This window comes from Raoultibacter timonensis (assembly GCF_900240215.1).
GTDB classification, from domain to species: domain Bacteria; phylum Actinomycetota; class Coriobacteriia; order Coriobacteriales; family Eggerthellaceae; genus Raoultibacter; species Raoultibacter timonensis.
This window is the reverse complement of the sequence record NZ_LT964679.1, coordinates 1990123-2047793: the sequence shown is the minus strand read 5'-3', so window position 1 is coordinate 2047793 and position 57671 is coordinate 1990123. Positions and strand designations below refer to the sequence as shown.

Here is a 57671-nt window from a genome sequence, read left to right as displayed (position 1 = left end):
CGCGAAGACGGCTATCTGTTCTCCGAGCCGTACATGCTCAACGAGCAGGTGGTGGTTGTGAAGGCCGACAGCGATATCAAGTCGCTCGACGACCTTGCGGACAAGACGCTCATCACGCAGGTCGATTCCGCAGCGCTCGATGTGCTGAGTGACGAGGAAAACGAGGATATGGTAGCCCTCAAGGGCTCGCTCAAAGAGCTGCAGACCATCGGCGATTACAATAACGCTTTCATGCAGCTTGAGTCGGGTATGGTCGATGCGGTAGCGTGCGACCTGTCGATCGCTGCGTACCAGATGGCTGCCAAGCCCGACGCGTATGTGCAACTTGACCCCCTGTCGACCGAGCATTACGCCGTCGGCTTCAAGAAGGGCGAAACCGAGCTTGCCGACAAGGTCACCGAAACGCTCAAGGCCATGTACGAAGATGGCACCATCAAGGAATTGTGCGACAAGTACGCCGAGTACGGTGTATCATACGACAACTGGGTTCTCAAATAGGATTTGGCAACCTGCGCCGCTTCGGTTGCGCTTGCGAGCTGCCCGCCATCGGCCGAGCAGCACACCTACGATACGGAAACGGGCGAGGGTGCTTACCTTCGCCCGTAGCTGCGTTTAGAAAGGCTGCACCGTGGATTTTGGTACGATGATGGGGATCTTGCTGTCGGGCTTGCTGTTTACGGCTCAGATATTCTTCACCACGCTCATCGGGGCGCTGCCCCTCGGCGTGGTAGTGGCGCTCGGGCGCATGAGCAAGATCAAACCGATCGCCTGGATCGTGCGCATCTACATCTCAATCATGCGCGGAACGCCGCTCATGCTGCAGCTCATGGCGCTCATGTTCGGCCCGTATTACCTGCTCGGGCTCCAGATGGGTCCCGATTGGAAGTACATCGCCTGCTCGATCGGGTTCATCATCAACTATGCGGCGTATTTCGCCGAAATCTACCGCAGCGGCATCCAGTCGATCCCGCGTGGTCAGTACGAGGCCGCATCGGTTCTCGGCTACTCGCGCGCCCAGACGTTTATGAAGATCGTGCTGCCCCAGGTGGTCAAGCGCATTCTCCCGGCCATGGGAAACGAGATCATCACGCTCGTCAAGGACACCTCGCTTGCGTTCGTGCTCGGTATCGCCGAGATGTTCTCGCAGGCAAAGGCGCTTGCCGCTTCGCAGGTGAGCATGATCCCGTATCTGGTTGCCGGTGTGATCTACTGGGTGTTCAACTTCATCCTGGAGATGATACTCACCCGTGTAGAAAAGAAACTCAACTACTACCACGATTAACCCGAAGGACGCGAGGAGAACCACCATGGCGCAAGCTGCATCCGTTGTTTCGATCGAGGGCGCACGTAAGAGTTTCGGCGACACGCCGGTGTTGAAGGACATTTCGCTCACCGTTGCCAAAGGCGAGGTCGTTGCCGTGATCGGCCCCTCGGGCGGCGGCAAATCGACCCTTCTGCGCTGCATGACGCTTCTCGAAACGCTCGATGGCGGAAACCTTTCGTACGGGGGTCTCGTCGTGGCCGAAAACGACGCGGCGGGCAGGGCCGTGTACGCGGATAAGGCTGTGCAGAAGGAAGCGAAGACGCGCTTCGGCCTGGTATTTCAGAACTTCAACCTGTTCCCGCACTACACGGTGCTGAAGAACATCGTCGATGCGCCGATCCATGTGCAGAAGCGCCCCAAGGAAGAGGTCGAGGCGCACGCGCGCACGCTGCTCTCCAAAATGGGCCTTACGGGCAAGGAAACCATGGTGCCCTGCGAGCTGTCGGGCGGCCAGCAGCAGCGCGTTGCCATCGCGCGGGCGCTTGCGCTCAACCCCGACGTGCTGTTCTTCGACGAGCCGACGAGTGCGCTCGATCCCGAGCTCACGCAGGAGGTTTTGAAGGTCATCCGCGACTTGGCTGCCGAGCATATGACGATGGTCATCGTGACGCACGAGATGAACTTCGCCCGCGACGTGGCCGACCGCATCATCTTCATGGAGGGTGGCGTGATCGTTGAAGAGGGCGATGCGAGAAGCCTCGTGAACGATCCGAAGCATGTGCGTACCAAGGCGTTTTTGTCGAGGTGCACCGAGGAGTAGCGCGCGGCTCGATCGGTGCGGTACCATGGTGGCAAACGACCCGCGCCGATGCCCGGGTCTCGTCTGACGCCGAGGAGACCGCATGGATAACCAGACCTCCCAAAACAACCCCCAAAACAACTCGCAAAACTCCCAAGGTTCGCAGCCGTCGGGTGCGCAAAGTTTCTTCGACGATGCAGCCCGTCTGTTCGACAAGGGGATTTCGAAAGCCCGCACCGTCGTTTCGGAGACTTCGATTGAACAGCGCTCGTTCGTCAAGGCATTCGTGCGCACCTGCCACGACGGATGGCTCCAGGGTTGGCATGAGAGCAACGGCGGCAATCTGAGCTACCGCATGAAGGCCGAAGACGTTTCGGCCTGCCGTTCGTTTTTCAACGAAACGCCTGGCGCTTGGGTACCTATGGGCATCCAAGCCGACAGCCTGCGCGGCGAATTCTTCTTGGTAACCGGTGCGGGCAGGCATTTTCGCAATATCCCGCTCGATCCCTCCGAGAACATCGGCATCGTTGAGATCAATCCTGCGGGCGATGCCTGGCGTCTGGTGTGGGGCCTGCCGAACGGTGCGCCCACCAGTGAGTTTCCAAGCCACTTCATGATCCATGCCGTACGCAAGGCGGTGACGGCGGGAGAAAACCGTGTAGTATACCACGCCCATACCCCGAACCTTATCTCGCTCACGTTGCTTGAAGAGCTCGATAGCCGTGATTTGACGGTTACCCTGTGGAAGAGCATGACCGAGTGCATGTTCATGATTCCAGGGGGAGTAGGCATGGTCGAGTGGATGGTGCCGGGAAGTCAGGATATCGCCCTTGCCACGAGCAAGGCCATGGAGGAGCATACGGCTGTGGTGTGGGCGCAGCATGGCGTGTTTGCGACGGGTTCAAGCCTCGATGTCGCGTTCGGCCTCATGCACACGCTCGAAAAGGCAGCGGGCATCTATCTGACCGCGCGTGCAGCGAACGGGGGCGCTCAGATCGACTTCGCGGTGACCGACGACGATCTGCGCGCGATGGCCGAACGGCTGGGCATTCCCATCAGGGTTGAGTATTTGGGCTGGTTCCGTAGCAACGCGGATTAACCCCGACAAGCTCGAACAGCTCTTCGCGCGAGTGAAGGCCCATTTTCTGGTAGATGTGCTTGATGTGGGTCTTCACCGTGCTTTTCGCCACATAGAGCTCTTCTTCGATCGCTGCGGGCTTCTTGCCCAGGCAAAGGAGGAGCAAAATCTCCTCTTCCCTCGTGGTGAGGTCGTATTGTTTGGCGAGCTCGCGACATTTCATGCCGATGCGGTTCTTTTCGAGGTAGGCTTCGCGGTTCTTGTCGAGCGGCTGCTCGAGCAGCACGCCCCATGGCGAAGAGAGCTGCTTCTCCGAGAAGAAGAACCTCGTTACGATCACGATGATGACGGCGATGATCACGGTGGTGGGCACGAAGGCTGCGCTTTGCGGCGCGTCGGCGGCCCAGATGAACTGGCTGGCACCGATGCCCGCTTGCACGGCGATCAGTCTTACGGCGCGCTCTATGCCGAATATCCACAGCGCGCAGACCCCGTAGCGATACGATAGGTTGCTGAGGATTACCACGATGAGGATGGTGTAGAGCGTGTAGCTTGCAACGGCGCTCACATCGGTGAGCCATGATCCTCCCGGTAGGAGCAGACCGAACGGCACGAGGGAGAGCAGCATGAGCGGCATTGCCAGCTTCCAGATGAGGGAGAAGTTAAACGTCTCTCGGCGAAGCATGATCCCGAGGTACACGAACAAAGCCGCAAACAGATCCCCTTCCCCCGAGCTGTAGCTCAAATAGCCGTGGAAGATGCTCTCGTGAAGTCCGAACGCGAATGAATACAGGCATACGACGAGAATCGGTTTCCAGGGAAACGAGAATTTCCCCCAGCTTGCGTGCGGGTATTCATCCTCTGGCAGCGTTTTGTACGAGCGCCATAGGCACCCGAGCGAGACGACGGGGACGATGCAGGTGCCGGCCCACAGCCAGTAGAAGGCAAGGCCTTTGAATATCCAGAGAAGAAAGACGCTCACGATGATTCCCGCCGAGTAGTAGAGTGCGACGCGCAGCGGGTTGATGCAACCGTAGAATTCCGACCAGAGCATCAGGATGAGACCGACGCCCAATGCGCCGAGAAACAACGCAGGCGTTGTCAGCGTAGCTGCAAGCTCGGGGTGCAGCACGGTGTAGAATCGCATGCAGGCGCAGGCGATCATGAAAAAACCCGTCAGCGGAAAGATGAACGGCTTCCTGCACAGCGGAACGATCCAGCGCGAGAGGGCGGCAAGGCACAGCAGGAACGCTGCGGTCACGATGTCGAAGTAGCCGTAGGCGCTGAAATCAACGAGGGGGAACGCTGCGCTGTCGTTGACGGTACCCGTCCATACGCGAAATATCCCCATACCCAGAAAGCAGAACGGGGTCGGGGGAATCTTATCCCATATCCTGTCGAGCAACTTTTTGTTGCTGCCATCTCGGATCACGCGAACCTCCCTGTATCGCGTAAATCAACTCAAGTGATTATAGGACAGATGCGGTGCGCTGCGCGGCGGGCGAGGCGAAATCCCCCCGTTTTTACCCCGAGGGGGGAGATGGCGATTCTGAAATCCCCCCGTGTTGGGTGCTGCGGGATGATGCGCGAACACTCCGTGGCTCCTACGATGGGTCTGCCGGCTCAGGATGTGAACGTGCGGTCGGCAGATCCATACCCAGTAAGGAGGGAATCATGAAGGAAACGATTTCGAGGAGGAACTTCCTCAAAGGCGCGCTTGCAACCGGTACGGTAATGGCAGGCGCCGGATTGGTCGGTTGCGCGGGCGGCGGTTCGCCGGCAAAGGCTGACGCGCCGACGGCGGATGTTGCGGGTGGCGAGAAGGGCCGCTGGAGCTGGTCGGTCAAGCCCGATCCCATCACCGATGTTGCGGAAACGATCGATTGCGATGTGCTGATCATCGGAGCAGGAGCCGCTGGTGTGCCAGCTGCGATGTATGCGGGGCTTGAGGGCATCGACACGGTTGTCATGCAGAAGGAGGCGACCGTCCAAACAAATGGGCAGGGCTTCGGCACCTGGAACAACGAATGGGGAACCGAACAGGGCATCGAATGGGATATCCCTACGACGATGCAGGCGTTCGCCGATCTTGCGAACGGAAAGGCCAATCTCAAACTCGTGAAGAACGTTCTCGAGCGCACGGGCGAGTGCTCCAAGCTCATCATCGAGAACATTCCCGAGCCGAAGGCGTCGCCCGCCATCGTCGATGGTTACGTTGCTTACCGTTGGCTGTACGACGACGATCTCTCGACGCGGTACAAAGCATTCGCTGATCTGTATGCCGCCATGGGCGAAAAGGCGGCAGAACATGGCGTCAACTTCCTTTACAGCACGCCTGCGGTACAGCTGATCGTTGACGAATCGGGCGCGGTCACCGGTGCGATCGGCGAGCGAAAGGGTGGAGAGTACGTACAGGTCAATGCCAGGAAAGGCGTTGTGCTTGCGACGGGCGACATCTCGGACGACGACGAGATGCTCGAGGCGTACTGCCCCGTTATGCTCGGTATGCCCACGCTGCACGCCGTAGCTACCAACACTGGAGACGGTCATAAAATGGGTATGTGGGCCGGAGCCAAGATGGACACCCCGTCGGTCGGGCTTATGATGCATTTCGACCCGACACCGCTCCCTCAAGGGGCTGCACCCTTCTCTGCGGTGCCGTGGCTCCATGTTAATGTCAACGCGGAGCGCTTCACGAACGAGAACGTCGGCTACCAAGCGCTTGCGACCGCCGTTGCGATGCAGCCCGAACACCGTGCGTTTCAGATTATCGATTCGCATTTACTCGAGCATGCGTTCGATTACACTAACGGAGGCCGTCCGGCTGACGAAAAAGCCTTGAATGGTGCGGTCGAGGCAGGGCAGATACTGAAAGCTGATACGATCGAAGAGCTTGCCGGCATGGCGGGTCTCGATGCGGCCGCATTGCAGAAGACGATCGATCGCTACAATGAGCTCGTCGATAAGGGCAACGACGAGGACTTTGGCATGGCCAGCGAATTCTTTGTATGGAATGGCATCAAGGATGCGCCGTTTTACGCGATCGAGCGTATGCCTGGCAAGTTGGCCGTGTGCGGCGGTTTGGCGAGCGATGAGCGCTGTCGGGCCCTGAAAGAGGATGGCACGCCGGTGCCCAACCTGTACGTTTCCGGCAACGTGCAGGGCTCGTTCTTCGGCTACGACTATCCGGTGGTCGGGTTCGGCGGTTTCTCTCTGTCGCGCGCGGCGACGGGCGGCATTCTTGCAGTCAAGCAGATCATGGGTACGTTCGACGAGCCGATTGCGTAGGGCGGTTCCTATTCGATCGCTTTCTGTCCAGTTGCGTTTTACCAGCGGGGATGCGGCTTTTGCAAAGCCAGGCGCTTCAGGCGGCGGGGCCTTCGGGTCCCGCCGCCTGCGTTTGAGTACCGGACGGGCGGAATCGGGTACGCGAGCCGACTCCCGTGCGGTTCCCTATGCGTTCGCGACGGGCTCCCTTTGCCTGCACCGAACGATCCGTGCGGCGCCTAAGGGTTTTATTGCCTTTGGGGTAGGGGTGTGGGAGAATACGATCCGTTGTGAGAAGTGGGGGAATATGATAGCTCCGGTTCAAGGAAAAGTTGGCCAAACGGTCACGCTAGAGGGGTATGCCGACGATTTCGGCAGCCATATCGTTGCCGTTGAGTTTACGCTCGACGGAGGCAATTCGTGGGTGAGCCATTCCACCGAAAAGAGCAGTCCCGACCTCATGGTGCACTGGACCTTTTCCTGGAAGCCCGAAGAAGCGGGCGCCTATCAACTCAAGGTTCGCTCTGTTACGGAGGACGGCCGCAAAAGCCCGGAAGCCGCCGTTACCGAGCTTTACATATCAGAATGATGTACGCCAAAAGAGTTTCATCGATGCCGGTCGGTCCGGGAGTTTTCGCCACCCTTGGAATAACGGCGGCTATCCTGTGGTGCAAACTCATGGGTCATTCGCCGGGGTTCCTCCTGGCTTCGGCGGGGTTGGGCGATTGGGCGAACGCGCGGGTGTTCTGGCTGGTCGGAATCTTAGTTTGCGCCGTTGTGTGCATGGTTATCCCGAAGCGCGCACGTCGCTTCGACGCCGTACTGCGCTACGTGCTTCCTTTGGTGGCTGCTGCCGGGGCGGTGACGTTTGCCCTTTCGTTTCGCCAGGATTTCTTCGATCAGCGCACGATTGCCGTCGTGGGCATAGTGGCATCGGGCTTCGGCTACTTCTGGTTCGTATCGCGTTTTGTCTTGCTGCTCTCTATGACGCAGGGGCTTTCCTGCATGGTGTGGTCTTTCGCTGCGGCGTTTCCCCTGCGCCAGATAGCGCTTGCAACACTCGACGCCACCATGGCGCTTGAGGCTCAGGTGCTGGTCGCCATGGCGTTGCCGCTTGTTTCCGCTCTCATGTTCGAGCTGTCGTGCGCTGCTGCGCGACGTAACGCGGCGACCGAAACCGTCGGCGATCGGAGCGTGTTCGGCGTGCCCACCCTTCCTCGCACGGCGAATACGGGATCGGGGGAGCGCCGGTATCTGATGGTTATGGTGGTGGCTATCGCGCTGCTGCTTTCCGTCGTGCGCGCATGCAGCATATCGGGTATGTGGGGCACCGACCATACGATCGGGCTCGAGTTCTGGTCGGTGGCGTTTACGGTGGCGTTTCAGATCGTCTCGCTGGGCCTGTTCGGTTACTTTGCCATTATTCGTGCCGGCAAACATCCCGTTGCCATGCGGTTTCAGCTCGGCATACTGTTGGTGATGGCGAGTTTGGTCGTGGCGGCGCTGCGCTCGTCGCTGTCAGCTGTGCCGTCGTTTTTGCTGGATAGCATCGTCAACGTGAACGATCCGTTCGCTTTGCTGCTGTTCTGGTCGACGGTCGCCGTTGCCATCGACGCTCTGAACGTTCCCGCAAACAGGATGATCGGATTGGCGGGCGCCGTGTACGCGGCGGCATCCATTCTCTGGGTGGTGCTTATTACGGGGGAGAACGCTGTGGGCAGCGCCTTCATCCTCGTGGTCATCTACGCACTGTTCATGGTGTTCATGGTGTGCTCGTGCATCGGCCGACGTTCTCCCGATCGCCTTGATGCGAGGGCTTTCAAGGGCGGTTCCGAATCGGTCGAAACGCGCATTCCGGGCGATCCGGACAATGATTCTGTCTGCGAGGGTGTTGCGTCCGATGGGGCGGGCGTGGAGATCGGGGAGCCGGCGAGCGAGCTTCTCGCACGCGCTATCGACGAACGCTGCGACGAGGTTGCCAGCCAGTACGGCCTTTCCCCGCGCGAGAGGGATGTATTGCTGTTGCTTGTTCAGGGGCGTACGGGCGGGGCGATCCAAGACGAGCTTACGCTTGCCGCCAGTACGGTTAAGACGCATATGCAGCATATCTACGTCAAAGTCGGCGTAAGCGACCGACAGCAGCTTATGGACAAGGTTCTTAATTTGGGCGATTGACGCAGAAAGGTGTCGACGAGGCATCTTACGTGGGATTATCCGAAAAGCATCCTCCCTATGGGAGGATGCTTTGCGCTGTGGGCCTTGGGCCATGAATCGGGTGTTTGGACGATGGTTGCGGCGTTTCCTTCTCTCTACAATGGGCAATCGTGCGCTCGCCGGATGCAACGGCAACCCCTTGGGGCTTCCGGAAGCCGGACGGATCGCGATGAAACGAGGAGAAGAAAGGAAAGGATATGATACGGAAAAAGAAGGCCGTTCTTTTGGCCGCCGCATGTGCCGTTTGTGCGCTTGCGGCGCTGGCGGCCTGCTCTCCGCAGCAAGCGACGAGCGAGGCGGCAGAGCCTGGTGGCGCTGCGGAGAATCTGAATTTCGTCGACGGAAAAATCGGCAGCAAGATCGGGTACAGCGACGAGGGGCGCCTGATTGACAATATCGATCAGCTGTCCGATATTTACTCCCACGAGGAGGAGGAAGCGGCGAATGCCGAGAACAACCAGCCGTCGGTATACACCGATCGCAACGGTTTCGAAATACAGCCCGTTCCCGCAGACAGCAAGGGGTACAACGTTGCATGGCTCGATGCTGAGGATCGAGGATGCTTGTCGTGCCACGAGACGCTCGAAGACGCCCAGATGAACCAGCCTACCTATCATCGCCTTATAATGATGGGATATCCGGTGGAGCAGGGAGTCCAAAACTGCGTTATGTGCCACGATACGTGGCAGCCGTCGGCGAACAAGCTCAAGGACAACATCCACCAGACGCATTTCAACAATGAGATGTTCGGGGATATGGGCGGCAATTGCATGTCGTGCCACCATATCGACGATGACGGCGAGTTCGTGCTCTGGGATGTTGCCAAGTACGATCTGTTCAAGGGCTACAAGACGGTTGCCGCCAAGGATTCCGGGGCAACGGTATCCTACGACCAAGATACCATCACACCGCTTGAGAACCAATTCTACAAGACGATCAAATCAGAGCCTGCCGAGTGGACCAACGACGATACGCAAATCGATCCGACCGTGTACGAGAACTGGACGATCGAGATCAAAGGCGACGTGTCGAATCCCGTCACCATGACGCTCCCTGAACTCAAGGAGCGGTTCGGTACCGTAACGGCCGTTTTGAAGAACCACTGCAACGTGAACGGTACGGGGCAGGGTACGATCTATCAAGCTGAGGTGACGGGTATTCCCCTGAAGGACGTTATCGAGTTCGCGCAACCGCTTGAGGGGGCCAACGGCTATACCCCGAAGGGATACGATGGGTTCGGCAACCTCATGCCGATCGAGTATTTGGATGAAGACGCTATGCTCGTGCTCGAAGTGAACGGCGAGACGCTGCGCCCGTCGCAAGGCTATCCGGTGGCTGTATGGGTCGGAGGCGGCGCTGCTGGGGCCGAATTCCCGAAATACGTGACGTCCATAAGCATCACAACCGAGGACGATCCCGATAAGCTGTGGACGCACCCGCGCCACGGAACCAACGTCGCCCCGAGCGTTACGCCCGATCCCGAGGTGGTGTTCTATCCCAATGCGGGCGTCCTGAACTATCCCACGGGCGTGGTGTTCGAGGACCAGGTTGGAAAGGAGATCACGTTCGAGGGCTACGCCGATGCCTATACCGAGCCCATCACGCGTGTGGAGTACTCGCTTGACGGAGGCAAGACGTGGATCACCATGGAAACACCGAACTCCGATATCGACCGCTGGGTTTATTGGCGCATGAACTACACGCCGCAAGAGGCGGGGTCGTATCACCTGAAGATTCGCGCATTCTCGCTGGGTTCCGACGGAGCGGAACATGCGCCGACGTACACCACTGATTACATGTTCACGGTAAGGTAGGAAGCACTATGAAGGACTACAAGCGTATTACGTTAAGCGGAGTGGCCGCCGCCTCGCTGCTTATGGGCGGCGCTGCGCCGATGTTCACTGCCGATACCGCGCAGGCTGAGGAAACGGTCTCGAGTACATCTTCTCTTGCGGGTTCGAAGGACGCGGCAGACGCTTCGGGCGCTCAAGCGAGCGAAGGCGAGTTTTCCTGGGATCAGACGACCGTGACGCCGAACTGGCGCATTGCGAGTCTGTTCCGCAACGCCGTGGCCAACCTGTGCGGTTCGGTGGCCGATTTCTCCGCGGACAACCCGCTCGGATGGAAACTGAAGGTGACGGGCGACGTGCGGAACGAGTTTACGGCCACCGTCGACGACATGGCCTCCGAGGAGAGCGTGGAAGACCTGATGTCGTGCACATGCGGATCGAACCCCGCAGACGGCGCAGCCATCGTAACCGCTGATGTGAAGGGTATCCCCGTGACCTACCTGTTGGAGCGCGCGGATGCCAACGATGGTGCGAATACCATTACGTTCGTCTCATCCGATGGGTTCGAGCAGGCGATGCCGCTCGGGTATGCCATCGGCCGCCACGGGGTTATCTCCTACGAGATCAACGGCGAGGACCTGTCTGCGTCGGTCGGCGGCAACAACCAGTTGTGGATGACGCGTACGCCGGCGAGCTACTTTGTTCGCGATATCGTCGAGGTGCGCATCACGAAAGAGGTCGAGCCGCCGGCGAACCCCGGTGAGGGTTTCGAATATCCGAACAGCCCGAACGTGGGTATAACGAGCGCATCCGTGGAATAAGCCCCGTATCGGGGTGGGCGGCGAGTTCGCCTGGACAGGGGCTGCATCGGGAAGATGCAGCCCCTGTGGTCATCGTCTACGAGCGAAGGGCGTGTTTTACCGCCAAGCGGGCAAAGGTGAGGTTTTTCCCGGCGTGCAAACCGCCGTAGTACCAGGGATAACTCATGCCATAGAATCCCCCTTGATCGTTGCCGACCGCATAAAGGCCTCGAATTGCATTCCCCTGGGCGTCAACGACTTCGAGGTTTGTATTCACACGAAGACCGTCGAGGGCCGCAAGTCCCGTCTCTCCTGTAATCATGTGCATGGCATAGTACGGCGGTTCGGTTACGCCGACCATGCGGAATCCGATCTTGCCGAAATCGTCGTCAACGCCTTTATCGCATAGCTCGTTATAGCGTTCGAGGGTTTTGGCCAGCGATTCGACAGTGATATCGGGGCTTTTCTCCTGCATTTTCGTCGCGAGCTCATCAAGCGTGTCGGCCTGAACCATGTTTCCCGATTCGAGTTGCGGTGCAATGTGCATTTCGAAGAAGCTGTCGGCGTCTGTGGGTACGAGCGTAGTGCAGACGGCACCGGGAGCGGGCACCATGCGCGAGCAGATCGTGGTATGATACTTTGTCATTGCATCCCAATACTTGGAATCGAAGATGTTCCACCAATCGTTTCCCGGGTTCATGGCTCCCGCGTTTGCGCCGAAGTCATAGGGTGCATCTTCATTGCAGAACCGTTCTCCGAATTTGTTGACGCGCAGCCAAGGTTGGCTGCCGGGGGTCCATCCGCCTCCTTCGGTGCTTCGGTCTGAACTCATTACCCAAGCGCATCGCCCGTAGTCTCCTCCTGCCCATACGCCCATTTTGAATCCGTCGCCACCGTTGTCTTGAGGGTTGTTCGTTAGATTCTGGGATTGATCGGGGTTGAGTTTCTCCATGAGATAGCGGTTGCCGGAGTAGCCTCCTGAAGCAAGTACGACTCCCTTGCTTGCAAGGAAGCGCACGTATTCGCCCGCTTCGTTTTTCGCGATAACGCCTGCGACCCGATCGTCTTCCTTGACGAGCTGAACCGCTGGGGTTTTGTAGCGAAGATCAAGCCCTAAGGCTACCGCCTTATCGAGCAATACCGGATGGGTTAGTCTTGTACCCATCTTGTTCGGCTGCATTTCCTTGTAGGGTTTTTCTACGGGTACATGCGCGACAGGGGGACTTGCGTGTTTTCCGCCCGTGTTTTTGCTGTCCGTTTCGACGGCGAATTCGAGCGATCCGCTTTCTTCCAATTCGTCGCCGTACCAATCGATTGCTTCTCCGCTGTTGTCGTACCAGAGGTTGATGAGCCTTTGGTCAGCGCGGTGGCTGGCATACCACATGAGATCGTTTACTATCTCGCTCCGATCGAATGTGAGGCCAAGTTCGTTTTGGTATCGGCTGCCTATTCCCGCAAACCAGTTTGGCGCGGCGAAGTAGGTGTCGCCTTTTTCGAGAAGAACCGTTTTTGCGCCCCCCTCGACTGCCGTCAGTGCGGCGGGGATGCCGCTGGTTCCCGCTCCGATGATGACGATATCCGCCTCCACCGTCTCGGCTATCTCGCCGTTTTCGACAGGCGAAGGTGGCGAGGTCCAATCCTTGCTCGTTGGGGCGGAAGGGTTTGAGGCGGAATCCTGCGCATTCCGCGGCTCCCCACCGCATCCGACAAGCGCTCCCGTGCTCAATGCTACGCCTGTAGCGAGCATTCCGGTAATGAAGCTACGACGGTTGATTGTTGATGGCTGTGTCCCCATGGTTTCTCGTGTCTCCTTTCACGTACGAGTTTATGGCGCAAAGATCGTTGCACGGCAGGAGTCGATTCGGCATCTTCCCAAAGGTGGCATTTGGCGAAAGAGGCAAAATATACCAAAAGGGTATAGGCGCATAGTATAAGATGTCCATAAACTGAATGGTTGTTTTGGTCTGGATGACGGGGAGATGATTGAAATAACGCAGCACGGTAATCCACTGGCGAGGCTATCGGTCAAGCCTTGGCGGTTGTTCGGCTTTGGGTACTATCAAGCTTGGATTTATCTTGCTGTGCTGAGCACGGTTCTTTTTGCCGACCCCGATTTTTTTTCGACCCATCTACAGTTTACGCGCCAGTTTTTCTCGCTTAGTGTAGCGGTTTGCCTATTCTGCCTGATATTCGTGAGCCAAAAACTCGATATACTCAGTAAGCGGCATTACCTTTTGGTGATGGCCTCTTCGTTGACGGCAATGGGCACGATGCTGATCTCTCTTCCCCTGCAGGATTCTGGCGTTCAATTTGCCGTTGCTGTTGTCGGCATGGCGATGACGGGCATAGGCAATTCTTTCCTTATCGTAACATGGGGTGCGTTGTGGAGCAGGATGGACACCGACCGCATGGGGTTGCATCTGGTGGTTTCCAATGCGTTTGCTGGTTGTTTGTATCTCGTTGTTACGGTTCTTCCGGATTTTCTTGCGGTGATCGTTACCGCCGCTCTGCCGCTTTGCTCTGCTTTTACCTTGTTGGCAAGCGAAGACGAGCCTCTCAGGCAGCAGGAAGATACTTCGGCGAAACCGAAGAGGCTCTTATGGAAGGCCATCGTTGCAATGGCTGTAATCCCCTTTGTCTTCGGTATCGCTCGGGCTTTTTCTTCTCCTGTTGAAGCTTCTGACTTCGACGAGCTGCAGCATTCGATTGTGCTCGGTATGACGGTTTTTGCCCTCGCTGTTGCCGTTTTTGTAGTTTTGGCTCCGAGGCAACGTACCGTCGTGCGTCTGTATCGATTCGTGGTTCCATTGATGGCGGCAGGCTTTATCGCCCTGCCGTTTGCCCCGAACGAATACCGGTGGATGGCTTTTTCGGCAATCATGTGTGGGTTCTACTCGTTCGAAGGTCTTGTCTGGTTGCTTCAGCCTGAGTACGTGTTCCGAACAAAGACCTCGACGATTAAGGTATTTGGCTGGGGAAGGTGCCTGTTCCATCTTTTCGGTTTCGCGGGAGCTACGTTCGGATTTTTCGCCATAAACCAGGGTATGGCGTCAGCTTCAATACCGATATCCATATGTCTGGTGATCGTCCTTGTTCTGATTCTTCTATCGACATATGTATTTACCGAACACGATCTGCGGTTATTTATTGCAAAACCAAAAATGGCAAGCGAACCCGATGACGCCCAGGTTTATCGCGCCATTGGCGCTAAGTATGGATTGTCGGGTAGGGAAGAGGAGGTCCTTGCGATGCTGGGCAAGGGGAGAAGTGCTCCGTTCATTGCCGATTCTCTGTTTATATCAAAGGGAACGGTCAAAACCCATACACGTCATATCTATGACAAGATGGGGGTTCACAGCAAACAAGAATTGTTGGATATCATCGAAAACGAAGGCCGGGAACTGCGTTAGTCGCTCGGTCGGTCATCCCGAGCACGACGATGCGCCGCTCGGGCAACGCGTGGCCAAAGGCGGTAAGCTGTGTTGCCCATCTCGATATTTCGAGGTTGTCGTGCCCGCGCAGGCTACGCACGTCAGCTTTTTCATAGATGCGCTTTCGGTTGCCGATCTCGGATATCCGTTCGATCGAGCCGGGTCGACGCAAAGCGAAGCGAATTGGACCTTGAGGCGGGTCGAGGCATGTAAGGGGGCATCGATGCGGCCAAAGCATGCGAAACCCCCAGCGCGTCTGCCTCGCTGCCGCCATGTTTTATCGATAATGCGTTTTGCGCGGAAGCGGCTCTCTGGTGGCGGCGAACCGTCGTTTTGCGAAGGATTTTGGGCTTCGAAGGCGGTTTCGGGCAATTTGGCAAGAGGCGGTTCGGGAAAGGCGCAGGTCAGAAAATGAGCGGTGGTTAACTTCGGCTTCGATTTTTCGCAAAACGACGATTGGCCGCCATCTGAAGGTCGGTTTTCCGAAAAACCGAGGTTGGGGTTTTCAATCGTTCGGGCTTCGGTGGCTGGCGCTGTTCGGGGTTCGGCGGCTGGCGCTTCGTCTGTTCGGGCTATGCGGCTGGCGCTTCGGCGGCCCCCGTGGTGCACGCCTCGGGGTTTGGGGTTCACCCAGGGGTTGGCAGGCAAAATCGAGCCGCATCGTGGGATGCGGCTCGATGGGGCGCGACTCAGTTGAGCGTGGTCCGACGGGTGCGACCCGAACGGCGGCGACTGTGAAAGCTCGATAAGCAGCCTCGTGCGCTCGCCTTATCGCGATGCGCTGGGCCGATTATCGCCTAGCCTGCCAGATACGTTTTCGCATTCTGCGCGGCTTCGCGGCCCGAATTGACCTGATTGCCGAATGCGGTGCCGGGCATGTTGATGGTGTAGACGTGGCGGTAGTTCATGTTTCCGTCGTTGCCGATCGCATAGAGGCCTGGAATCGGTTCGTGGTTGTTGTCGAGTACGCGCCGCTCGATGTCGGTGGTCACGCCTCCGCATTCGAAGAAGTAGCTGTACCCGAGCTTGGCGATGTAGAACGGACCGCTCTCGATGGCGACCATCTTGTCGGCGGACTTGCCGAGGTCTTCGTCGACGCCGAGCTTGCACAGCTCGTTGTAGCGGTCGACCGTGGCCATGAACGCCTCTTTGTCCAGATCGAATGCGGCAGGAAGATCCTCGAGGGAGTCGGCCTTCACGAGCGTATCGCCCTTGTCGCTCTCGACCGCGTCGTCGAACATCTTTTTGGCATCGTCGGTCGTGCCGAAATAGGTGTCGAAGATGTTCTGGTCGAACACCACGTAGTTGGCGATGTTCTGCTTTCCGGGGATGCACTGGAGCACGAGGTTGTCGTCGGTGAGGTTCTCGCGGGAATAGCGCTGGCATTGTTCGTTGACCCAGAGCACCGGACCGCCTGCGGCGATGCCGAAGTAGCCGTTGACGGGGTTTTGCGAATCGTTGTGGAAGTCGATCGGGGGAAGCGCGGGAATGTTGTAGAGGATCGACTGGCAGGAGTCGGGCATGAAATCCTTCGCTCCCACAGCTATGGCCATGGTGTAAGCGTCGCCTGCCGCATTGGGGGATCCCACGACGAAGAGGTGCTCGATGTCCCATCCCTGCTTTTCTATGAGATCGGGGTTGCCGCCGAAGCCGCCCGTTGCGAACACGATGGCGCGTGCGTTGTACTGCGTGGTGCCGTCGGGGCCGTCCGCGTAGGCGCCGGCGACCTTGCCGTCCTGCATGATGAGCTGCGTCGCCGCCGTGCTCAGGTGCACCTCTACGTCGAGGTCCTCAACGCGCTTGATCATGGGTTCGACGTAGCCGATCGCCGCCTTGTTGTCCTTGAACCAATGGAAGGTGGGATGGAGTCCTCCGTAGTAGTCGTCGATCGTGCCGCTGTATTCGACGCCCTGCTCAAGGCACCAGTCGATGTTCTCGGCCGACTTGTTGCACAGGTCGAGCCAGAATGCGGCGTTCTGACGGTGCTGGCCGCGTACGAGCTCGTCTTCGACGATCTCGGCGGCGGTTACGTGGATGCCCTGTTCGTCGGCCATCTTCGAATTGATGGCGAACATGCCTTCGACGAAGCTTGCGTTGCCGCCGAGTTGACTGTTCTTCTCGATGAGGATGAAGTTCGTACCGTCGAGCGCCGCTTGCACCGCGCACGCGAGGCCGCTTCCGCCTCCGCCGATGATGAGCAGGTCGGTATCGTAGGTTTTGTCGACCTGCGCAGGTGCTGCGGGCGCCTCGGGCTCGGTCGTTGACGTCGATCCCGAGTTCGATTCCGACCCCGAGCCGGTTGGCGCCTGGTCCTGCGGGCTGCATCCGGCAAGTGCGCCGACCGCAGCAACCGCTCCGACGCTGGCAACGCCCGTCAGGAATGCGCGGCGCGAGATGCCGCTGCGCTTCTCGGCGCAGGTTACTGGTTCCTCATCGTGCATGTTCGTGTTGGTTTTCATGGTTTTCCTCCCTCAACACTAATCCATTGCTTCCAAAAACTCAGTTGAGTACGCAGTATCCATTCTTCCATCTGCCGATCGAGAATCGATAACCGCGCGGTTTCAAGTCAGTGCTGCCGCGATGACCGAACGGTTGCGCGGCGGTAACTCGTCCCCTTGCTGCCAGTGTGCTCGCTTGGGGTATCATGGTCTTCCCCAGCTGCGGGGGAACGGCCCCATTTCGTCCATTTCCCTCGACTCGGGGGAGGACAGATGTTCTGATGATCGGCTATGTTCGAGCTGCAGGGAAGCGCATGGGAGATACGGCCGATCGGTTTTCGGCTTGGGGGAGGTCGGTTTTTGGCATGAAGTCCAACTCGCTTATCAACGAGCAGCCCGAGCGCGCTCGCGTCGTGCATCGGCTTTACCGAAGCATCGCCGCGCGTCCTGCACTGCTGTTCGCTCTCGCGCTGTATTGGACGTGGGTGAATATGGCGTTTCAGAGTCCGCTGTTCTTCCCTTCGGTCTCCCTCGCCCAGGGATGGCTTTTTCCGTCGTGGGTGGGGCCGGTTGCGGTCAGCGCGGTAACGTACCTTATGCTCGGTATGTGCTTCAAGCGCATCAACGCGGTATTCGCCAAACGATGGTACATAGGGGGAGTTGCCGCGTGCATGGCATTGGGCGCACTGCTCTGCTTCGTATGGATCAATTCGTACGGCGCCTCGTTCGCTACCCCCGCAGCGTTTTTCCTGTACTGCGTCGGATCGTTCGGCGTCGGCTTCGGGACGGCTTGCCTGTTGGCCGAGTGGGGAAGGGTGTTCGGGTTCCTCGGCCCCCAAGAGGTGCTGTTTCACGGCATCGTGGCCATGCTCGGATCGGCTTTGTTCGTCTGCGCGCTGTCGTTTCTGCCCGGCATCGTCGGGCAGCTGCTGTTCGTCGTCATCCCCCTGCCGCTTGCGATGGGGTTCTACCGCGCGGTCCGCGGCTTGCCCAGGAAGACGATGCTCGAGCACGGGCTCGATGCCGAGCTCAACGTTCCGTACAAGTTCCTTGTGACGGCGCTGTTGCATGGGCTCGCACTGGGCGTTTTGCTCGGAAGCGCGATCTCGCAGGGCAACGACCAGGGCGTCGTACTGCTCAACGCGCTTTCCTTCGTGGTGGCGGCGATCCTTCTGTTCCTGACGGCGGTGTTCGTGAGGATGGACTTCAACCATCTCATCTATCAGGTGGGGTTCAGCATCATGGCAACGGGCGCCCTGCTCATCGCCGTCGTGCAGCCCCTTCCCGTGATTGGCGAATCGTTCCAGTTAGTCGGTTTCTGCTACGTGCATCTGATCATGTGGGGCCTGTGCTCGTATCTCACGAAGAACTTCAGCCTGCCGGCCATATGGGTGGTTTCGTGGCCGACTTGCTGCCTTATGCTCGGCCAGCTGGTGGGAGGCGCATCGGCGAGTTCTCTCGTGCAGCAGCCCGATTCGGCGTATTGGATCCAGATTACCGCGACCGTCGTGTGCTTTGTCATGCTCATGGCGGCGCTGCTCATGTTGAGCAATCGGAACCTGACGACCGGATGGGGGATCGCGCGTCCGGCGAATGCGGTGAGTCCCGACAGCGCCATCGAAAGCGTCGTTTCTCTGCTTACCGTCGAGAACGGCCTCACGCCCCGCGAATCGGAAACCCTCGCGTTGCTCGCGCGGGGCAGGAACCGCAAGTTCATCAGCGAGGAGCTCGTGGTTTCCGAGGAGACCATCAAAAGTCACGTGTACAGCATCTACCGCAAGCTCGGCATTCATTCGCAGCAGGAGCTGCTCGATCTGGTGGAGGTCAGGATCGGTGCCGTGCGGGAAGACCCCGTCAAGCCGATGTTCGCGTAGATGCGGTCCCGCGCGAGGGGGCATGCGGGGCCGTGCGGAGGGAAGCCGGCGTACGTAAAGCAGGAGCCCCGCACAAAAACAGGAGCCCCGATCGGGGCTCCTGCCATAGGGTTGCGCTGTTGCCGAGATGCCGGTTATTCCTCGACCTGCTTCAACAGACCGTAGCCGCCGTCGTCGCGACGGTACAGGACGTTGACGAGGTTGGAATCACGATCGGTGTAGGCGAAGAAGTCGTGGCCCAGAAGGTCGATCTTCACGAGTGCTTCCTCTTCAGTCAGCGGCTCGAACTCGATCTCCTTGACGCGTACGACCTCGTCGTCGGCAAGCTCCTCCATGAGCTCGTCGAGGCTGGCGCCCGTTGCGGGAATGGCATCGGGAGCCTTTTCAACGCCGGCGCGCACTTTGCGATCGACGACGCGGGTCTTGTACTTGCGCAGTTGGCGGAGAACCTTCGCAGCGGCAACGTCGATGGCCGCGTACATGTCCTCTTCGCTCTCTTCGACGCGAACGATATGGCCTTTGGTGCGCAGGGTGACTTCGCATACGGCAGGACGCGGATTCGCCGGATTCTTCTCGACGAACAGCACTACTTCGGCAACCAGGGGATCGATGTCCATGACCTTCATGGAGTTCCCGATTTTCTCTTCGGCATACTGACGCAGTGCTTCGGTTACGGGCATTTTGCGTCCGGTGACGGTAATGCTCATGGCAATCACCTCTTACGATCGTGGCTAATAAAAAACAGCTTGGTCAGGACGTTTTCGGGCGCGCAGCGATGCGTTTTGATCGACACGAACCCAAACCCGACTCCTTCCGTCAAGCTGATACGAACAGGATAGCGCATAGTCGCTATCTTTTGGACGTGTGCACAGAAACCGGTTGAAAAATTGTAAACAGTTTATCGACTTCCTGATCGGTGCATGATTACGCGATAGTATACTTTCACGAACAGATCAGCCAAAACGCCGATAAGCCGACAGTGGGGTTCATATGACGGGTAGCAATACGGGCAAAGACACCGGTAAAGATTCTCTTTTCATCCAAGAAGTCGCCGGACACCAGGCGCTCTACAAAAGGATAATCCAGCTGTTCCACTCTTCGACCAAGGCGGCGGCGTTCATGCTGCTGGCCGCCATCGTCGCCCTCGTTGTCGCCAACACGGCGTTCTACGATCAGTTCTATGCGTTCTGGCATACCGAAGTGGGCTTTTTCTTTGGCGAGGCAACGGCCGAGATGTCGCTTGCCCACGTTATCAACGACATCTTCATGGCGGTGTTCTTCCTGCTCGTAGGCCTTGAGATAAAGTACGAGATGACGGTGGGCGAGCTCACGAACATCCGGCAGGCGCTGCTGCCCATCGTAGCTGCGTTCGGCGGCGTGTTCTTCCCGATCGTCATCTACCTCATCTTCAATGCGACGAACCCTGACACGGCTCACGGCTGGGGCGTTCCCACTGCCACCGACATCGCGTTCGCGCTCGGCATCATGGCGCTTCTGGGCAACCGCGTGCCCAACGGCATCCGCGTGTTCCTGAGCACGCTCGCCGTGGCCGACGACATCATCGCCATCCTCGTCATCGCCGTTTTCTACGGGCAGAGCCCCTCGGCGTTCTGGCTCATTGCGGCCGCCGTTGTGTTCATCGCGCTCATCGTCATGAACCGCCGGCACGTGTATTCCCTGACGCCCTATATCCTTGTGGGCATCGTGCTGTGGTACTGCGTGTTCATGTCGGGTGTGCACTCGACCATCGCGGGCGTACTGCTGGCCTTTGCGATTCCCTCGGGTTCTCGCGTCAACCTCAAGAGCTTCATTTCCTGGTCGGGCAACCGCATCAAGGAGGCAAAGGAGCTCTACGAGCCGAACGATCCGGTTATCGGGCAGAAGGATTACATCAAAACGGTGTCGAGCCTGAGCCGCGTTGCGCGTCAGGTGGTGCCGCCTGCGACGCGTCTCGAGAACAAGCTCTACCCGTGGGTGTACTTCGCCATCTTGCCGCTGTTCGCGCTCACCAACGCCGACGTGTCGTTCGTTGACGGCAGCCTCGGCAACATCTTTGCCGATCCGGCGCTCTACGGCGTGTTCTTCGGGCTGCTCCTCGGCAAGCCGATCGGCATCATGCTGTTCAGCTTCATCATCGTCAAAACCAAGCTCGCATCGCTCCCTGAGCATGCGAACTGGGGCCATATGTTCGGCGCGGGCATCCTCGGAGGCGTCGGGTTCACCATGGCCATCTTCGTGGCCAACCTCGCATTCGACGACCCCGCTATCGTGACTACGGCAAAGCTCGCGATCCTCTCGGCTTCGCTTATCGCAGGTGTCGTCGGATTTCTCGTGCTGTTCGTTCAGGCGAATGCGGCACGCAAGAAAGGCGTTGCCTACATCGCTACGGCGAGCGACGATGCAGGCCATCCCGCCTCCGACAAGGAGTACGTCGAGGCTGGCAAGCGCATGCTCGAAGAGATCGAAAGCCCCCTGCTCAAGGAGGAGATAGAGGCTGCTCAGCGCGAAGGCGACGGGTACGCGGAGATCGTCGTCGAGCTCGGATCGGACGATAGGCGCAGCGACCGAGCGGCCGATGAGGGATCGGCCGATCCCGACAGGATCGACGATGCGGGCGCGAGCGGTTCGGGCAAAACGAAGTAAACCGACGATGCGATGCTGCCCCGCTTGTACGGGGCAGCGCTTTTTCGGGACGGGATCGCGAAAGGAGCTCCGTGAACGATACAACGTACGAGTTCGATGCGGTTATCCGCAAGGTCGACGGCATCGACGGCGCCTATGTGGAATTCCCCTTCGACGTGCGCGAAGAGTTCGGGCGGGGGCGCGTGAAAGTGCATGCGGCCTTCGACGGGCACCCCTACGACGGCAGCCTCGTTCGGATGGGCACGCCCGGTCATGTCATCGGCATACGCAAAGACGTCCGGGCGGCGATCGGCAAACAGCCGGGCGATTCGATCCATGTGGCGATTCGGGAACGCGAATAGAGCAAAGCGCATGGGTGGCGATCGCATGGAGTCAAGCTTGACTGATCGTCGATCTTTCAGGCGTTGCGGTATACTGATTTCCACCCAAAGCGGCCGGGCGCGGCGCACCGCAAGGAGCTCGTTTCGCCCGGCTACACGTTTACGTTGATGGAGGATCGCCTCGATGGAACCGCGTGCTATCGTTCTTGCCGCAGGAGCCGGCACCCGCATGAAGTCAAAGAAACCGAAGGTTGCCCACGAGCTTTTGGGCAAGCCGCTCGTGCGCTGGGTCGTCGACGCCGCGCGCGTTGCGGGCATCGGCGAGGTGGTGAGCGTGGTCGGACACGAGCGCGAGCAGGTCATCCCGCTCGTCGAGGCCGATACGCAGATCGTCGTGCAGTACGAGCGCAAGGGCACTGCCGACGCGGTTGCCGTGTGCCGCGATGCGCTTGCGGGATTCGACGGCTCGCTCGTCGTGCTTTCGGGCGATTGCCCGCTCATCACGCCCGAAACCATTCATGCGCTCGTGGAAGAACGGGAGCGGAGCAACGCGGCGGTCGTGGTGCTCACCATGAACATGGACGACCCTTTCGGCTACGGTCGCATCGTGCGCGACGAGGCGGGCTCGGTCGAGCGCATCGTCGAGCAGAAGGATTGCTCGCCCGAAGAGGCCGCCATCGCCGAGTGCAACTCGGGCTTCTACTGCTTCGACGCGCAGGCGCTGTTCTCCGCGCTCGAGCAGGTGGGAAGCGATAACGCGCAAAACGAGTTCTACCTTACCGATGTACTCGAAATCTGCCGCAAGGCAGGGCGTCTCGTGTCGGCGCTCGTCACCGAAGACCCCGCTGAGTGCCTTGGCATCAACTCGCGCATCCAGCTTGCCCAGGCCACTAAGTTCATGCAGCGGCGTATCAACGCCCGCCATATGGCCGAGGGCGTGACCATGGTGGATCCCGATCTCGTCTGGATCGGCCCCGACGTCGCGATCGGGCGCGATGTGGTGATCGAGCCGCTCACCTTCCTACTCGGCGCAACCGTTGTCGGCGAGGACTCCGTTGTCGGCCCGAACTCCCGTTTGACCGATACCGTGGTGGGCGAGGGGTGCACGATCGACGAAACCGTTGCCGTCGAAGCCGCGATCGACGACGGCGCGATCTGCGGGCCGCGCGCCTACCTGCGCCCCGGAGCGCATCTGTGCGAGGGTGCGAAGGCGGGAACGCACGTCGAAATCAAGAAGTCGACGATCGGCAAAGGCTCGAAGGTTCCCCATCTCAGCTACATCGGCGATACCGAGATGGGCGAGGGCGTCAACATCGGCGCCGGTTCGATCACCTGCAACTACGATGGCGCGAACAAGCACAAGACGACGATCGGCGATGGGGTGTTCGTGGGCAGCGATACGATGCTCGTCGCTCCCGTGCGCATCGGCGAAGACGCGACCATCGGTGCCGGCTCCGTCATCACGAAAGACGTTTCGCCGGGCTCGCTTGCGCTCGAGCGGTCGAAGCAGGTCGAGATCGCCGATTGGAAATCGCGCCAGACCGCAGCGAAGCGATAGCGCGCCGATGCGCTCCGCACGAAGCGGGCAGCGCGATACGGAGGCGGTTGCCGGACCGATGGTGAAGAAACCACGATAGTTGACCGTTGTTGCGGTATCAGGCGGCGACGAGCGGATACAATACGAATCGACTGAATTCAAGGCGGAGTCAAAAGGAGCGCGTCGATGACCGAAATGCAGAAGAGTATGGCCGTTTTCTCCGGTTCGGTTAACCCCGAACTGGCCGATCAGATTGCCGAGTCGCTCGGCATTACGCTCGGCCATGTGAAGCTTGAGAAGTTTTCCAACGGAGAGATCTACGCGCGCTACCTCGAAAGCGTTCGCGGTGCCGACGTGTTCATCGTCCAGTCGGTTGCCGGCGAGCAGGTGAACGACGCCCTCATGGAGCTGCTCATCATGACCGATGCGGCCAAGCGCGCATCCGCCCGAACGGTGACGGCGGTCATCTCCCATTACGGCTATTCGCGCCAGGACCGTAAGGCCGCTGCCCGCGAGCCGATCACAGCCAAGCTCGTCGCCAACCTCATGACGGTTGCCGGCGTGGATCGCACGATTACCATCGACCTGCACCAGGGTCAGATCCAGGGCTTCTTCGACACCCCGGTCAACCACTTGACTGCGCTTCCGATCCTCGCCGACTACTTCAAGGCGAAGAACCTCGACATGGGCCGCCTGTGCGTCGTGAGCCCCGATGTGGGCCGCGCGAAGGCCGCTAAGAAGCTCTCCGACATCATGGAAGCCGATCTCGCCATCATGCACAAGGGCCGTCCCGGCCACAACCAGGCCGAGATCACGGCGCTCATCGGCGATGTGCGCGACAAGATCTGCATCATCAACGATGACATGATCGATACCGGCGGCACGCTCGTCGCTGCGGTATCGACGCTCAAGGCCCAGGGTGCCGATACGGTGTACGTGTGCGCCACGCATCCGATCTTCAGCGGCCCGGCGTACGAGCGTCTCGAGAACTCGGAGATCGAGGAAGTCGTCGTCTGCAACACCATCCCTGTGCCCCAGGCGCATCAGACCGGCAAGATCAAGGTCGTCTCGGTAGCGCCGCTGCTCGCGCGCGCCATCGCGAACGTGTACAGCAACGGCTCGGTATCCGACCTGTTCGATCCCGACTTCGCCCTGTAGGCCGTCGCCGGATTCGCGGACGAGACCGGATATGGCCGAAACCTACCTGATCGCGGGGCTGGGTAACCCCGGAGACGAGTATGCGCACACCCGGCATAACGCCGGGTTCGATACGGTCGACCTGATCGCCGATAGGCTCGGGGTGCGCTACTGGAAGACCGAGGGCGGTGCGCTCACCGCGAAGGCGGTCTACCGCGATACCGATCTCGTGCTCGCCAAGCCCCAGAGCTTCATGAACACGTCGGGCGGCCCCGTCAAGCAGCTTATGAACGCCTACGGCGTCGACGCCGATCACCTCATCGTGATTCACGACGAGCTCGATATCGATCCGGGCACGGTGCGCGTGAAGTTCGGGGGAGGCCATGCGGGGCACAACGGCCTGCGTTCGATCTGCGATAAGCTCAATACGCGCGATTGGTTTCGGGTGCGCATCGGCATCGGCAGGCCTCCCGGGCGCATGAACGTAGCCGACTACGTGCTCTCGCTCCCGCGCAAAGAGGCCAAGGACGATTTCGAGGTTGCCTGTTCGCGCGGTGCCGAGGCGGTGTACTCGCTCGTCGATCATGGGCTTGCCAAAACCCAGCAGGATTTTAACTGATCCGCATGGCATCCGCGGCTTCCGAAGGAAACGGATCGTCCGGTAAGGCGAAGGCGCGCGACGGCTTTTCGAGCCGCGCGGCGTTCATCATCGCGTGCATCGGCTCGGCGGTGGGCATGGGCAACATCTGGCTGTTTCCGTACCGTGTAGCCGAGTTCGGCGGCGCGGCGTTTCTCATCCCGTATTTCATCTTCGTTGCCTTGCTCGGCTTTTCGGGCGTGCTTGGCGAAATGGCGTTCGGCCGTGCGATGGAGTCGGGCCCGGTCGGCGCGTTTGCGAAGGCGTGCAAGATGCGCAAAACCCGCAATGGCGAGCGCATCGGGCGCGCGATCGGCTTCGTTCCCATGCTCGGGTCGCTGGCGCTCGCCATCGGATATTCGGTCGTCGTGGGCTGGTTCCTCAAGTATTTGGCTTCGGCGGTTACCGGGGAGCTTACCCAGGTGGCCGATACCGGTGCGTACTTCGGAGCTATGGCCGTCGATTTCGGCAGCATCGGATGGCACTTCGTCGGCCTTACGCTCACGTTCGCCGTCATGGTGCTCGGCGTATCGCGCGGCATCGAGCGCCTGAACAAGGTCATGACGCCGCTGTTCTTCGTCCTGTTCGTCGTGCTGCTCGTTCGCGTGGCGACGCTTCCCGGCGCCGGGGCGGGATACGAGTACCTGTTCGTGCCCCGATGGGAGGCGCTCGCCAATCCCACGACGTGGATATTCGCGCTCGGGCAGGCGTTCTTCTCGCTTTCTCTGGCAGGAAGCGGGACGCTGGTGTACGGAAGCTACCTGAAGAAGGACGTCGATGTGGTCTCGTCGGCGCGCACCGTTGCCGTGTTCGACACCCTTGCCGCCCTGCTTGCCGCCATGGTGATCATTCCCGCGGTGTTCTCGTTCGGGTTCGACGCCGCCTCGGGTCCGCCGCTCATGTTCATCACGCTTCCGGCGGTATTCCAGCAGATGCCGTTCGGCTCCGTCATCGCGGTCGTGTTCTTCTTCGCGGTGCTGTGCGCAGCGGTAACTTCGCTGGTCAACCTATTCGAAACGCCGATCGAGGCGCTTCAGCACGAATTGAAGCTTTCTCGCGGGGCCGCCGTCGGCGTCGTTGCCGCCGTTGCGGCGCTCGTCGGCGTGTTCATCGAAAGCGGTTCGTCCGTTGGCACCTGGATGGATGTCATCTCCATATTCGTCATCCCCTTAGGAGCCCTGCTCGCTGCTATCATGTTTTTCTGGGTTTGCCCGAAGGGCTTTGCGCGCAGCCAAGTAGAGCTCGGCCGCGGCAAGCCGCTCGGCAGATGGTTCGAGGTCTTGACCAAGTACGTGTTCGTGGGCATTACGGCGCTTGTCTACGTGCTCGGCATTTTCTTCGGGGGCATAGGGTAAGGCGCCGGTTCGCGGCTGTCCGATGTGCGCATCGGCGGCACGGACGTTTGAGGGACGAGGTTTGGCAGGCGGTATGGCAGCAACATCGATGATAAAAGGCGAGCGCGCGCAGGTGTATGCGCTGTTCGCCATCGTTATGCTCGCGGGCGCGTTCGGGAATCTTTCGCAGACGGCGGTAAACGCCATGATGCACGGCATTCTCGGCGAATTCGGCGTGGACGTGGGGCTCGGGCAATGGCTTACGACCAGCTACATGCTCGTGCTCGGCGTGACCGTTCCCGTTGCCACCTTCTTCTCCCGCCGTTTTTCCATCAGGCAGCACGTGTTCATCGCGCTCGGGTTCTTCTGCGCGGGATCGCTGCTCGACTGCATAGCGGTTGACTTCTGGATGCTGCTCGGCGGCCGCGTGCTCCAGGCGGTTTCGACGGGACTGCTCATGCCCCTCATGCAGACGATCGCCATGACGAAGTTTCCGACGGATCGCCGGTCTACCGCCATGGGCATCGCGGGCATCGCCATGGGCTTTGCTCCGAACATCGGGCCCACGATCGGCGGGGCGATGATCTTCTCGTTCGGGTGGCGCAGTTTCTTCTACCTGCTCCTCGCTGCGGTGATCGTGCTTGCGGCGGCAACGGCACTGTGCATTGCGGCCGAAAAACCAGCCGACGGCGCGGCAAAGCTCGATGCGGTCTCGCTCATGCAGTCGACGCTCGGCTTCGGGGGCTTGCTGCTCGCGTTCTCGAACGCGAGCGGTTTCGCGCTGACGAGCCCGTTCATCTGGGTGCCGCTCGTGTTGGGCATTCTGTTTCTGGTTCTGTTCGTGCGCAGGCAGAACCGGGTTGACGATCCGCTTATCAACATGGGCATCTTCAAGTCACGGCAGTTCACTTCGGGCTTCATGGCGCTGAACTTTCTCCACGCTTCGTTCATGGGCATCACGCTCGTCATTCCCCTGTACATCGAGGGGCTGTGCGGGGGCACGTCGCTCGATGCGGGAATCGTCCTTCTGCCGGGCACCCTTGCGGCGCTGTTCCTCAACCCCGTCGCCGGTGCGCTCGTCGACCGCATCGGCATCCGGCCGGTTGTGATGGTATCGGGCGTGCTTCTGGCGTTCGGGTCGATCATCATGGTGTTCGTCGACGAGAACACGCCGCTTTTCGTGACCATGTTGTTCCAGGCCTTTCGTGCATTCGGCGTTTCGGGGTTGATGGCGCCCCTTATCTCGTGGAGCCTCGCCGATCTGCCGCGCAGCATCGTCACCGACGGCAGCTCGTTCTGCATCGCGGTACGCCAGGCCTGCGCGTCGCTCGGCACCTCGGCCATGGTGTACCTCATCACCGTCGTGTCGCCTACAGCTGCAACGCCGGCGCTCGCCTACCAGCTCGCCTTCGCGTTTTCCGCGGTGTTCGCGGTTCTGACGTTCGCCTATATCGTTGTGCGCGTGAAGTAGCGGGTTGCCCGCCGCGTCCTGCGGTTGCGTTCGGAACCGTCGGTTGGCGCCGTCGCTTTCGTTTATGGTAAGCTTGAGATAAAAGCGAGCGATGGGATATGGTGTGGAGCAGAGGGCAACGGAGAGAATCAAGGCAATCGGCGCGGCGATCGAATCGAGTATCATCGCAGATCGCAGGTACTACCACGCCCATCCCGAACCGAGCGGGAAAGAACATGCGACATCGGAGTCAATCTGCGGGCGGCTCGATGCCCTCGGCGTGCCGTACCGGCGCGTCGCCGAAACGGGTGTAATCGCTTCGGTTCGGGGGACGGCGGAGGCTTCAGGGGAAGCTTGTCGCGCTATCGCCCTACGCTGCGACATCGACGCCCTTCCCGTGACCGAACGGACGGGGTTGCCGTACGCGTCGGAGAAGATCGGCATGATGCACGCCTGCGGGCACGATTGCCATATCGCCATGATGCTCGGCGCAACGCGGATCCTGCGCGATCTCGCCTCGGAGTTTGCGGGTGAAGCGCGCATTCTCTTCCAGCCGGCCGAGGAGATATCCATCGGGTCGACCAAGATGATCGAGGCGGGCGCTCTCGACGGGGTCGATACGATCTACGGTGCGCATATCTGGAGCGAAATCGATGCGGGGCTGTTCTCGTGCGAAGCGGGTCGCCGGATGGCCCATACCGACTGGTTCCGCATCGACATCGAGGGTGTGAGCGCGCACGGCTCGATGCCGCACAAAGGCGTCGACGCGATCGTTGTGGGAGCCGAGATGATCGATGCGCTGCAGATCCTCGTCAGCCGCGACATTTCGCCGTTCGAGCCCGCAGTCGTGACGGTGGGGGAGTTTCATGGGGGAGAGGCGCGCAACATCATGGCGGGCTCGGCCTACCTGACGGGTACCGTGCGAACGTGGAGCGACGAGCTGCGTCGCGAACTGCCCTCGTGCATCGAGCACATTGCCGAGAAGACGGCCCATACGTTCGGCGCCGTGGCTCGCGTTACGTACGAAGAGGGCAACGCCGGGCTTTCCAACGATGTGAAATGCGCAAAGCGCGCCCAGCTCGCGGTGGCGGAAGTTCTGGGGGCCGAGGCGCTTGGCAAGTACCGCGGAACGCTTTCGGGCGAGGACTTCTCGGAATACCTGCGCGTCGTTCCTGGCGTGTTCGTGTTCATCGGGTGCCGCAACCCCGAGGTGGGCGCGAGCCATCCGCAGCACAGCTGCTATTACGATGTCGACGAGAGCGTGCTCGCGAAAGGGTCGATGGTTGCCGCCCAGTACGCGATCGACTTTCTGCAGGGGCGGTAGCAAAGGGCCCGCTTTCGCGAACCCTTTGTTCTCCTGCAGTTGTTAAGCCGAGCCGAATCGCTAGGCGTTTGAGGCCGTCGGCTCGGCCGGCTTGCGCTGCTCCTCTTTGCGCATGGCTGCGCAGCAGGCGACGGCGGCCGCGATGAACCCGATGCCTCCGATGATGCCGATGGGCATGGGCCCGATGAAGGGGTTCCCGCCCGATATCGAGAAGAGGGCGGCGGCGCTTACGAATCCGTTTACAGCGCCGTGGCCGATGACTGCGGGCAGGCAGCTCTTCGCCTTGAGCGAGAGGTAGCTGAACAGCGTGCCGATCACGATGCAGAAGATGCACATGGCGAAGATGCCGAGAAACGGCCAGCCTGGATACCCCACGCCGTAGTTGTGGCCGATCACCGTGAGGGGTGCATGCCATAATCCCCAGATCACACCCGTGATGAGAACGGTCGGGATAAACGAGAGCTTCTCGTGGACCTTCGGCACGAGGTAGCCTCGCCAGCCCCATTCCTCACCGAAGCAGGTCAGGCAATTGAGGATGGGGGAGAGCACGACGCCAACGGCGAGTTGCGCCCAGAGCATCGTCTGCATAACGTCGCCCGGTATGGTTTCTCCGCCCGAGGCTCCGGCGGCCTGCTGGATCATGAGCGCGGCGGCCGACATGGTGGGATCGAAGTCGTTCGGGAAGACGAGGAAGTACAGCGCGGCCCCGACAACGGTGAGTGCGGCGGGTCCGAACCAGGCGATGAGATAGTACTTGAACGTATGCCTGAAGTCGACGGGTTTGATCATCGCGTTTTTGAACCCCTCTTTGGTGATGAGCCGCGTGAGCAGCACGCCGATCGCCGGTATGAACATCATCGATCCGATGATGAACTGCACGGCTACGGGCGGCGCGGCAAGGGCGCTGCCCATACCGGTACCGGTGGCCAGGGGGATGACTACCAGTATCTCGAGTGCGTAGGTGATGGCGAAGGTTATCGCCAGATAGATGCCGATTCGCTTCATGGTATGCTCCGTTCCGTATCGCCCGATTGCCCCTTGCATTGCTGTTCTATCTGTTATAGCATAAATATAACAATAAGGCACAGCCAATGCAAGCGAGAATTTGACGATGCGACATATTGGACCTGCGGCCTCGGGTTTTCGAAACGGCAAAGCAGAAGAGGAGCGCTCATGGACACGCGTACACCGGTACTTTCAATCGAGCATTTCACCAAAACCTTCGGATCGAAGCGTGCGGTTGACGATGCGAGCCTGACGGTTATGCCGGGCGATATATACGGTTTCGTCGGACACAACGGCGCCGGAAAAACGACGCTTATCCGTTCGGTGGTCGGCGTTGCCGGTTTCGACGGCGGTACCATCCGCATCGACGGCACCTCGATCGCCGCCGACCCCCTCGCTGTCAAGCGGATCACGGCCTACGTGCCCGACAACCCCGACGTGTACGATTTTCTGACGGGGATCCAGTACCTCGATTACATCGCCGACATCTTCGAGGTTCCTGCCGCTGTGCGTCGCGAGCGCATCGAGCGCTATGCCGGCAAGCTCTCGCTTACGCCGGCGCTCGGCGACCTCATCTCTTCGTATTCCCACGGCATGAAGCAGAAGGTCGTGCTCATCGGCGCGCTTTTGCACGAACCGAAACTGCTCGTGCTCGACGAGCCCTTCGTCGGCCTCGACCCCGAGGCCTCCTATATCCTGAAGGGGCTTATGCGCGAACTGACCGAGCGGGGATCGGCCATCTTCTTTTCAAGCCATGTGCTCGAAGTGGTCGAGAAGCTCTGCAACAAGGTTGCCATCATCAAGGCCGGTAAGCTCATCGCCGACGGACCGACCGAAGAGGTCGTCGGCGATTCCGGCCTCGAGGCCGTTTTCCTCGGTTTGGGAAAGTAGGCGGTTGCGATGTTGCACGGATTGGGGCTTCTGCTCAAGATACAGCTGCTTGGCACCTTCGGGCTCAACAAAGCCCTCCATACCGATCGCGCAAAAGCGAAGCGGTCCATTGCCTTGTTCCTTCTCGCGGTCATCGCCATCGGTGCGCTCTGCGTCGGCTACAGCTTGGGTGCGGCGTTCGGCCTCGGCTCTTTCGGCCTTGCCGACGACATTCCGTTCGTTGCGGTGCTTGTGGGGTCGCTCGCCGGGGCGGTTGCGGCGTTTCTCAAGGCGAACGGCGTACTGTTCGCTTTCAAGGACTACGACATCGTCATGTCGCTGCCGGTTACCACGATGGCGGTCGTGCTGTCGCGGCTCGCGGCGCTCTATGCGGTTGCTCTTTTGTTCGGAGCGGTCGCCATGCTGCCGGCGTTCGGCGTGTATGCGACGTATGCGGGCGTTTCGTTCTCCTCGGTCGTCATGGTCGTGCTTTCGGTGTTTTTAGCGCCGCTTTTGCCCATGACGGTAGCGGTGCTGCTTGCGGTGGGCATCTCCGCCGTTGCGGCGAGGATGCGCCACGCCAATATCGTGACGGTCGTGCTTTCGATCGCGGCGGTTCTTGCGATTATCGTCGTTCCCAACGCGATAGTGGGCTCGACTGGCGGCGACGACGCCGAAATCATGGCGTTTCTGGCCCAGCAGCTCTCGGCGATGGCGGCGCTTCTTCCGCCCGTTGCATGGGCGAGCACGGGCATCGTGAGCGGCGATATGGTGGCATTCGGGCTGTTCGCGGCGGCATCGATCATTCCCGCTGCCCTCGGGATCGCCCTGATCTCCCATCGGTTCGCATCCATCAATACGCTTCTCATGGCAAGTCGTCCGAAAGGCTCGTTCTCGTTCGACGCGGCCGGCAAAAACGAAGCATCGGCCAAGCCGCGCTCGCCGCTCGTGGCTCTGCTTGCCAAAGAGGCAAGCAGACTCGTATCGACGCCCATCTACCTGATGAACTCGTGCATCGGATACGTGCTCGTACTGGTTGCCAGCATCGCGGCTGCGGCTGCGTCCGCGCTCGGGATGCTGCCGCCCGAAATTATGGGCGGCAAGGTGGGCGCACTCATTGCCGCCTTCCTCCCGTGGATGATGGCGTTCTTCGTCGGCATATCCTCGACGACGGCTGCCTCGGTTTCGCTTGAGGGCAAAAGCCGATGGCTCATGTATACCGCGCCCGTATCGGCGCGGACGGTGCTCGGGGCGAAAGCGCTTTTGAGCCTTGCGATCGCGATCCCCTCGGTGCTGGTGGGCGGTGTTCTGCTCTCGATTGCATTCGGGGTGGGGTTGTTGTCGGGGGTTCTGGCCGTGATCGTGCCGGCGTCGGTGGCGGTGTTCGTTACCGTGTTCGGTCTGTTCGTCGATGCGCGTCGTCCGCGCTTCGATTGGAAGAGCGAATACGAGCCCGTGAAGCGTTCGGTTGCGGTTACGATCACGGTGTTCTCGGGGTTTGCAATCGTGCTCGCCGGCGTTCTCGCGACGGCCGCGGCGGGGGCGATCGGTGCTATCATCTTCTCGGTCGCGCTTGTTGCGGCTGCGTGGCTCTTGTTCGGGAAATTGTCAGCGGCGCCGTTGCAGGAATAGGGGTGGGATCGAATGATCATACGAATCGACCAGAAGTCGAACGAGCCGCTGTATTTGCAGTTGCGGTCGCAGATCATCGCGTCCATCGCCCAGGGCACGCTCGAACCCGGCGATGCGCTTCCCTCGGTTCGTTCGCTTGCGAGCGATCTCGGCATCAACCTGCATACGGTCAACAAGGCCTACGCGGTGTTGCGCGACGAGGGGTACGTGGTCATGCGGGGACGTTCGGGCGCCTATGTGGCCGATCCGGCCGATCACGGACCCGCGCAGACGGAAGCCGGGCTCGCCCGCATGGATGAAGCGCTGTTTGCGCTTGCGCTGGAATACCGTGCCCACGGCGGTCCGCAGGAAGAATTCGTTGCCCGCGCCGCCGCGCAGGCCGAACGGGCATATAAGGAGGAGCGATAGATGAATGCGTCGATGGACACTACCGTGATTATGGGTCTGACGATCGTTCTCGTGCCGATCGTCGGCGTGCTCATGGCGCTAACGCCGTACCTCATGAAGAAAAGCGAGTGCTTTACCGTTACGATTCCCGAATCGGCGGCGAACGATCCGTATCTCAAGGGCCTCAAGCGCCGCTACCTCGCGATCATGCTCGTTTTTTCCGCTGCGCTTACGGCGGTGGGGTTCGCGCTCATCGCCCTCAGCATCCCCTCGGGTGTTCTGGCGATCGTTGTGGTGGGCACGCTCGGTATCTGCGTCGTCGGGTATGCGCTCATGCTGCATTACCGTAAAAAGGTTTCGACCTATAAGGCAAAGCAGGGTTGGCGCGCCGAGGCGCAGGAGGCGGTCGCCGTGGTGGGGGAGCGCGATGTGCCCCGCGCCATCTCGCTCAAATGGAGTTTGCTGTACGTGCCGGTGCTGCTTGTGACGCTCGGCGTCGGCATTGCGGGGTATGCGAGCATGCCCGACGTGATCCCCATGCAGGTCGGGTTCGACGGGGAGGTGAGCAGGTGGGTCGACAAATCACCGTTCATCGTATTCATGCCGGTGCTCATCCAGCTGTTCATGATAGCGTGCCTCGTGTTCTCGCACTGGAACATCCTGCGATCCAAGCGCCTGTCCGATCCGAACGCACCCGCTACCTCGGCTCTCGCCTACGGTATGTTCGCCCGCGCGCAGAGCATCTTCCTGTTGGCGATGGGCCTTGCCATCTGCATTGCGATCATCCTCATGCCGCTTTCGTTCATCGGGCTTGTCTCGCTCATGCAGGGCGCGGTTGTAATCATGGTCGTGTGCCTCTTCATCGTTGTAGGCGGCATTGCCATTTCGGTCGTATACGGCCAGGGCGGCGCGCGCCTATTCGCCCGCATGGGGGCAAGCGAAGAAATCCTTGCCGACGACGACGCGCATTGGAAGTTCGGCATATTCTACTTCAACCGCGACGATCCGAGCCTGTTTCTGCCCGCCCGCTTCGGGGTGGGGTGGACCTTTAACTATGCACGGCCTGCCATCTGGGCCATTATGGTGGGCGGCTTGGTGCTCACCGTCGCGTTCGTCGTGGTGATCATGTCGTTCGGATAGGGTGCGTGGTGCGCTGCGGCGTTCGGCGCATGCCAGCTCTAGCCTAACGGCGGAATCGTCGGAACGTGGCAGAAAAAGGACGGTATTCGTCGTTTAAGCCCGTTCGGCACGATGGGGCGCAGGCTGCAAAACAAGACCGCTTCATCGCCCCTGTTCAGCGACACGTCCTGAAATCTGGCCTCAGAAGAGATTCCGGGTGGCGACGAACGCCGTCACTTTTCTGCCACGAAGCCGGGCGGCGGTCGTCTGCCTAGCGGCGGGCGAGCTCGCGGTATCCCGTCAGCTGAACGACGAGGAACCGTTCGAGCGCGGGCTCGAAGGGCTGGGCAGTCTCTTCGCACCCGATGATACCGCAGTTGCGCATGGCCTCGATCTGCTCGGGCTTCGGGTGTGCAGCGGGATAGAGCCCCGAAACGTAGTGCGTCGTTGCCATGATCAGCTCCATCGCGCTGCTCGGCGCAAGAAAGCCGAACAGGCGAGCAATCTGGGTTGCCGCAGTTTCTGCCGCCGCGTATATCCTTCTCTTGCAGGCGGTAAGCGCCTCGACGTCGACGTTCGTCTCGATGATCGTCGTCAGCAGCGCGCCGATGCGCCCGAAGTTGCGACGGCGCATGCAGGCGGTTGCGAAGAATCGGGCGAACCGCTCGAAGGCGCCACCCCCGTCGTCCTCGCCGCTTTCGGCATCGGCAGGGATGCGCTGCGCTTCGTTTCTCTGGTAAACGGCAACATCGGCTGCGAGCGCCTCGATGTCGCGCACGTAGAGCCTCAGGAAGATCTCCTCTTTGGTGGCAACGTAGTGGACGAGGTTCGCGCGGGAGAATCCGAGGCCGTCGGCGATCATCGTCATCGTGATATCGCGGTACGCATGCACGTCGAGCAGGGTGTCGGCTGCAAGGAGGATCGCCTCCATGCGCGCCTGCTTCTGCTCGTCGGTGCGCGCTCGCTTGAACGAGCCGTCTGCTTTTGGCATGTTCCGCTCCCGTTTTCCTTGACAAGTTGCGGAGTGCAACTTATAGTACCTAAATTACATCATGTAACTTATTTTACTGGGAGGCGAGGCCCCATGCAATATCGGATCGACCCGCGAAGCGGAGCTCGGCTGTCGGCCCTCGGGTACGGCTGCATGCGCTTCCCCCTCACGGCGCTGGGTCGCATCGACGCCGACAAGGCCGAAGCGCTCGTGCTCGATGCGGTGGGCAAGGGCGTCAACTACTTCGACACGGCCTATCTGTACCGGGGCAGCGAAGAGGTGCTCGGCGCCATCATCGAGAAGAACGGCTTGCGCGGCAGCGTGCACATTGCCACCAAGCTTCCGCACGGGTCGTGCACGTCGTTCGAGGATTTCGATCGCTTCCTCAGCATACAGCTCGATCGGCTGCGCACCGATCGCATCGACTACTACCTCGTTCACAACATCATGAGCTTCGAGCAGTGGGAACGGCTCGTCGATCTGGGTATCGAGAGATGGGTTTCCGAAAAGAAGCGCTCCGGCGCGATCGAGCGCATCGGGTTCTCCTTCCACGGTTCGCAAGACGATTTCATGCGCATGCTCGATGCCTACGATTGGGATTTCTGCCAGATTCAGTACAACTACCTCAACGAGAACTACCAGGCGGGTCGCGCGGGGCTCGAGGCTGCCGCCGAGCGGGGCCTGCCCGTCATCGTGATGGAGCCGCTTCTGGGCGGCAAGCTTGCGGGCGGCCTGCCGCGCGATGCGGTGCGAGAGTTCGAGAAGGTCGATCCGAGCGCGTCTCCCGCAGCGTGGGCGCTCGCCTGGGTATGGAACCACCTCCAGGTAACGGTGCTCCTGTCGGGGATGAACGACCTCGATCAGCTTGCGGAAAACGCCGCCGTTGCCGAGCGAGCGCTGCCCGGCAGCATGAGCGAGGCCGATCACGCCGCCGTCGCCGCAGCTGTGGGCATCATAAGCGAAAGCTACCGCGTACCGTGCACGGGGTGCAACTATTGCATGCCCTGCCCGAAGGGCATCAACATTCCCGCGCTGTTCTCGGCATACAACACCTCGTTCGTGACCGGTCGTTTCGCGGGGATGTACCAGTACGTTGTTGCGTCGGGGGCTATGGGCGACAATTCGCGCCTTGCGAGCGATTGCATATCGTGCGGCGCGTGCGTGAAGAAGTGTCCCCAGCGCATCGACGTGCCCGCATCGTTGTCAGAGGTTCGCCGTCGCCTGCAACCGTTCTTTTTGCCCCCTGCCCTCGAAGTGGTGAAGCGCGTGATGCGCTGAAGCGGAGACGTCCGGTCGGGCATTGGGTGCCGATGCTCTAGCGGGGGCGGGTTCGCTGCTGGTCGAGCTGGACCATGCGCCGCGAGCCATGCGCTGCGAGAATTTTTCTTGACAAAGGAATACTTCGGTGTAAGAATTAAATTACTTCGAGAAAGGAAGTAAATGACAGCATCGACGAAGCAGCCCGTATTCCCTCTTGAGGGCACGATTTGGGATTTTCTCGATGCGTCGAAAGATCTGTTTGCCGCCGAACGCTGGCAGAGCGTTCTTATGGATTGCTCGAAAAACGAGCTTTTGGCGTTGGTGCACGTGTATCGTGCGGGGGAGACCACCATGTCGGGCATTGCCGATTATGTGGGGGTTCCGCTCAATACGGCGACGGGCATCGCGAACCGCCTCGAGCGCCGCGGGTTGGTGGAGCGTTGGCGAAGCGAGCAGGATAAGCGCGTGGTGTCGGTGCGCATTACCGAGCAGGGCAGACGGCAGGTGGCCGATGTCATGGAAAACGTCGGCGAACTGGTAGGCGTGCTCTTCGGCGATCTAACCGACGAAGAGCAGCGCGTGTTCCTCAAGGTCGTCGGCAGGATCCCCGAGCTTTTATCTCGCGAAGCGGGTGCGGCGAAAACGGCGGGTGCGGGACGAAGGGGCGTTAAGCGCATCGCCATCGAATGAGCAGGCGAGCAAGGCGGTACTCCTATCGGGCAGCGCTTGCCGATTGCGAGCCGAATGCGACCGGGTCGGTACGCGCGGGTTTCAGGTGCAGTCAGAAGAGCGGCGGCGACGCCGTTTTTCTCAGGAAAATAGTTCGAGTAAAGAATAATTCGATGAAAGAAGTAAGGAGCGAGCATGACGCGCATACGAATTTTCACCGGCAAGGGGGGTGTTGGCAAGACGAGCGTTGCTGCCGCCTGCGCGTGGGGTTCGGCTTCGCGCGGGTCGAGGACGCTTGTGGTGAGCACCGATGCGGCGCACAGCATCGGGGATGTGCTCGATCGTCGGATCGGACCCGATATCGTACACGTTGTCGAAAACCTCGATGCAATCGAGCTCGATGCCGATCGCATCATGGAAACCGAGTACGGCGACATGGTGCGCGGCATTACGTCGATGATGGGCAGCATAGGAGCGGCCGATGAGGTACCGTTTTCCCTGCCGGGTTTCGACGGCCTGTTCTCCCTCCTCAAACTGATAGACTACGCCGAAAGCGGAGAATACGACTCGATCGTCGTCGATTGCGCGCCGACGGGAGAAACGCTTGCCCTGCTCAAGTTTCCAGAATTGTTGAGCTGGTATGTGGAGAAATGGCTCCCGATCGGGAAGGTCGCAGTGCGCGTGCTCTCGCCCGTTTCGAAGAAGATCCTCAAAGTAGAGCTTCCCGATAAACATGCGATGTCCGACATCGAGCGGCTCTATGCGCGCCTCCTCGATCTTCAAGCGCTTCTGAAAGACGGCGAGAAAACCACCGTACGTGTGGTTACGCTGCCCGAGAAGATGGTGGTAGAGGAGACGAAGCGCAACTATCTCTATCTGAACCTGTTCGGATACCGCGTTGACGGGGTGATCGTCAACCGCGTACTGCCCGTCGAGGCGACGACGGGGTTTTTCTGCGAATGGGCTGATATCCAGCATCGTTGTATCGAAGGGCTCGAGCACGTGTTCGCCGAGGTGCCCATGGCGCAGGTGCCCTGGTACGAGACCGATATCTGCGGCGTTGCGGGCATCCGCCGTCTATCCGAAGCCATGCCCGACGAATCGACGTTCGAGCAAGCGCCGAACGTCGAGCACGAGCGCTACGAAAAAACCGAAAGCGGTTGGCGTTTGAGCCTGTTCGTTCCGCTTGCCGAGAAGGGCTCGCTCGAGCTGTATCGTGCCGGCGCCGATCTCGCCGTGCGCATCGGCGGGTTTACCCGATGCCTTCCGCTGCCGAATGTGCTTGCAGGCGCAGAGGTTGCAAGGGCGAAACTCGAAGACGGGCTGTTGACCGTTGAGTTCGATCAGGAGGCGCGCGATGAACGCTGATTTCGTTGAGAAGATGCTGCAGGCAAAGCGCTTGGAAGCGCAGGCGATGGCCCTGCTCGTGCCACCCGAAGCCCGCCTTGCTGCCGCGGCTGTCGTGCGCGCGTGCTCGGCAGCCGCGCTCAATGTGCTCGACGGCTCGCATGCTCCTTCTCGGAGCGCGTCGCCGGGCGCATGCGAGGGTAGCGCGGCCGTCTCGGCGAAGCGAAGCTCCCGCTCCGGCATGCAATCCATTCCCATCGAGTAGATCGGAAGATACGCTATGAGAATCATCCTTTATACGGGTAAGGGCGGCGTGGGGAAAACCTGTGTCGCTGCTGCAACGGCGATCCATCTGGCCGAACGGGGTAAACGCGTGCTTGTCGCGAGTACCGATGCGGCCCATAGCCTCGGCGATGCGCTCGACGTGCCCGTTGGAAGCGAAGCCGTCGAAGTCTCAGAGAACCTTTGGGCGCTTGAGATAGACCCGGTGGTTGCGGGCCGCGCTGCATGGGGTCGCATGCAGGAATACCTTCGGCTGCTCATGACGAGCCATGCGGAAGACGGCATCGAAGCGGACGAGCTGCTGGTGTTTCCCGGACTCGAAGAGCTCTTCGCCCTGCTGGCCGTTCTCGATATCGAAGACAGCGGACTCTACGACGTGCTCGTCGTCGACTGCGCGCCGACGGGCGAGACGCTTTCGCTGCTCAAGTACCCCGAGCGCCTCGGATCGTTCATCGAGGACATGCTTCCGATGAAGCGCGCCGCGCTCAAGGTGGGCCGCCCGGTCATCGAGGGCGTTATGAAGATACCCATGCCCGAAGACGAGCTGTTCGATGAGGTGGCGGCCCTTGTCGGTCGGCTCGAACGCCTTCGCGCTCTGCTGGTCGATCACGATCGGGTGAGCTTGCGCGTCGTCACGACCGCCGAGCGCATCGTCGTCAAGGAGGCGAAGCGAGCCTATTCGTGGCTCTCGCTCTACGGGTATAACGTGGATGCCGTGATCGTGAACAGGCTCTATCCCGAAGATGCGCTGGCGGGCTACTTCGATCGGTGGACCGAGCTGCAGCGAACGTCGCTCTATGAGATCGGGGAGGCGTTCGTCGACGTGCCTATCCTGCGTCTGGCGCTTCGCCATGGTGAGTTGCGTGGGGTGGCGAACCTGCGGGAGGCGGCGGGTGATCTGTACGGCGGCATCGACCCTGCCGAAGTGCTCGCGCGGTCTTGTGCGATCGAGCTGTGCGAGACGACCGATGGATACGAGCTTTCGCTCGCTGTCCCGTTTTTCGACAAACGGGATTTGGGCTTGCTGCAAGACGGAGATCATTTGATCGTATCGCTCGCAAACCAAACGCGCCGTGTCGCGCTGCCCGCATGCCTTCGCGGGCGTGAGGTTGCGGGTGCCCGCTATAAGGATGGGGCGCTGATCGTCTCGTTCGCTCGGGCCTGCACGCCAAAACGTTGACCGTCGGTGGCGGAAGCGCTGTCGCCGTACTTGCCAATTGCGGACGATGCGGTAGAATAGCGCTCGTCTTCGCATTCCGGAATGCGTCATGCTCGGATTCGGTTTTGTGGAGTTGCGCCCGCTGCCGCGTGGGCGTCTCGACCGCCATGCGGGTGCGTTCCCGGAAAGTGGAAGCCGGCGTTCCCGAAGGCGTGTTGGTTCTATTGGTGCTACTCGATCGGAAGAGCTATGAAGCTTTGCATTGGCCGTGCTCTGTGCAGATGGATATGATGGGACATCGCGCAGGGCTTGCCGGATAGGCGAATCGCCTGTCCTTTCTCATCGAAACCGATACGGCATGTATGCCGATACCGCGCATCGTGTGCGGTGACTCTGTGCGGCAATGGGCTATCCGCGTTGCGCATGGGGATCCGTCGGATTTCGATGCATCGAACCTCGAGGCCGTAGATGGTGTTCCGTCTACGGCTTTTTCGTTTCGAGGAGAGATATGGAATCAAGAGAACAGGACTTCACGCAGGGGTCCGTCGTTAAACATCTTATCAAGTTCGGACTGCCGCTCTTGGCGGCCAACATTCTGCAATACTGCTATCAAGCAGCCGATATGATCGTCGTCGGTCAGGTGATGGGCAACGACGGGCTCGTCGCCATCAGCAACGCTTCGATGATCTCGTTCTGCATCGGCTCGTTCGCCATCGGCATGACAGGCGGCGGGACCGTCGTCCTCGCTCGCTGCAAAGGGGCGGGCGATGCTGCGGGTCAGAGAACCGCATCGGCGGCGGTGTTCGTCCTATCGGCGCTGTGCGCGCTTGCCGTCACCGTACCCGGCATCATGTTCGCGTTGCCGGTGTTTACGGCGCTCGGCGTTCCGGGTCCGTCGCTCGACGAAGCGGTGTCGTACATGGTCATCGTAAGCGCAGGCTCGATTTTCACATTCGGATACAATGCGGCGTGTTCCCTCATGAGGGCGCTCGGCGATGCGCGCGGACCGCTCGCGTTCATCGCTGTGGCCTCGGTCGTGAACGTCGTGCTCGACATCGCATTCGTCGGGGTGCTCGGTTGGGAGGTAGCGGGTGCCGCATGGGCGACCGTTATCGCGCAGGCGCTATCGTGCGCCTTGGCGCTTCGGCACCTTTTCGCCCGCCATCCGTCTGCTCGGCCTCGCTTCGGGTTCGGCCGCGCGTTCGCCCGCAGCGCGGCGGAAGTGCTGAAGGTGGGCGTTCCTTCGGCGTCTCAGATGATCGTCGTGAATATATCGTACCTGCTCGTGACCGGCATGCTGAACGCCTACGGCACCGATGTTGCCGCCGCTTCGGGCATAGGCCTCAAGATCAGCACGTTCGCCGGATTGCCCTGTTGGGCAATGGGACAGGCGGTAACGGCCATGGCAAGCCAGAATGCCGGTGCGCAGCGGGTGGAAAGAATGCGCTCGATCGTTCGGGCGAGCTGCGGTATCTCGGTGGCGATTATCGCGCTCATCGCAGTGGCGACCCAGGCGTTCGCCTACGATCTTGCCCTGCTGTTCGGCGCATCGGGCACTGAGGCGATTGAGACGACGGTGCTCTATTTGCGTATAACCTGTTCGGTCAACTCGGCTTTCTACGCGCTTATGTACTGCTTCGATTCGTTTGCGCTCGGTTCGGGTTCGCCCAACCTCGCGCTCGTGAATGCGGTTCTCGATGCGGTGGCAATCCGATTCGGGCTTGCGTGGGTGCTCGGTACCGTGTTCGGCATGGGGTTCGTCGGCGTCTATCTTGCCCAGGCGCTCTCGCCCGTGCTGCCGGTGCTCGTCGGGTGGGCGTATTACCTGCGGGGAACGTGGAAGGTAAGGTTGGCGAATCCGCCGGATACGAAGCGGTGACGATCTCGCAGGCGCACATGATGAGCGCCGCTCCAACGACCACGTAGCGGCTCGACCCCACGCGATAGGCGATGTTTCACGTGAAACATCTGTTCGTTTTTTGATATACTACGATCATTGACGTCGATCCGAGGAATCGGAGGAGCCCCATGCGCGTGCCCGAGCACATCGATTCGAGCCTTTTGGCTCCCTGCGGCGTGAATTGCTTTGCGTGCTATAAGCACCTTGCGGCGAAAAAACCGTGTTGCGGATGCCTTGCGGGCGACGAGGGCAAGCCGGGGCATTGTCGAACATGCTTTATCAAGGAGTGCTGCGAGGGCAAGGGAATTGCCCGCTGCTTCGAATGTGCAGAATTTCCCTGCCCCGAAAGCAAACGTATGGAGCGCAACTACAAAAAGTACGGCGTGAGCCCAGTCGGCAATCTAGTGAGGGCTCGCGCCGTCGGTCTCGATGCGTTCATGCGCGAAGAGCGCGAGCGCTGGTCGTGCACCTCGTGCGGCAGGGGAGCGGTGTCGCAGCATCGGGGCGTGTGCAGCGAATGCGGGCATGCGGTAGGCTCGAGGTAGGCTTCGGCGGCAGACGATGAGAGGAAGTGCGCTATGGCGATTGACCTGAAAGTCATTCCGGGTGTCGGACCCAATATGGAAGCTCGCTTGCGAGCAATCGGCATCGAGTGCGTTGAGGATCTGGCTGGAGCCGATCCGGAAGAGCTTTACGCTCGCGATTGCATCGTGCACGGGGGTTCGGCTGACCGGTGCTGCCTCTACGTATACCGCGAGGCCGTCTACTTCGCCGAGACCGAGCAGCCCGATCCCGAAAAGCTCAAGTGGTGGGCTTGGAAGGATTGAGCTGGCGCTAAACCCCGCGCACTTCGGCGTTCGGCACGATCGTGCGAAGCTCGGGGAGAAAGCCTCGCAGCTCGTCGGCGGCATAACCGTGCAGTTCGCCTTCGCCGGCCAGTACCGTATCGGAGTCGACGAAGCTCTGCAGATGCCATGAGTCGGCGCCCTCGATCCAATGCGCAAGGGCAACAAGGCTTTCCCCGTCGTGGAATTCCCGCAGCACGGTTGTGCGGAATTCGTAGGGTACCGTCCCGGAAAGCAGATAGGAGATGCTGCGTTCGATGGGTGCCATATCGAACCTCTCGACGCCGACGGTTTCCGCGTAGCGTTCACGGGAGTTCTTAACGTCCATGGCAACGTAGTCGATCAGACCGGCTTCGACGAGCTCGCGCAGCTTCTCGGGAAAGCTGCCGTTGGTGTCGAGCTTGACGGCAAAGCCGCGGCGCTTGATCGCAGCGCAGAATGCGGCTATGTCCGGCTGCAAAAGCGGCTCGCCACCCGTGACGCAGATGCCGTCGAGCAGGCCTTGGCGCTTGTCGAGAAACGAGAAGAACTCGTCCTCGGAAATTGACGGAAACGCGCCGTTCTCGTCGCCGGCTACCAGTTCGGCATTGTGGCAGAACGGACAGCGGAAGTTGCAGGCGGGTGCGAATACCGTTGCGGCCGTCTTCCCCGGAAAATCGAGGAGCGTGAGTTTTTGGAGTCCGGATATTCTCATGGTCTCCTGATTGTAGCACTTCGGCAGGAGAGCTCGATCCTCTCCTGTGCGCCGGCCGATCATCGCGAACCTCTTCCTCCTATGGTCGGTCTGACGGGCGAGGACAGTCGCTCGACCGCGCTGTTTGGCGCCGTACGTCGGCCTTTCGTTGGGCGACCGTTTCCGCTACGTTGATGAAAATACTCAGAGAAAAACATAAACTACAACATGTAGTTGCCGTACGCAGAAAAGAATCTAGATATGGTGAGGTTTCCGTTGACTTGTGCGGTAGGCGGGACTAGGATACTGATACTTCAAACAGCACATACGGCAGGAAAACGAAGGAGCATGCATAATGTACCAGGTCAGAAAACGCGACGGTAAGATCTCCGATTTCGACATCGCGAAGATTTCGGGGGCGATCGCCAAAGCGTTCGACGCGTTGGAAAAGCAGTACCATCCCTCAACCATCGATCTTCTGGCCCTCAACGTGACCGCGCACTTCGAGCCGAAGATCAAAAACGGCATCGTCGATGTCGAAACCATCCAGGACAGCGTCGAGGAGGTGCTCTCCACCGCCGGGTACGCCGATGTTGCCAAGGCCTATATCCTCTACCGCAAGCAGCGCGAGAAGGTGCGCAACGCGAATGCGACCCTGCTCGACTACAAGGCCATCGTCGACAGCTACGTGAACGTCGAGGATTGGCGCGTGAAGGAGAACTCCACGGTCACCTACTCCGTCGGCGGCCTCATCCTTTCGAATTCGGGTGCCATCACGGCCAACTACTGGCTCTCCGAGATATACGACCAAGAAGTTGCCGAGGCCCATCGCAGCGCCGATATCCACCTCCACGACCTTTCGATGCTCACGGGGTACTGCGCCGGCTGGTCGCTGAAGCAGCTCATCCAAGAAGGCCTCGGCGGCGTTCCGGGAAAGATCACCTCGAAGCCCGCAAGCCATCTTTCGAGCCTGTGCAACCAGATGGTCAACTTCCTCGGTATCATGCAGAACGAATGGGCGGGTGCCCAGGCGTTCTCGAGCTTCGACACCTACCTCGCGCCGTTCGTCAAAGCCGATGGCCTTACGTACGAGGAAACCAAGCAGTGCATCGAATCGTTCGTGTTCGGCGTGAACACGCCGAGCCGCTGGGGCACGCAGGCGCCCTTCTCGAACATCACGCTCGACTGGACCGTGCCCGCCGACATGAGAGACGTTCCGGCCATCGTGGGCGGCAAGGACATGGAGTTCACCTACGGCGACTGCAAGCGCGAAATGGACATGGTCAACAAGGCGTTCATCGAGATCATGATCGAAGGCGACGCGAACGGGCGCGGGTTCCAGTACCCTATTCCCACCTACTCGATCACGCGCGACTTCGACTGGTCGGAGACCGAGAACAACCAGCTTTTGTTCGAGATGACGTCCAAATACGGTACGCCTTACTTCTCGAATTACATCAACTCCGATATGGAGCCCTCCGACGTGCGCTCCATGTGCTGCCGCCTGCGCCTCGACCTGCGCGAGCTGCGCAAGAAATCGGGCGGGTTCTTCGGCAGCGGCGAATCGACCGGTTCGGTGGGCGTCGTGACCATCAACATGCCGCGCATTGCCTACCAAGCGGAATCCGAAGCCGATTTCTACCAACGCCTCGACCACCTCATGGACGTCTCGGCGCGTTCGCTCAAGACCAAGCGCACCGTCATCACAAAACTGCTCGATGCGGGTCTCTATCCGTATACGAAGCGCTATCTCGGCACGTTCGAGAACCATTTCTCCACGATCGGGCTCGTCGGCATGAACGAGGCGTGCCTGAATGCGAAGTGGCTGCGCGCCGATATGACGCAGAGGGCCGCCCAGGAGTTTTCGAAGAACGTGCTCAACCACATGCGCGAGCGTTTGAGCGATTACCAGGAAGAGTACGGCGATCTGTACAATCTCGAGGCCTCGCCGGCCGAAAGCACCACGTACCGCTTCGCCAAGCACGACAAAGAGCAGTTCCCCGACATCATTACGGCGAACGAAAACGGCAAGCCCTACTACACGAACTCCTCGCACCTGCCGGTCGGCTATACCGAAGACATCTTCAGTGCGCTCGACGTGCAAGACGAGCTCCAGACGCTCTATACGTCGGGAACGGTGTTCCACGCGTTTCTCGGCGAGAAACTGCCCGACTGGAGGTCCGCCGCCACGCTCGTGCGCAAGATCGCCGAGAACTACAAGCTGCCGTACTACACCATGTCGCCCACCTATTCGGTATGCAAGAACCACGGCTATATCGCCGGCGAGGTGTACGAGTGCCCGTGCTGCCATGAGGAGACTGAGGTGTACAGCCGCATCACCGGGTACTACCGCCCGGTCAAGAACTGGAACGACGGCAAGTCTCANCGCCAGCGCGCCTGCCGCCGCGTCGAGCACGCTTCCCGCGGGTGTCTACCTGGTGGCAACGCATACCTGCGCGAACTGCAAGCATGCCGAGCAGCTCATGCAGAATGCCGGCGTGCCGTTCGAGAAGATCTTCGCCGAGGAGAATCCTGAGCTCGCTCGTCGTTACAGCATCATGCAGGCTCCGACGTTGCTTAAGGTGGGTGCCGACGGCAAGGCCGACGTCGTTCGCGGTGCCGCGGCGGTGTTCCGGGAAATCCCGAGCCTGAAGGTGCTTGCGTAAGTCCGCAGCACGCGTTCGGAAAGGCATCGGTTTCAGGGGCCCGCTCGGGCCCCTTTCCTATGTGGTGTGGGCGGTATGGGAGTGCGCTGTTTCGTTCGCCTGGCGACGGACGCGGACCGCGCGCGGAGTTGCGGGTTCCGCGTACCTTACGCCCCGAGGTATTCGAGCTTCGCCTTCACGATGCGCGCTGTCGATTCGTCTATCCGCGATTCGGGGATGCGCCCGTCGTTCACGGCGTCGATGACGCCCTGGTAGGCGGCAGGGAAGTCGGATGGCATGAGCACCATATCCACGCCCGCTTCGATCGCTGCGATGCCCGCTTGGTCGGCTGTGCAGAAATCGCCGACGGCGCCCATCTCCATGGCGTCGGTGATGATGATGCCGCCGAAGCCGAGCTCGTCTCGCAGCAGGTCGGTCACCACGGCGGCGTTGATGGAGGCTGGTATGTCGGTGCCGAGCGCCGTGGGCAGAGAAAGGTGACCTACCATCACGAACGGCACATCGGCTGCTATCGCGGCCTCGAAGGGCACGAGCTCCCAAGCGCGCAGCTCGTCGAGCGTCTTGTCCGAGACGATGGCCCCCTTGTGGCTGTCGCCCATAACGCCCCCGATGCCGGGGAAGTGCTTGGCGCTGCAGAGCATGCCCGAGCTCTCGAAGCCTTCGACCTGGGCTTCGACCATCTCAGCCACGGTCTGCGGATCGCCTCCGAACGAACGGAGCGCCATGACGTCGGTGCTCGAATCGCCGCAAATGTCGGCATCGGGTGCGAGGTTGAGGTTGAACCCGAGGTCGGTGAGATAAGCGGCCACCGTCTCTGCCGCCGTCTTCGCCTGCGAGGGGTCTCCCGTTGCCCCGGTATCCGCCATGTTGCCCACGTCTTCGATATCGAATCCCGGATTGTCGGCAATCCGCTTGACCGTGCCGCCCTCCTCGTCGACGGCGATGAAGGCGGGCAGGCCCGAGGCTTCCTGTGAGTAAGCTTGCGTGTTGGCGATCATCGTTTTCGTTTGATCGGGATCGATGAGGTTCTTCTGGAAGTAGACGATGCCGCCGACCGGATATTCTGCCAGGGCGCTTTCGGTCGCCGCGCCCGCCTGCGTTGCGGCGTCCACCCCAGTGATCGCCTCGGGCGTCACCATGAACATTTGGGCGACTTTCTGCTCCAGCGTCATGACGGAAACGCGCTCTGCGGCCTGCTCCTCGATCGTCGGTTCGGGGGCGGGCTTTTGCGTGTTCGTCGCCGCAGCGNCGTCATGACGGAAACGCGCTCTGCGGCCTGCTCCTCGATCGTCGGTTCGGGGGCGGGCTTTTGCGTGTTCGTCGCCGCAGCGGGCTCGGTCGTATTCGGGACTTCTGTTTCGATGGCCGGCTTATCGGCGGTTTCGCTCGGATCGTCGGGAACCGACGCAAAGGAGCAGCCGACCAGGGAGGCCGCGCAGGCGATGAGCGCGCAGGCTGCGATGAAGACGGCTTTCTGGCCTATGCGGCCTTTGCGGTTCTTGGATGTTGCGCGAAGTGCCACGATCCGATCTTTCTTTCAGGGCTGTCCATGTGGTGTGCGCCCAGTATAAAAGCGGAAGGCCGAATCGCACGCAGTTCCCTGTTTGCTGCAAGCAATGGTTGAGGCGCATTCGAGGCTGCGCACGAGCGCGAGCGCCAGTTGCGTCGCCCGGCGGGCCGAGCGACGCAACGCTCAAGAAAATGGATTCTGCGTGATGGGGATAGGTGAGCGTAAAGCAGCTTGCGCATGCGTCGTCGATGCGCCTTGCATTGTTGATCCGACGCCGACATAGCCGAATGTGGCAGAGAATTCGACCTGTGTCAATTCAAGAAGGAGTTACTTTATTGATAATGCGGCAAGTTGTAGGGAAACTCCAGTTCGTGAGGTATCGAAAGCATGCGCACTTGATACCTAAGTTATTCCATTTTGACACAGGTCGAAATTTCTGCCAGATTCTACCCACCGGCCGCTCGATCGCCGTTGACGCGACTCTGCTCGAAGCCTCGCGTGGACGCATGTCGATTCTGGCATATCGGGAGATGTTCCAGGAAGCGGCTTCGTCGGCATCGCATCGGGAGATGCGGGGTGTCATTGCGCCATTCGGCATCGGCGGTGCCTGCCCAGCGCCGGTCTGGCAGCATTGGGGGCGCCTGCCCAGCGCTGGGCAGGCGGTATCGGCCTTGCTGCGGGAAAGCGGTTGGTCTTAGGGCACGACGTTCGGGGATGCGGGTTTTGGGCGGGGGTTGCCTGAGGCAATTTCCCCCTCAGCACCCTGCGTGGCGGGACGCTCGCACGAAATGTCGGTGATCCTGACGGAAGCGTCTTTGTTCGCGTCTCTGGCACCATTGGCTCCGTCGGCTGCGTGGGCCCGCCCCCTCGCACCGCGTCTGCCCTCGATCATTTTCGGCAGCCAGACCATCGTTACCAGGCAGGTTGCCGCCAACGCAATGCAGATTCCGAACACGGCAGGCGCCGCACCGACGCTGCTTGCCCCGACAGCCGCCCCGCATGCCGCCGTGCCGATGGTTCCACCGAGGCCGCGGAAGAACAGCGCCATCGACGTCGCCTTGCCGATGTTGTGCGGTTCGGCGCCCGTCTGCGCGGCTATGTTCCCGAGCGGCATGCTCATGCCTATGCCGAAGCCGAGCACGGCAGACGAAACCGCTATCTGCGCCAAGTTCGTTTCCGCACCGACGATGCCGAGCGCAAGCGAACCTGCGCCCATGACGATAAAGGCGATGCGGGCGAGCATGCGCATGCGCCCGGTTTTGCCGAACAGCCTGCTGGAGGCGTTGCTGCCGATAATCAGGGCGAGCGTCATCGGAATTGTCGCGTAGGCGGACTCGGTCGAGCTCAATCCGAGCGCTTCCTGGGCGAAGCGGGGTATGAACATGATTCCGGCAAGCAGGAGGAACTGCGCCCCGAAGCTGAGCACGAAAGCCGCCGAAACCTGCTTGCGGGCGAAGAGCTGCACAGGGACGATGGGCCTTTCTCGGCCTTTTTCAGCCGCCACGAGCAGCGCGCCGAATAGCGCGGCTGCGATCAGGAGGCCGAAGAACGGGGCAGACCACCAGGCGAACAGGTCGCCTGTGAGGCTGAATGCAAGAACAAGCGGCACGACGGTTGCCGAGGCGAGTACCGCACCCCGCAGATCGAGACGTGATTCCGAATGAGCGCTTTTGCCGGGAAGGAACTTCGTTACGAGCACGAGCGCCACGATGCTGATCGGGAGGTTGACGAGGAAGATCCAATGCCACCCGACGGTGTCGGCGATAAGGCCGCCGACGAGCGGCCCCGCAACGCTTGCCAGCCCGTACATCGACGAGATGGCTCCCATGTACTTGCCGCGCTCGCGCGGTTCGAACAGCTCGGCGACGGTGATGAATACGCCCGACTCCACGAACCCGCCGCCGACGCCCTGCACGGCCCGCATCGCGGTGAGCGCCTCGATCGAGTTCGACAGGGCGCAGCCGAGCGAAGCGCCCGCGAATACGAGAATACCCAGCATGAACATCTTCTTATGCCCCACGCGTGCGGCGATGCCGCCGCAGAGCAGCGTGGCGATCGTGCAGGTGAGGAGGTAGGAGGTGAACGGCCACGTATAACGGTCGAAGCCGGAAAGCGCAGCGGCGATCTTGGGCATGGCGGTGCTCACCACCGTTGCGTCGAGCGCTGCGATGAACAGGCTCAGCATCAGCCCGACGATGACGCCGTCCGAGGCGGCTTTTGCTTGTTGCTCCATGGGAGCCTCCAATCTACTTACGGTGAAAGTACTATCACTGATAGTTAATAGGGAAAAACAAACCGGGCAAGCCCGGTGCGTTTGCGTGATGGGTAGGCGCGCGTCGAAAGCGCGTCGAAGGCGCGTTATTTGCCATACGGCTAGCCTGCGCCACCGTTCTCCTCGTCGCCGTAGAACTCGTGCTCGTATTTCTCGAGCCAATCGGCCACGAGACGGTACGTTTGCGCGCAGAGATCCATCGTTGCGCGAGCTTCGAGCCGGTCGTAGTCGGGAATCATCTTCTCAACGCGCTCGGCAGTGGCGCGATGCGATTCGATCAACTCGGCGATGAGCCCGCGGCCCTCTTCTTCGTCGATCCAACAAAGATTCGCCGTGATGGGCAAAAACCCGTAGTCGACGCGCACCGGCTGCGAAGCCGTTTTATGCATGAGCTCGCGCAGGCGTTCGATGCCCTTTTCGGTGATGGAGTAGATGGTCTTCTCGGGCATCTCGCCTTCTTTGACCACTCTGCCGTCGGCGTACCCCTCGTCGTAGAGCCTGATGAGATTGCGATATACCGAGGGGGAGCTGATGCGTATCCAGCGGCGTACGTTGCGGATCTCCATCTCTTTGTCCATTTCATAGGCGCTCATCGGGCGCTCCATGAGCGCTCCGAGGATCATGATCTCTATCGATTCACTTGCCATCGCAATCTCCTTTCGCAGCAAATACTATCACTGATAGTATTGGTGTCAAGGGTTTTTCGGGTGGATCTCGCAATAAGGTAATCTCGGCTACTTTTGGTTGCGAAATGTGCATTCCTGTGTAAAAAAAGTTAACTTTAGCTTCCATTATGGAAAAGTTTGGTCTATGATACATTTTGTTACATAAAGCTAACATCGTGAGGTGTATGGGTATGCAGGAGACTATGGCAGCAAGCAGCACGATATCCGCAGTACATGAAGCGCCCAACGTTGGAAGGGCTCAGATGCCGCTGTCGTTTTTGGGACGCGGCCAGTCGGCCACCATTGCAAAAGTGCGTGGCAAGGGCGATCTGCATCATCATCTCGAGAACCTCGGGTTCGTCGAAGGCGCCGAGGTTTCGGTTGTCTCCGAGATGGGCGGCAATCTGATTGTCGAGATCAAGGGCTCTCAGGTTGCTTTGAACAAGCAGGTTGCAACGCGCATCATCACCCAATAGGGAAACATCCGGGGTTCTGCGGCGTTTGGCGGGTTTCGGCTTGCCGGGCATGCGCGCCCTGGTCGGGAATACGAACAGCAAGAAAGGTAGGAAGCATGGCAGAAGCTGCTGGGGAAAAGACCCTGCGCGACGTGAAGATCGGCCAGTCGGCCGTCGTCCGCAAGCTTACGGGCGAAGGCGCCTTGAAGCGCCATATCATGGATATGGGCATTACGAAGGGCACCGATGTGTACGTTCGCAAAGTCGCACCCTTGGGCGATCCGATCGAGGTTACGGTGCGAGGCTACGAGCTCTCTCTTCGTAAAAGCGAGGCCGAGAGCATTCTCGTCGGTTAAGGGTCGTGCCCGACCGTTCGGTCGGGCTGAGGCGGTGAGCGACCGCCGAGCAGGCTTTTCATGGCCGAAGCCGCGGCATGGAAAGCATTTTTTTGGGATGCGAGTTAGCATAGGTTAACTTGAAAGTGCGGATCAACCGCAGGGCGGCGAAGGATCGCGCCGCCGAGAGATGAAAGGTAGAACATGGGAATTCGCATAGCGCTTGCCGGCAATCCGAATTGCGGCAAGACGACGATGTTCAATGACTTGACCGGTGCCAACCAATACGTCGGCAACTGGCCTGGCGTGACCGTCGAGAAGAAGGAAGGCAAATACACACGCGACAAAGACGTGATCATCACGGACTTGCCGGGTGTCTATTCTCTTTCGCCGTATTCTCCCGAGGAGATCGTAACGCGGGACTATCTGCTCGACGGACGCCCCGACGTGGTTATCAACCTCGTCGATGCAACGAATCTCGAGCGTAACCTGTATCTGACCACACAGGTGCTTGATCTGGGGCTTCCGGTGGTTATTGCGCTCAACATGATGGATTTGGTCAAGAAGAACGGCGACAAGATCGACGTTGCCCAACTCTCCCGGAAGCTCGGGTGCCCCATCGTGGAGACTTCGGCGCTCAAGGGCACGGGTATGCAGGATCTGCTCGACACCGCCATCAAGGCGGCGAAAGCGGGCAAGCCTGCGGCGTCGGAGCTTCGCTACGATGAGAAGGTCGAGGCGGCTCTTGCCGAGATCGCGAAGGTGATCGAGGGCGGGGTGCCCGGCGATACGCTTCGTTGGTACGCAACCAAGCTATTCGAAGGCGAGGAGCGCACCATCGCGGGTTTGAAGCTCTCCGCTTCCGACATCGCAACGGTCGACGCCATCCGCGAGCGTGTCGAGACCGAAGAGGATGACGATGCCGAGAGCATCATCACCTCCGAGCGCTACGATTCCATCGTCGGCTTGGTGTCTTCGGCCGTCAAGGTTTCGCGCAAGGGGATGAATACGACCCAGAAGGTCGACCGCATCGTCACGAACCGATGGCTGGGACTCCCCATTTTCGTCGTCATCATGGCCTTGGTGTACTACCTGGCCATTTCCGTTGGCACGGGTGTTGTGACCGACTGGGCCAACGATGGCATTTCGGGAGATGGCTGGCTCTACACTGGAGGTGCTGCCTACGAAGAGGCGGTTGGCGAATGGGAGGGCGATCAGGCGAATATCGAAGCCTACCTCGCCGCAGCCGAAGAAGGCGGTATCGACGTCGAAGGCGTAACGGCGGCGCTTGAGGCCGAAGAGCCTACCGCTGAGGACGAGTCGGCAATAACCGCGTTCGAATCCGAGGCGCAGGCGGCGGGCGTCGTCGGCATGGTCGAAGACGAGGAGACCGGCGAGGTCACCGAAGTCAACGGCGCTGCTTTCGCAAACGCCCTCGAGGCGGAAGAGCCCGATCCCACGGAGTTCGGCTTGTTCATCCCTGGTTTGACGCCGGTGGTTTCCGATGCGATGACCGCCGTAAACGCCGCACCGTGGCTGCAAAGCCTCGTGATCGACGGCATCATCGCGGGCGTCGGTGCCGTTATCGGCTTCATCCCGCAGATGATCATCCTGTTCTTGCTGCTCTCCGTGCTCGAGGCGTGCGGCTACATGGCCCGCGTCGCCTTCATCATGGACCGCATCTTCCGCAAGTTCGGCCTGTCGGGCAAAAGCTTCATTCCGATGCTCATCGCCTCGGGCTGCGGCGTCCCCGCCGTCATGGCCACCAAGACCATCGAGAACGAAAAAGACCGCCGCATGACCATCATGACTACGACGATGATCCCGTGCGGCGCGAAAATGCCGATCATCGCTCTCGTGTTCGGCGCGCTTGCGGGCGGTAACACAGAGGCTACCTGGTGGATCGCTCCGATGTTCTACTTCCTCGGCGTAATTGCGATCATCATTTCGGGCATCATGCTCAAGAAGACCAAGATGTTCGCCGGCGAGGCGAGCCCGTTTGTCATGGAGCTTCCGCAGTACCACATTCCGGCTATCAAGACCGTGCTTCTTGCCACGTGGGAACGCATCAAGAGCTACATCGTCAAAGCCGGTACCATCATCTTCCTGTCTACCATCGTCATCTGGTTCCTCATGAACTTCGGCATGTACGATGGCCAGTTTGGCCTGCTCGATACTGAAATGGACGGCTATATCCAATACAGCCTCATGGCCGGTCTCGGCAACGGTCTTGCCTGGATCTTCGCGCCGCTCGGCTTCGGTAACTGGGAATCAACCGTCACTTCGGTCACCGGGCTTGTTGCCAAAGAGAACGTTGTTGCGACCGTCGGCATCCTGACGAGCCTCGGCGATGTTGGGGAGGCCGATCCCTCGATGTGGTCGGCGTTCGCCCTCATGCTCGGCGGCTCGGCGCCCGCGATCGTCGCCTTCTGCGCCTTCAACCTCTTGTGCGCACCGTGCTTCGCCGCCATCGGCACGATCCGCCGCCAGATGGAGAGCGCCAAGTGGACGTGGTTCGCCATCGGCTACATGACGGTGTTCGGCTGGGTCGTCGGTTTGATGCTCTACCAGTTCGGCGGTCTTATCACCGGTGAGTTGTCGTTCAACCTGTGGACGGTGGTTGCAGGCGTGTGCTTGGTTGCGATCCTGTTCCAGCTTTTCCGTCCGATGCCGAACTACGATAAGAAGAATGCGAAGAAGCTCGCAGCCGAAGGCAGCGTCGCGTAAGACCGATGGCGCTGTAGGCGGGCAGCCTCGAAGAGGGGTTCGCATGCAATGGAAACGCACCCGGTCTGTCTTGCACGAGAGCGCCGGGCCGATGAAACGAGAAAGGGGCCTGCTATGCAGCCGATGATGTGGAACTTTTCGACCATCGTCATAAGCTTGGCGATCATCGCTCTCGCGGTCCTCGCTGTACGTCGTATGGCGAAGCGCGGTTTGTGCGATTGCCATGACGGAGAATGCTCTTCGGGCGAGTGCGCTGGATGCGGCGCTGTCGACAAGATGGTTGCCGATATGGAACGCGCTGCCCGCGCTCAGAGGTAGCGCTCACGTATACGCTCGCTGCAAAGGAGCCGGAGACCCTTGGGGCTTCCGGCTCCTTTTTTCGTTGCGGCGCTTATGCTGCGGGTGTTTCCTTGGCGACGTTTTGCCCGGCAATCCTGCCGAGCGTCACGGCGCAGAGCACCGTAGCGCCCGCTGCGCAGTTCCACTCGCACGCCACGCCCGCTGCGTACAGGCCGGGAATGGGGGAGGTCAGGCTGCCGTCTTTCGTGGGGGCCATGAGCTTCAAAGCCTGAGCTTCGGTGTTCGTCCTGAAGCCGCCCATGGTCACCGAAGTGCTCACCGAAATCGGCGCAGCGTAGAACGGTCCGGTCAGCGGAACCATGAACTCGGCAGGACGTCCAAAATCGTCCGCTTCCCCGGTTTCGCACAGGCTATTGAACCGCTCGACGGTCGCCTTCACCTTCGCGCCGTCGAGACCTACGGCCTCCGCCACCTCTTCAACCGTCTCGCCGGTAGCCCATTCGATCGGGCGCACGGCGAGCACGGCTTCGAGTTCGGGGGTGGTTCCGATGAAGGCGATTACCTGCGTGCCCTGTTCGTTTTGCTTGCGCACGATCGCGCGGTGGCCGTTCGGGTTCTCGTAGTTCGTCTCTTCATTGAAGAAGCGCTCACCGTTGGCATCGAGCCACAGGCCGTGCAGGCGCTCGTAGTAGTTCCAGTTGACGATCGATCCCGATTCGACGCCGGCGAGCGAGCTCATGAGCGGCAGCTCGGATGCCCGTGCGGTGTAGGCGCCGATGTCCATGGCCATAGCGAGGCCGTCGCCCGTGGCCCCCGGGTTCGAGCCGGGCAAGAGGTGGGCGCTCTCGGCGTTCAGCTGGGCGAGCATAGCGGGGCTTCCAGCGTAGCTTCCCGTCGCCATGACGACGCCCTTGTTCGCCTTGATGCGCACGTCTCCTTTCTTCGATGAAGCGGCGACGCCGATTTCCTGCAGCCAGTCGATCGTCTCGCCGCTTTTGTCGGCGAGAACGCGGGCCACCTCGGGGTCCTTCGGGCCGTACCAATCGGGATGGCCCATGAACCAGTCGTATACCTCATCTGCGGAGACGTCGATTTCCTGTGCCTTTGCGAGCTTGGTGCCCCAGCCGCCGAGGATACCGTCGCACAGCGTCGAATCGCCGCCGACGATGTTGGTCTTCTCGAGTACGATAACGCTTGCGCCTGCGTTCGCCGCTTCCACAGCAGCCGCAAGGCCTGCGCCGCCCGAGCCGATGACGACCACGTCTACCTCTTCATCCCATGACTCTGCGCCTTTGTCGCTTGCCGCCTCGGGTGCGCTGCATCCTGCTAAAAAGGATGAGGCTGCAACTCCCATGGAGCCGACAAGCGCCGCCCCCACGAATCCCCGCCGCGTCAGTTTTCTGTCTTCGAGCATGATGTTCCCTTTCCCTTGTCTCCCTTTTCTCCCTTTCGGACTCTCGTCCTCAACCGAAGCATATGAGCGGCTTACCGTAAGTGTCAATATCTAAAAAATTGATAATTAGAGGGGAGGAGTTCGAGGTCGAACCAGGGGCGGAAAAGCAATCGAAATACCATTTCACATTCGCATACATAAGAACGATAGCCGGTTGATCGAAATCGATCGTGCGTAGTATTATTAATTATCAATTCCTGATATCAGTGATGTAAGACGGTGAAGTCCGATGGGTGGGAGCCTATGACGAGCGAAATAGTCGACCAGATGATCGCGCTTCTGAAAGACCCGACGTTTTGCAACCTGCGGAGGCTGGTTGACGAACATCCACTGCCGTGGGCAGAATTCTGCAACGTGGTTACGCCCGCGGGCATAACGCAGAAGCAGACCTGGGATATGCTGAATGCGTTGCGGCGTCAGACTGCGATAGAGCTGCCGTTTCGCGATGGTGATGGGCGGCGCGGATGGTACTACCCGACCCGTTCGATCCTCGACGATCTGGACGATATCGACAGGCGGTGCCACGAGGGATCGTGGCTCGATACGGCCATCAAATCCCGCAACACCACGTTCTTCCTCATCGAGGCGCACGTCGACGAGGCGATCACCACCATACGCGAGGACGGGTTGACGATCGGATACGAAAAGGCGCGGGAGGTTCTGCTGGGGGAGCGCGACCCCGAGAACTCCGAAGAGCGCTTGCTGTTAAACGGTCATCAGGCGATATGGGATCTTGACGAGTACGTCGACAGGCCCTGTACGCCCGAGACGATCCTCGAGATGTACGAAAGGGTGTCGAGGGGCGTGAGCGTCCAGGCAACGCCGTCGGTGGCGCAGCGTTCCGCTTTATGGAGGAAGAAGCAGCTCGACAGTCCGAGTGCTTTGGCCCTCGCTGCCAAGCTGATCGAGGGCAATCGGGATGAGCACGCCGAGCATCCCTTGCTTCTCGGTATGGCCGTTCGCCACCTCGTCATGAGTACGTTTCCGCTGCCGGCTTGGAACGGAACCGTGTATTCGCTTCTGATGAAGCTTTTGTTCAAGAAGTCACGGCTGCCCGCACTCGCTTTCGTTCCCCTCGTCAAGATATGCCGGGAGTGGGAGAGCGGCGTTGTTCGCCCGCCCACCGTTTTGACCTCTCTTGCCGATTCCGAGGTGCTCATCGACAACGAGGTTGATTACACGATATACGTCGGCGTGCTTGCCAAGCTGGTTCGGCGTAAGCTCGACGAGGTGGAGGACGATCTGAAGCGGGTTATCAAGCGCGACGAGGCGTTCGTCCAGGCGCTTCGCGAAGACGTCGAAATAAACCACCGTCAGCGAGCGGTTCTGCAGGTTGCGCTGAGCAACCCCGAGGCGGTCTTTCGCATCGAGGCCCATCAGAAGACCCATCGGGTCGCGTACGCAACGGCGCGAGCCGATCTGCTGAAGTTGGCGGATTTGGGGTTTCTCCAGTGCGTCCGCTCGCGGCGCGCGTTCGAATTCCATGTAACCCCCGGGCTTCGCCAACTGCTCACGCGAAAGGGGGCGGTCGACTGAGTCAACAGCGCCCCGGACGCGCGGGTGGGAGGCGGTGGTCGGACTCGCTGGTTTTCCCGCCTTCGAACCTGAGTTGTGGAGGAATTGTAAACCATGGCAAACTTATGTTGCGTCGCGAATGAAGTTAACCTATACTAACATCATGCCAAGGCGGAACGGTTAAGAAAGCGCAAGCGGCGAAACCGAAACGCAGACCGCCCGCCCGCATACACCTCCTTTGCTTATCCGGGTGGTGGAGCTCCTCTCGTCTGGCTACCACCACATTTTGCGGCGGGG

The 57671-nt window shown here is 60.2% G+C and carries 49 protein-coding genes (1 of these 49 running past the window's edge); 38 read left to right on the top strand and 11 right to left on the bottom strand.

All coding sequences use genetic code 11. The annotated features are described in order from the left end of the window. The 4 genes from C1722_RS09070 to rhaD form a co-directional block, all read left to right on the top strand. Nucleotides 1-498: the 3' portion of a transporter substrate-binding domain-containing protein gene (locus C1722_RS09070; RefSeq protein WP_102378944.1), read on the top strand. Its footprint begins 348 nt before the window's first position; only the last 498 of its 846 coding nucleotides appear in the window; the start codon falls outside the window, past its left edge; it ends in the stop codon at nucleotides 496-498. 130 nt (nucleotides 499-628) lie between these two features. Beyond that, nucleotides 629-1282 (top strand): amino acid ABC transporter permease, encoded by a 654-nt coding sequence (locus C1722_RS09065; RefSeq protein WP_102378943.1) that lies wholly within the window; start codon nucleotides 629-631, stop codon nucleotides 1280-1282. A gap of 25 nt (nucleotides 1283-1307) precedes the next feature. Then, complete coding sequence (locus C1722_RS09060) at nucleotides 1308-2084, top strand: amino acid ABC transporter ATP-binding protein (protein ID WP_102378942.1); 777 nt, start codon at nucleotides 1308-1310, stop codon at nucleotides 2082-2084. 82 nt (nucleotides 2085-2166) lie between these two features. After that, nucleotides 2167-3162: a rhamnulose-1-phosphate aldolase gene (gene rhaD, locus C1722_RS09055; protein WP_102378941.1), complete on the top strand. Its 996-nt coding sequence runs from the start codon at nucleotides 2167-2169 to the stop codon at nucleotides 3160-3162. Here rhaD and C1722_RS09050 read toward each other — a convergent pair. Beyond that, nucleotides 3119-4573 carry a helix-turn-helix transcriptional regulator gene (locus C1722_RS09050; RefSeq protein WP_102378940.1) on the bottom strand — a complete coding sequence of 485 codons (1455 nt, stop codon included), beginning with the start codon at nucleotides 4571-4573 and terminating at the stop codon, nucleotides 3119-3121. The two genes, rhaD and C1722_RS09050, sit on opposite strands and share 44 nt — an antisense overlap. Nucleotides 4574-4815: 242 nt before the next feature. On the opposite strand from C1722_RS09050, the gene C1722_RS09045 reads away from it, so the two are divergent. From C1722_RS09045 to C1722_RS09025, 5 genes are all read left to right on the top strand, one after another. Continuing rightward, complete coding sequence (locus tag C1722_RS09045) at nucleotides 4816-6429, top strand: FAD-binding protein (RefSeq protein ID WP_102378939.1); 1614 nt, start codon at nucleotides 4816-4818, stop codon at nucleotides 6427-6429. A 286-nt stretch (nucleotides 6430-6715) separates the two neighbouring features. Then, the gene (locus C1722_RS09040) at nucleotides 6716-6997 is read left to right on the top strand and encodes an Ig-like domain-containing protein (RefSeq protein WP_102378938.1); all 282 of its coding nucleotides are present in this window, start codon (nucleotides 6716-6718) and stop codon (nucleotides 6995-6997) included. 23 nt (nucleotides 6998-7020) lie between these two features. Then, nucleotides 7021-8583: a helix-turn-helix transcriptional regulator gene (locus C1722_RS09035; RefSeq protein WP_180995108.1), complete on the top strand. Its 1563-nt coding sequence runs from the start codon at nucleotides 7021-7023 to the stop codon at nucleotides 8581-8583. A 236-nt stretch (nucleotides 8584-8819) separates the two neighbouring features. After that, complete coding sequence (locus tag C1722_RS09030) at nucleotides 8820-10436, top strand: molybdopterin-dependent oxidoreductase (protein ID WP_102378936.1); 1617 nt, start codon at nucleotides 8820-8822, stop codon at nucleotides 10434-10436. Between the two features lie 8 nt (nucleotides 10437-10444). Beyond that, the gene (locus tag C1722_RS09025) at nucleotides 10445-11233 is read left to right on the top strand and encodes a molybdopterin-dependent oxidoreductase (RefSeq protein WP_102378935.1); all 789 of its coding nucleotides are present in this window, start codon (nucleotides 10445-10447) and stop codon (nucleotides 11231-11233) included. Between the two features lie 76 nt (nucleotides 11234-11309). Here the strand turns inward: C1722_RS09025 and C1722_RS09020 are convergent, their stop codons facing one another. Continuing rightward, nucleotides 11310-13007, bottom strand: coding sequence for an FAD-dependent oxidoreductase (locus tag C1722_RS09020; protein ID WP_102378934.1), 1698 nt, complete (start codon nucleotides 13005-13007; stop codon nucleotides 11310-11312). A 184-nt stretch (nucleotides 13008-13191) separates the two neighbouring features. Between C1722_RS09020 and C1722_RS09015 the strand changes: the two genes are divergently transcribed. Beyond that, complete coding sequence (locus C1722_RS09015; protein WP_102378933.1) at nucleotides 13192-14622, top strand: helix-turn-helix domain-containing protein; 1431 nt, start codon at nucleotides 13192-13194, stop codon at nucleotides 14620-14622. Nucleotides 14623-15440: 818 nt separating this feature from the next. On the opposite strand, the gene C1722_RS09010 is transcribed toward C1722_RS09015, so the two are convergent. Then, nucleotides 15441-17102, bottom strand: a complete 1662-nt coding sequence (locus C1722_RS09010) for an FAD-dependent oxidoreductase (RefSeq protein WP_244902509.1) — start codon at nucleotides 17100-17102, stop codon at nucleotides 15441-15443. 293 nt (nucleotides 17103-17395) lie between these two features. Between C1722_RS09010 and C1722_RS09005 the strand changes: the two genes are divergently transcribed. Next, complete coding sequence (locus tag C1722_RS09005) at nucleotides 17396-18955, top strand: response regulator transcription factor (RefSeq protein ID WP_244902508.1); 1560 nt, start codon at nucleotides 17396-17398, stop codon at nucleotides 18953-18955. A 134-nt stretch (nucleotides 18956-19089) separates the two neighbouring features. Here C1722_RS09005 and hpf read toward each other — a convergent pair whose 3' ends face one another. After that, a complete protein-coding gene (gene hpf, locus C1722_RS09000) occupies nucleotides 19090-19662 on the bottom strand; it encodes a ribosome hibernation-promoting factor, HPF/YfiA family (protein ID WP_102378932.1) in 573 nt (190 codons plus the stop codon). 283 nt (nucleotides 19663-19945) lie between these two features. Between hpf and nhaA the strand changes: the two genes are divergently transcribed. From nhaA to C1722_RS08960, 8 genes are all read left to right on the top strand, one after another. Next, nucleotides 19946-21598 (top strand): Na+/H+ antiporter NhaA, encoded by a 1653-nt coding sequence (gene nhaA, locus C1722_RS08995; protein ID WP_102378931.1) that lies wholly within the window; start codon nucleotides 19946-19948, stop codon nucleotides 21596-21598. Nucleotides 21599-21669: 71 nt separating this feature from the next. Next, nucleotides 21670-21939, top strand: coding sequence for a DUF1905 domain-containing protein (locus C1722_RS08990; RefSeq protein ID WP_102378930.1), 270 nt, complete (start codon nucleotides 21670-21672; stop codon nucleotides 21937-21939). Nucleotides 21940-22102: 163 nt separating this feature from the next. Beyond that, entirely contained in the window at nucleotides 22103-23476 is a 1374-nt protein-coding gene (gene glmU, locus C1722_RS08985) for a bifunctional UDP-N-acetylglucosamine diphosphorylase/glucosamine-1-phosphate N-acetyltransferase GlmU (RefSeq protein WP_102378929.1), read from the top strand. A 165-nt stretch (nucleotides 23477-23641) separates the two neighbouring features. After that, nucleotides 23642-24613, top strand: a complete 972-nt coding sequence (locus C1722_RS08980; RefSeq protein WP_102378928.1) for a ribose-phosphate diphosphokinase — start codon at nucleotides 23642-23644, stop codon at nucleotides 24611-24613. Between the two features lie 31 nt (nucleotides 24614-24644). Further along, nucleotides 24645-25211 (top strand): aminoacyl-tRNA hydrolase, encoded by a 567-nt coding sequence (pth, locus tag C1722_RS08975; RefSeq protein ID WP_102378927.1) that lies wholly within the window; start codon nucleotides 24645-24647, stop codon nucleotides 25209-25211. A 5-nt stretch (nucleotides 25212-25216) separates the two neighbouring features. After that, complete coding sequence (locus C1722_RS08970) at nucleotides 25217-26584, top strand: sodium-dependent transporter (RefSeq protein ID WP_102378926.1); 1368 nt, start codon at nucleotides 25217-25219, stop codon at nucleotides 26582-26584. Nucleotides 26585-26657: 73 nt separating this feature from the next. After that, entirely contained in the window at nucleotides 26658-28034 is a 1377-nt protein-coding gene (locus C1722_RS08965) for a DHA2 family efflux MFS transporter permease subunit (protein WP_244902507.1), read from the top strand. Between the two features lie 103 nt (nucleotides 28035-28137). Next, nucleotides 28138-29337, top strand: a complete 1200-nt coding sequence (locus C1722_RS08960) for an amidohydrolase (RefSeq protein ID WP_102379602.1) — start codon at nucleotides 28138-28140, stop codon at nucleotides 29335-29337. 60 nt (nucleotides 29338-29397) lie between these two features. Here C1722_RS08960 and C1722_RS08955 read toward each other — a convergent pair whose 3' ends face one another. Beyond that, nucleotides 29398-30342, bottom strand: a complete 945-nt coding sequence (locus C1722_RS08955; RefSeq protein ID WP_146040636.1) for a CPBP family intramembrane glutamic endopeptidase — start codon at nucleotides 30340-30342, stop codon at nucleotides 29398-29400. A gap of 168 nt (nucleotides 30343-30510) precedes the next feature. On the opposite strand from C1722_RS08955, the gene C1722_RS08950 reads away from it, so the two are divergent. From C1722_RS08950 to C1722_RS08935, 4 genes are read left to right on the top strand one after another with little or no spacing between them, the layout of a single operon-like run. Beyond that, nucleotides 30511-31233, top strand: coding sequence for an ABC transporter ATP-binding protein (locus C1722_RS08950; RefSeq protein WP_102378924.1), 723 nt, complete (start codon nucleotides 30511-30513; stop codon nucleotides 31231-31233). Between the two features lie 9 nt (nucleotides 31234-31242). Next, the gene (locus C1722_RS08945) at nucleotides 31243-32844 is read left to right on the top strand and encodes a hypothetical protein (protein WP_102378923.1); all 1602 of its coding nucleotides are present in this window, start codon (nucleotides 31243-31245) and stop codon (nucleotides 32842-32844) included. A 12-nt stretch (nucleotides 32845-32856) separates the two neighbouring features. After that, a complete protein-coding gene (locus tag C1722_RS08940; protein WP_102378922.1) occupies nucleotides 32857-33252 on the top strand; it encodes a GntR family transcriptional regulator in 396 nt (131 codons plus the stop codon). Continuing rightward, a complete protein-coding gene (locus tag C1722_RS08935; RefSeq protein ID WP_244902506.1) occupies nucleotides 33253-34371 on the top strand; it encodes a DUF1648 domain-containing protein in 1119 nt (372 codons plus the stop codon). 250 nt (nucleotides 34372-34621) lie between these two features. Here C1722_RS08935 and C1722_RS08930 read toward each other — a convergent pair whose 3' ends face one another. Continuing rightward, nucleotides 34622-35341, bottom strand: a complete 720-nt coding sequence (locus tag C1722_RS08930) for a TetR/AcrR family transcriptional regulator (protein WP_102378921.1) — start codon at nucleotides 35339-35341, stop codon at nucleotides 34622-34624. 93 nt (nucleotides 35342-35434) lie between these two features. Here C1722_RS08930 and C1722_RS08925 point away from each other — a divergent pair, with 93 nt between their 5' ends. The 8 genes from C1722_RS08925 to C1722_RS08890 all read left to right on the top strand — a co-directional run bounded on the left by C1722_RS08925 (nucleotide 35435) and on the right by C1722_RS08890 (nucleotide 42785). Further along, nucleotides 35435-36619, top strand: a complete 1185-nt coding sequence (locus tag C1722_RS08925) for an aldo/keto reductase (protein WP_102378920.1) — start codon at nucleotides 35435-35437, stop codon at nucleotides 36617-36619. 162 nt (nucleotides 36620-36781) lie between these two features. Next, complete coding sequence (locus C1722_RS08920) at nucleotides 36782-37291, top strand: MarR family winged helix-turn-helix transcriptional regulator (protein WP_102378919.1); 510 nt, start codon at nucleotides 36782-36784, stop codon at nucleotides 37289-37291. 174 nt (nucleotides 37292-37465) lie between these two features. Then, a complete protein-coding gene (locus C1722_RS08915; RefSeq protein WP_102378918.1) occupies nucleotides 37466-38638 on the top strand; it encodes an ArsA family ATPase in 1173 nt (390 codons plus the stop codon). After that, nucleotides 38628-38882: a hypothetical protein gene (locus C1722_RS08910; RefSeq protein ID WP_102378917.1), complete on the top strand. Its 255-nt coding sequence runs from the start codon at nucleotides 38628-38630 to the stop codon at nucleotides 38880-38882. Before C1722_RS08915 ends, C1722_RS08910 begins: the two co-directional genes overlap by 11 nt. Before the next feature lie 15 nt (nucleotides 38883-38897). Then, a complete protein-coding gene (locus tag C1722_RS08905) occupies nucleotides 38898-40079 on the top strand; it encodes an ArsA family ATPase (protein WP_102378916.1) in 1182 nt (393 codons plus the stop codon). A 487-nt stretch (nucleotides 40080-40566) separates the two neighbouring features. Continuing rightward, entirely contained in the window at nucleotides 40567-41937 is a 1371-nt protein-coding gene (locus C1722_RS08900) for an MATE family efflux transporter (RefSeq protein ID WP_102378915.1), read from the top strand. A 149-nt stretch (nucleotides 41938-42086) separates the two neighbouring features. Next, nucleotides 42087-42503: a DUF3795 domain-containing protein gene (locus C1722_RS08895; protein ID WP_102378914.1), complete on the top strand. Its 417-nt coding sequence runs from the start codon at nucleotides 42087-42089 to the stop codon at nucleotides 42501-42503. Nucleotides 42504-42536: 33 nt separating this feature from the next. Then, on the top strand, nucleotides 42537-42785 hold the full coding sequence (locus C1722_RS08890; RefSeq protein ID WP_102378913.1) for a helix-hairpin-helix domain-containing protein: 249 nt from the start codon (nucleotides 42537-42539) through the stop codon (nucleotides 42783-42785). A gap of 7 nt (nucleotides 42786-42792) precedes the next feature. Here C1722_RS08890 and C1722_RS08885 read toward each other — a convergent pair whose 3' ends face one another. Then, nucleotides 42793-43497, bottom strand: a complete 705-nt coding sequence (locus C1722_RS08885) for an anaerobic ribonucleoside-triphosphate reductase activating protein (protein WP_102379600.1) — start codon at nucleotides 43495-43497, stop codon at nucleotides 42793-42795. 334 nt (nucleotides 43498-43831) lie between these two features. On the opposite strand from C1722_RS08885, the gene C1722_RS08880 reads away from it, so the two are divergent. Then, entirely contained in the window at nucleotides 43832-46012 is a 2181-nt protein-coding gene (locus C1722_RS08880; protein ID WP_244902505.1) for a ribonucleoside triphosphate reductase, read from the top strand. Further along, entirely contained in the window at nucleotides 45975-46142 is a 168-nt protein-coding gene (locus C1722_RS17405; RefSeq protein ID WP_244902504.1) for a YbbN family protein, read from the top strand. Before C1722_RS08880 ends, C1722_RS17405 begins: the two co-directional genes overlap by 38 nt. Nucleotides 46143-46288: 146 nt before the next feature. Here C1722_RS17405 and C1722_RS08875 read toward each other — a convergent pair whose 3' ends face one another. The 3 genes from C1722_RS08875 to C1722_RS08855 form a co-directional block, all read right to left on the bottom strand. Next, complete coding sequence (locus C1722_RS08875) at nucleotides 46289-47314, bottom strand: glycoside hydrolase family 3 protein (RefSeq protein WP_102378912.1); 1026 nt, start codon at nucleotides 47312-47314, stop codon at nucleotides 46289-46291. A gap of 1032 nt (nucleotides 47315-48346) precedes the next feature. Then, nucleotides 48347-49885, bottom strand: a complete 1539-nt coding sequence (locus C1722_RS08860; RefSeq protein WP_102378909.1) for an MDR family MFS transporter — start codon at nucleotides 49883-49885, stop codon at nucleotides 48347-48349. 140 nt (nucleotides 49886-50025) lie between these two features. Continuing rightward, entirely contained in the window at nucleotides 50026-50571 is a 546-nt protein-coding gene (locus tag C1722_RS08855; protein ID WP_102378908.1) for a PadR family transcriptional regulator, read from the bottom strand. 221 nt (nucleotides 50572-50792) lie between these two features. Between C1722_RS08855 and C1722_RS08850 the strand changes: the two genes are divergently transcribed. The 4 genes from C1722_RS08850 to C1722_RS08835 all read left to right on the top strand — a co-directional run bounded on the left by C1722_RS08850 (nucleotide 50793) and on the right by C1722_RS08835 (nucleotide 54424). Further along, nucleotides 50793-51065 carry a FeoA family protein gene (locus C1722_RS08850; protein WP_244902503.1) on the top strand — a complete coding sequence of 91 codons (273 nt, stop codon included), beginning with the start codon at nucleotides 50793-50795 and terminating at the stop codon, nucleotides 51063-51065. A 95-nt stretch (nucleotides 51066-51160) separates the two neighbouring features. After that, nucleotides 51161-51400 (top strand): FeoA family protein, encoded by a 240-nt coding sequence (locus tag C1722_RS08845; protein ID WP_102378906.1) that lies wholly within the window; start codon nucleotides 51161-51163, stop codon nucleotides 51398-51400. A 183-nt stretch (nucleotides 51401-51583) separates the two neighbouring features. Then, nucleotides 51584-54106, top strand: coding sequence for a ferrous iron transporter B (gene feoB / locus C1722_RS08840; RefSeq protein WP_102378905.1), 2523 nt, complete (start codon nucleotides 51584-51586; stop codon nucleotides 54104-54106). Between the two features lie 114 nt (nucleotides 54107-54220). Then, a complete protein-coding gene (locus tag C1722_RS08835) occupies nucleotides 54221-54424 on the top strand; it encodes a hypothetical protein (protein WP_102378904.1) in 204 nt (67 codons plus the stop codon). Nucleotides 54425-54497: 73 nt separating this feature from the next. Here the strand turns inward: C1722_RS08835 and C1722_RS08830 are convergent, their stop codons facing one another. Then, nucleotides 54498-55820 (bottom strand): FAD-dependent oxidoreductase, encoded by a 1323-nt coding sequence (locus tag C1722_RS08830; protein ID WP_102378903.1) that lies wholly within the window; start codon nucleotides 55818-55820, stop codon nucleotides 54498-54500. A gap of 282 nt (nucleotides 55821-56102) precedes the next feature. Between C1722_RS08830 and C1722_RS08825 the strand changes: the two genes are divergently transcribed. Further along, nucleotides 56103-57395: a Fic family protein gene (locus tag C1722_RS08825; protein ID WP_102378902.1), complete on the top strand. Its 1293-nt coding sequence runs from the start codon at nucleotides 56103-56105 to the stop codon at nucleotides 57393-57395. Nucleotides 57396-57671: the final 276 nt, after the last annotated feature.

Excerpts from the sequence above, each read along its gene's own strand:
- C1722_RS08965 (WP_244902507.1), top strand. The coding sequence starts at position 26,658 with ATGGCAGCAACATCGATGATAAAAGGCGAGCGCGCGCAGGTGTATGCG.
- C1722_RS08955 (WP_146040636.1), bottom strand. The coding sequence starts at position 30,342 with ATGAAGCGAATCGGCATCTATCTGGCGATAACCTTCGCCATCACCTAC.
- C1722_RS08855 (WP_102378908.1), bottom strand. The coding sequence starts at position 50,571 with ATGGCAAGTGAATCGATAGAGATCATGATCCTCGGAGCGCTCATGGAG.
- C1722_RS08890 (WP_102378913.1), top strand. The coding sequence starts at position 42,537 with ATGGCGATTGACCTGAAAGTCATTCCGGGTGTCGGACCCAATATGGAA.
- C1722_RS08930 (WP_102378921.1), bottom strand. The coding sequence starts at position 35,341 with ATGCCAAAAGCAGACGGCTCGTTCAAGCGAGCGCGCACCGACGAGCAG.
- C1722_RS08905 (WP_102378916.1), top strand. The coding sequence starts at position 38,898 with ATGAGAATCATCCTTTATACGGGTAAGGGCGGCGTGGGGAAAACCTGT.
- C1722_RS09045 (WP_102378939.1), top strand. The coding sequence starts at position 4,816 with ATGAAGGAAACGATTTCGAGGAGGAACTTCCTCAAAGGCGCGCTTGCA.
- C1722_RS08925 (WP_102378920.1), top strand. The coding sequence starts at position 35,435 with ATGCAATATCGGATCGACCCGCGAAGCGGAGCTCGGCTGTCGGCCCTC.
- rhaD (WP_102378941.1), top strand. The coding sequence starts at position 2,167 with ATGGATAACCAGACCTCCCAAAACAACCCCCAAAACAACTCGCAAAAC.
- C1722_RS09025 (WP_102378935.1), top strand. The coding sequence starts at position 10,445 with ATGAAGGACTACAAGCGTATTACGTTAAGCGGAGTGGCCGCCGCCTCG.
- C1722_RS09030 (WP_102378936.1), top strand. The coding sequence starts at position 8,820 with ATGATACGGAAAAAGAAGGCCGTTCTTTTGGCCGCCGCATGTGCCGTT.
- C1722_RS08860 (WP_102378909.1), bottom strand. The coding sequence starts at position 49,885 with ATGGAGCAACAAGCAAAAGCCGCCTCGGACGGCGTCATCGTCGGGCTG.
- C1722_RS09060 (WP_102378942.1), top strand. The coding sequence starts at position 1,308 with ATGGCGCAAGCTGCATCCGTTGTTTCGATCGAGGGCGCACGTAAGAGT.
- C1722_RS08920 (WP_102378919.1), top strand. The coding sequence starts at position 36,782 with ATGACAGCATCGACGAAGCAGCCCGTATTCCCTCTTGAGGGCACGATT.
- C1722_RS08830 (WP_102378903.1), bottom strand. The coding sequence starts at position 55,820 with ATGCTCGAAGACAGAAAACTGACGCGGCGGGGATTCGTGGGGGCGGCG.
- C1722_RS09035 (WP_180995108.1), top strand. The coding sequence starts at position 7,021 with ATGCCGGTCGGTCCGGGAGTTTTCGCCACCCTTGGAATAACGGCGGCT.
- C1722_RS08845 (WP_102378906.1), top strand. The coding sequence starts at position 51,161 with ATGGCAGAAGCTGCTGGGGAAAAGACCCTGCGCGACGTGAAGATCGGC.
- C1722_RS08900 (WP_102378915.1), top strand. The coding sequence starts at position 40,567 with ATGGAATCAAGAGAACAGGACTTCACGCAGGGGTCCGTCGTTAAACAT.
- pth (WP_102378927.1), top strand. The coding sequence starts at position 24,645 with ATGGCCGAAACCTACCTGATCGCGGGGCTGGGTAACCCCGGAGACGAG.
- C1722_RS08940 (WP_102378922.1), top strand. The coding sequence starts at position 32,857 with ATGATCATACGAATCGACCAGAAGTCGAACGAGCCGCTGTATTTGCAG.
- feoB (WP_102378905.1), top strand. The coding sequence starts at position 51,584 with ATGGGAATTCGCATAGCGCTTGCCGGCAATCCGAATTGCGGCAAGACG.
- C1722_RS09020 (WP_102378934.1), bottom strand. The coding sequence starts at position 13,007 with ATGGGGACACAGCCATCAACAATCAACCGTCGTAGCTTCATTACCGGA.
- C1722_RS08850 (WP_244902503.1), top strand. The coding sequence starts at position 50,793 with ATGGCAGCAAGCAGCACGATATCCGCAGTACATGAAGCGCCCAACGTT.
- C1722_RS08935 (WP_244902506.1), top strand. The coding sequence starts at position 33,253 with ATGAATGCGTCGATGGACACTACCGTGATTATGGGTCTGACGATCGTT.
- hpf (WP_102378932.1), bottom strand. The coding sequence starts at position 19,662 with ATGAGCATTACCGTCACCGGACGCAAAATGCCCGTAACCGAAGCACTG.
- nhaA (WP_102378931.1), top strand. The coding sequence starts at position 19,946 with ATGACGGGTAGCAATACGGGCAAAGACACCGGTAAAGATTCTCTTTTC.
- C1722_RS09010 (WP_244902509.1), bottom strand. The coding sequence starts at position 17,102 with ATGAAAACCAACACGAACATGCACGATGAGGAACCAGTAACCTGCGCC.
- C1722_RS09040 (WP_102378938.1), top strand. The coding sequence starts at position 6,716 with ATGATAGCTCCGGTTCAAGGAAAAGTTGGCCAAACGGTCACGCTAGAG.
- C1722_RS08910 (WP_102378917.1), top strand. The coding sequence starts at position 38,628 with ATGAACGCTGATTTCGTTGAGAAGATGCTGCAGGCAAAGCGCTTGGAA.
- C1722_RS08895 (WP_102378914.1), top strand. The coding sequence starts at position 42,087 with ATGCGCGTGCCCGAGCACATCGATTCGAGCCTTTTGGCTCCCTGCGGC.
- C1722_RS08885 (WP_102379600.1), bottom strand. The coding sequence starts at position 43,497 with ATGAGAATATCCGGACTCCAAAAACTCACGCTCCTCGATTTTCCGGGG.
- C1722_RS08825 (WP_102378902.1), top strand. The coding sequence starts at position 56,103 with ATGACGAGCGAAATAGTCGACCAGATGATCGCGCTTCTGAAAGACCCG.
- glmU (WP_102378929.1), top strand. The coding sequence starts at position 22,103 with ATGGAACCGCGTGCTATCGTTCTTGCCGCAGGAGCCGGCACCCGCATG.
- C1722_RS08875 (WP_102378912.1), bottom strand. The coding sequence starts at position 47,314 with ATGACGCTGGAGCAGAAAGTCGCCCAAATGTTCATGGTGACGCCCGAG.
- C1722_RS08980 (WP_102378928.1), top strand. The coding sequence starts at position 23,642 with ATGACCGAAATGCAGAAGAGTATGGCCGTTTTCTCCGGTTCGGTTAAC.
- C1722_RS08835 (WP_102378904.1), top strand. The coding sequence starts at position 54,221 with ATGCAGCCGATGATGTGGAACTTTTCGACCATCGTCATAAGCTTGGCG.
- C1722_RS09005 (WP_244902508.1), top strand. The coding sequence starts at position 17,396 with ATGGGAGATACGGCCGATCGGTTTTCGGCTTGGGGGAGGTCGGTTTTT.
- C1722_RS08950 (WP_102378924.1), top strand. The coding sequence starts at position 30,511 with ATGGACACGCGTACACCGGTACTTTCAATCGAGCATTTCACCAAAACC.
- C1722_RS09015 (WP_102378933.1), top strand. The coding sequence starts at position 13,192 with ATGATTGAAATAACGCAGCACGGTAATCCACTGGCGAGGCTATCGGTC.
- C1722_RS08945 (WP_102378923.1), top strand. The coding sequence starts at position 31,243 with ATGTTGCACGGATTGGGGCTTCTGCTCAAGATACAGCTGCTTGGCACC.
- C1722_RS08970 (WP_102378926.1), top strand. The coding sequence starts at position 25,217 with ATGGCATCCGCGGCTTCCGAAGGAAACGGATCGTCCGGTAAGGCGAAG.
- C1722_RS08915 (WP_102378918.1), top strand. The coding sequence starts at position 37,466 with ATGACGCGCATACGAATTTTCACCGGCAAGGGGGGTGTTGGCAAGACG.